43 protein-coding genes, 1 CRISPR repeat array and 1 riboswitch (1 of these 45 running past the window's edge) are annotated in these 57,671 nt (G+C 40.5%); of the genes, 35 read left to right on the top strand and 8 right to left on the bottom strand.

Annotated features, from left to right (window positions below):
- From tamB to gyrB, 10 genes are all read left to right on the top strand, one after another.
- Nucleotides 1-4,068, top strand: partial view of an autotransporter assembly complex protein TamB gene (gene tamB, locus EDC41_RS03105; RefSeq protein WP_006250657.1) — the 3' portion only. 33 nt of this gene lie to the left of the window's left edge; 4,068 of the gene's 4,101 nt are visible here — the last part of the coding sequence; the start codon falls outside the window, past its left edge; the stop codon is at nucleotides 4,066-4,068.
- Between the two features lie 114 nt (nucleotides 4,069-4,182).
- Entirely contained in the window at nucleotides 4,183-5,949 is a 1,767-nt protein-coding gene (cydD, locus tag EDC41_RS03100) for a heme ABC transporter permease/ATP-binding protein CydD (protein ID WP_006250658.1), read from the top strand.
- Nucleotides 5,949-7,637, top strand: a complete 1,689-nt coding sequence (gene cydC / locus EDC41_RS03095; protein WP_006250659.1) for a heme ABC transporter ATP-binding protein/permease CydC — start codon at nucleotides 5,949-5,951, stop codon at nucleotides 7,635-7,637. The genes cydD and cydC overlap by 1 nt, the downstream gene beginning before the upstream one ends.
- 107 nt (nucleotides 7,638-7,744) lie before the next feature.
- Nucleotides 7,745-8,374, top strand: coding sequence for a high frequency lysogenization protein HflD (gene hflD, locus EDC41_RS03090; protein WP_006250660.1), 630 nt, complete (start codon nucleotides 7,745-7,747; stop codon nucleotides 8,372-8,374).
- A gap of 33 nt (nucleotides 8,375-8,407) precedes the next feature.
- Entirely contained in the window at nucleotides 8,408-9,775 is a 1,368-nt protein-coding gene (gene purB / locus EDC41_RS03085; protein WP_006250661.1) for an adenylosuccinate lyase, read from the top strand.
- 66 nt (nucleotides 9,776-9,841) lie between these two features.
- Nucleotides 9,842-10,603 carry a DeoR/GlpR family transcriptional regulator gene (locus tag EDC41_RS03080; protein ID WP_006248096.1) on the top strand — a complete coding sequence of 254 codons (762 nt, stop codon included), beginning with the start codon at nucleotides 9,842-9,844 and terminating at the stop codon, nucleotides 10,601-10,603.
- A complete protein-coding gene (gene ubiA / locus EDC41_RS03075; RefSeq protein WP_006248097.1) occupies nucleotides 10,596-11,471 on the top strand; it encodes a 4-hydroxybenzoate octaprenyltransferase in 876 nt (291 codons plus the stop codon). Before EDC41_RS03080 ends, ubiA begins: the two co-directional genes overlap by 8 nt.
- A 429-nt stretch (nucleotides 11,472-11,900) precedes the next feature.
- Nucleotides 11,901-13,733 carry a site-specific DNA-methyltransferase gene (locus tag EDC41_RS03065; protein ID WP_006250663.1) on the top strand — a complete coding sequence of 611 codons (1,833 nt, stop codon included), beginning with the start codon at nucleotides 11,901-11,903 and terminating at the stop codon, nucleotides 13,731-13,733.
- Nucleotides 13,734-13,742: 9 nt separating this feature from the next.
- Nucleotides 13,743-16,379 (top strand): restriction endonuclease, encoded by a 2,637-nt coding sequence (locus tag EDC41_RS03060; RefSeq protein ID WP_006250664.1) that lies wholly within the window; start codon nucleotides 13,743-13,745, stop codon nucleotides 16,377-16,379.
- A gap of 131 nt (nucleotides 16,380-16,510) precedes the next feature.
- A complete protein-coding gene (gene gyrB, locus EDC41_RS03055) occupies nucleotides 16,511-18,943 on the top strand; it encodes a DNA topoisomerase (ATP-hydrolyzing) subunit B (RefSeq protein WP_006250665.1) in 2,433 nt (810 codons plus the stop codon).
- Between the two features lie 52 nt (nucleotides 18,944-18,995).
- Here gyrB and cmoB read toward each other — a convergent pair whose 3' ends face one another.
- Together cmoB and ycaO are read right to left on the bottom strand one after the other, a co-directional pair.
- Entirely contained in the window at nucleotides 18,996-19,958 is a 963-nt protein-coding gene (cmoB, locus tag EDC41_RS03050; RefSeq protein ID WP_006248100.1) for a tRNA 5-methoxyuridine(34)/uridine 5-oxyacetic acid(34) synthase CmoB, read from the bottom strand.
- Between the two features lie 96 nt (nucleotides 19,959-20,054).
- Entirely contained in the window at nucleotides 20,055-21,818 is a 1,764-nt protein-coding gene (ycaO, locus tag EDC41_RS03045; RefSeq protein ID WP_020824141.1) for a 30S ribosomal protein S12 methylthiotransferase accessory factor YcaO, read from the bottom strand.
- A gap of 262 nt (nucleotides 21,819-22,080) precedes the next feature.
- On the opposite strand from ycaO, the gene EDC41_RS03040 reads away from it, so the two are divergent.
- From EDC41_RS03040 to cas4, 7 genes are all read left to right on the top strand, one after another.
- Nucleotides 22,081-24,369, top strand: coding sequence for a CRISPR-associated helicase/endonuclease Cas3 (locus EDC41_RS03040; RefSeq protein WP_006250667.1), 2,289 nt, complete (start codon nucleotides 22,081-22,083; stop codon nucleotides 24,367-24,369).
- Between the two features lie 130 nt (nucleotides 24,370-24,499).
- Nucleotides 24,500-25,555, top strand: a complete 1,056-nt coding sequence (locus EDC41_RS03035; protein ID WP_020824140.1) for an SIR2 family protein — start codon at nucleotides 24,500-24,502, stop codon at nucleotides 25,553-25,555.
- Nucleotides 25,545-27,296: an ATP-binding protein gene (locus tag EDC41_RS03030; RefSeq protein ID WP_006250669.1), complete on the top strand. Its 1,752-nt coding sequence runs from the start codon at nucleotides 25,545-25,547 to the stop codon at nucleotides 27,294-27,296. The genes EDC41_RS03035 and EDC41_RS03030 overlap by 11 nt, the downstream gene beginning before the upstream one ends.
- A 237-nt stretch (nucleotides 27,297-27,533) precedes the next feature.
- A complete protein-coding gene (cas5c, locus tag EDC41_RS03025) occupies nucleotides 27,534-28,211 on the top strand; it encodes a type I-C CRISPR-associated protein Cas5c (protein ID WP_006248107.1) in 678 nt (225 codons plus the stop codon).
- On the top strand, nucleotides 28,208-29,992 hold the full coding sequence (cas8c, locus tag EDC41_RS03020) for a type I-C CRISPR-associated protein Cas8c/Csd1 (protein WP_006250670.1): 1,785 nt from the start codon (nucleotides 28,208-28,210) through the stop codon (nucleotides 29,990-29,992). The genes cas5c and cas8c overlap by 4 nt, the downstream gene beginning before the upstream one ends.
- A gap of 9 nt (nucleotides 29,993-30,001) precedes the next feature.
- On the top strand, nucleotides 30,002-30,865 hold the full coding sequence (gene cas7c, locus EDC41_RS03015) for a type I-C CRISPR-associated protein Cas7/Csd2 (protein WP_006250671.1): 864 nt from the start codon (nucleotides 30,002-30,004) through the stop codon (nucleotides 30,863-30,865).
- Nucleotides 30,865-31,530 carry a CRISPR-associated protein Cas4 gene (gene cas4 / locus EDC41_RS03010; protein WP_006250672.1) on the top strand — a complete coding sequence of 222 codons (666 nt, stop codon included), beginning with the start codon at nucleotides 30,865-30,867 and terminating at the stop codon, nucleotides 31,528-31,530. The genes cas7c and cas4 overlap by 1 nt, the downstream gene beginning before the upstream one ends.
- A gap of 101 nt (nucleotides 31,531-31,631) precedes the next feature.
- On the opposite strand, the gene EDC41_RS03005 is transcribed toward cas4, so the two are convergent.
- Nucleotides 31,632-32,312, bottom strand: coding sequence for a hypothetical protein (locus EDC41_RS03005; protein ID WP_006250673.1), 681 nt, complete (start codon nucleotides 32,310-32,312; stop codon nucleotides 31,632-31,634).
- A gap of 117 nt (nucleotides 32,313-32,429) precedes the next feature.
- On the opposite strand from EDC41_RS03005, the gene cas1c reads away from it, so the two are divergent.
- The 4 genes from cas1c to lysS all read left to right on the top strand — a co-directional run bounded on the left by cas1c (nucleotide 32,430) and on the right by lysS (nucleotide 37,870).
- Nucleotides 32,430-33,443 (top strand): type I-C CRISPR-associated endonuclease Cas1c, encoded by a 1,014-nt coding sequence (cas1c, locus tag EDC41_RS03000; RefSeq protein WP_006250674.1) that lies wholly within the window; start codon nucleotides 32,430-32,432, stop codon nucleotides 33,441-33,443.
- A 66-nt stretch (nucleotides 33,444-33,509) separates the two neighbouring features.
- On the top strand, nucleotides 33,510-33,803 hold the full coding sequence (cas2, locus tag EDC41_RS02995) for a CRISPR-associated endonuclease Cas2 (RefSeq protein ID WP_006248114.1): 294 nt from the start codon (nucleotides 33,510-33,512) through the stop codon (nucleotides 33,801-33,803).
- Nucleotides 33,804-33,992: 189 nt separating this feature from the next.
- Nucleotides 33,993-34,489: direct repeats of the CRISPR family, unit length 32 nt; unit sequence GCAGCCACCTACGCGTGGCTGTGAATTGAAAC.
- Between the two features lie 249 nt (nucleotides 34,490-34,738).
- On the top strand, nucleotides 34,739-36,214 hold the full coding sequence (gene rng / locus EDC41_RS02990) for a ribonuclease G (RefSeq protein ID WP_006248118.1): 1,476 nt from the start codon (nucleotides 34,739-34,741) through the stop codon (nucleotides 36,212-36,214).
- Nucleotides 36,215-36,367: 153 nt separating this feature from the next.
- Nucleotides 36,368-37,870 (top strand): lysine--tRNA ligase, encoded by a 1,503-nt coding sequence (lysS, locus tag EDC41_RS02985; protein WP_006250676.1) that lies wholly within the window; start codon nucleotides 36,368-36,370, stop codon nucleotides 37,868-37,870.
- Nucleotides 37,871-37,947: 77 nt separating this feature from the next.
- On the opposite strand, the gene metX is transcribed toward lysS, so the two are convergent.
- On the bottom strand, nucleotides 37,948-39,021 hold the full coding sequence (gene metX / locus EDC41_RS02980) for a homoserine O-acetyltransferase MetX (protein ID WP_006248812.1): 1,074 nt from the start codon (nucleotides 39,019-39,021) through the stop codon (nucleotides 37,948-37,950).
- Between the two features lie 267 nt (nucleotides 39,022-39,288).
- Here metX and EDC41_RS02975 point away from each other — a divergent pair, with 267 nt between their 5' ends.
- The gene (locus tag EDC41_RS02975; RefSeq protein WP_006250677.1) at nucleotides 39,289-39,972 is read left to right on the top strand and encodes a SanA/YdcF family protein; all 684 of its coding nucleotides are present in this window, start codon (nucleotides 39,289-39,291) and stop codon (nucleotides 39,970-39,972) included.
- Nucleotides 39,973-40,008: 36 nt separating this feature from the next.
- Here EDC41_RS02975 and purU read toward each other — a convergent pair whose 3' ends face one another.
- Both purU and EDC41_RS02965 read right to left on the bottom strand, forming a co-directional pair.
- On the bottom strand, nucleotides 40,009-40,848 hold the full coding sequence (gene purU / locus EDC41_RS02970) for a formyltetrahydrofolate deformylase (protein WP_006248815.1): 840 nt from the start codon (nucleotides 40,846-40,848) through the stop codon (nucleotides 40,009-40,011).
- A gap of 69 nt (nucleotides 40,849-40,917) precedes the next feature.
- Nucleotides 40,918-41,328, bottom strand: coding sequence for an H-NS family histone-like protein (locus EDC41_RS02965; protein ID WP_006250678.1), 411 nt, complete (start codon nucleotides 41,326-41,328; stop codon nucleotides 40,918-40,920).
- Nucleotides 41,329-41,473: 145 nt separating this feature from the next.
- Nucleotides 41,474-41,643, top strand: a riboswitch (Lysine riboswitch).
- A 121-nt stretch (nucleotides 41,644-41,764) separates the two neighbouring features.
- Between EDC41_RS02965 and EDC41_RS02960 the strand changes: the two genes are divergently transcribed.
- The 13 genes from EDC41_RS02960 to rplY all read left to right on the top strand — a co-directional run bounded on the left by EDC41_RS02960 (nucleotide 41,765) and on the right by rplY (nucleotide 56,137).
- Nucleotides 41,765-43,297 carry a Na+/H+ antiporter NhaC family protein gene (locus EDC41_RS02960; RefSeq protein ID WP_006250679.1) on the top strand — a complete coding sequence of 511 codons (1,533 nt, stop codon included), beginning with the start codon at nucleotides 41,765-41,767 and terminating at the stop codon, nucleotides 43,295-43,297.
- 225 nt (nucleotides 43,298-43,522) lie between these two features.
- Nucleotides 43,523-44,275: an SDR family oxidoreductase gene (locus tag EDC41_RS02955; protein WP_006250680.1), complete on the top strand. Its 753-nt coding sequence runs from the start codon at nucleotides 43,523-43,525 to the stop codon at nucleotides 44,273-44,275.
- A gap of 11 nt (nucleotides 44,276-44,286) precedes the next feature.
- Nucleotides 44,287-45,477 (top strand): tryptophan synthase subunit beta, encoded by a 1,191-nt coding sequence (trpB, locus tag EDC41_RS02950; RefSeq protein ID WP_006250681.1) that lies wholly within the window; start codon nucleotides 44,287-44,289, stop codon nucleotides 45,475-45,477.
- A gap of 1 nt (nucleotide 45,478) precedes the next feature.
- Nucleotides 45,479-46,285, top strand: a complete 807-nt coding sequence (trpA, locus tag EDC41_RS02945) for a tryptophan synthase subunit alpha (RefSeq protein WP_020824138.1) — start codon at nucleotides 45,479-45,481, stop codon at nucleotides 46,283-46,285.
- Nucleotides 46,286-46,334: 49 nt separating this feature from the next.
- Nucleotides 46,335-47,741 carry a YdgA family protein gene (locus EDC41_RS02940; protein ID WP_006250683.1) on the top strand — a complete coding sequence of 469 codons (1,407 nt, stop codon included), beginning with the start codon at nucleotides 46,335-46,337 and terminating at the stop codon, nucleotides 47,739-47,741.
- 122 nt (nucleotides 47,742-47,863) lie between these two features.
- On the top strand, nucleotides 47,864-50,722 hold the full coding sequence (gene polA, locus EDC41_RS02935; protein WP_020824137.1) for a DNA polymerase I: 2,859 nt from the start codon (nucleotides 47,864-47,866) through the stop codon (nucleotides 50,720-50,722).
- A gap of 110 nt (nucleotides 50,723-50,832) precedes the next feature.
- On the top strand, nucleotides 50,833-51,474 hold the full coding sequence (gene lolA / locus EDC41_RS02930) for an outer membrane lipoprotein periplasmic chaperone LolA (protein WP_006250685.1): 642 nt from the start codon (nucleotides 50,833-50,835) through the stop codon (nucleotides 51,472-51,474).
- A 79-nt stretch (nucleotides 51,475-51,553) separates the two neighbouring features.
- Nucleotides 51,554-51,874: a trp operon repressor gene (gene trpR, locus EDC41_RS02925; protein WP_006250686.1), complete on the top strand. Its 321-nt coding sequence runs from the start codon at nucleotides 51,554-51,556 to the stop codon at nucleotides 51,872-51,874.
- Entirely contained in the window at nucleotides 51,861-52,634 is a 774-nt protein-coding gene (gene mtgA, locus EDC41_RS02920; protein WP_006247816.1) for a monofunctional biosynthetic peptidoglycan transglycosylase, read from the top strand. The genes trpR and mtgA overlap by 14 nt, the downstream gene beginning before the upstream one ends.
- 11 nt (nucleotides 52,635-52,645) lie before the next feature.
- The gene (gene nfsA / locus EDC41_RS02915; protein ID WP_006250688.1) at nucleotides 52,646-53,365 is read left to right on the top strand and encodes an oxygen-insensitive NADPH nitroreductase; all 720 of its coding nucleotides are present in this window, start codon (nucleotides 52,646-52,648) and stop codon (nucleotides 53,363-53,365) included.
- Nucleotides 53,362-54,273 carry an ATP-grasp domain-containing protein gene (locus EDC41_RS02910; protein WP_006250689.1) on the top strand — a complete coding sequence of 304 codons (912 nt, stop codon included), beginning with the start codon at nucleotides 53,362-53,364 and terminating at the stop codon, nucleotides 54,271-54,273. The genes nfsA and EDC41_RS02910 overlap by 4 nt, the downstream gene beginning before the upstream one ends.
- 156 nt (nucleotides 54,274-54,429) lie before the next feature.
- Nucleotides 54,430-55,698, top strand: coding sequence for a malic enzyme-like NAD(P)-binding protein (locus tag EDC41_RS02905; RefSeq protein WP_020824136.1), 1,269 nt, complete (start codon nucleotides 54,430-54,432; stop codon nucleotides 55,696-55,698).
- A gap of 151 nt (nucleotides 55,699-55,849) precedes the next feature.
- Nucleotides 55,850-56,137, top strand: coding sequence for a 50S ribosomal protein L25 (gene rplY, locus EDC41_RS02900; protein WP_006247821.1), 288 nt, complete (start codon nucleotides 55,850-55,852; stop codon nucleotides 56,135-56,137).
- A gap of 158 nt (nucleotides 56,138-56,295) precedes the next feature.
- Here rplY and EDC41_RS02895 read toward each other — a convergent pair whose 3' ends face one another.
- Together EDC41_RS02895 and EDC41_RS02890 are read right to left on the bottom strand one after the other, a co-directional pair.
- Nucleotides 56,296-57,336, bottom strand: coding sequence for a tyrosine-type recombinase/integrase (locus EDC41_RS02895; RefSeq protein WP_006247822.1), 1,041 nt, complete (start codon nucleotides 57,334-57,336; stop codon nucleotides 56,296-56,298).
- 21 nt (nucleotides 57,337-57,357) lie between these two features.
- Nucleotides 57,358-57,579: a DUF4224 domain-containing protein gene (locus tag EDC41_RS02890; RefSeq protein ID WP_006247823.1), complete on the bottom strand. Its 222-nt coding sequence runs from the start codon at nucleotides 57,577-57,579 to the stop codon at nucleotides 57,358-57,360.
- Between the last annotated feature and the right edge of the window lie 92 nt (nucleotides 57,580-57,671).

The following is a 57,671-nucleotide window of genomic DNA, read 5'->3' as shown; positions in this document are numbered from 1 at the left end:
CAAACGGACTCAGCACAAGAGCCACAAGCAACACAGCCTAAAAAATCAAAGTGGCGGTTTTTGAAGCACGGCTTTTGTCTGACGTTTATTCTACTTTTACTCGCCATTCTCTTTCTATGCACAGGTTACGGGCAACGTAAAGTGTTAAGCTGGGTAGATAAATTCGTAGAGCCATTACAACTTGGGCAAGTGCAAGGTAGCCTGCAAGATGGGTTACAGCTTTCTGATGCCCGATTTGTGATGGACGGTGTGAATGTAACGGTTGGGCAAGCAGATCTGCATATTGGTTTTAGCTGCTTGCTCCACTATGAAATGTGTTTGAATAATCTCAGCCTTAAAGATACAGAGGTGTTGATTGATACGACTAAATTACCCCCTTCTCAGCCAAAAGAAGAGACCGAACCTTTCACCGAATTAAATTTGCCATTGGGGATTTCAGCTCAAAATATCAATTTAGAGAATATCAAGGTCAAAGTTGATGATATGGATATTCATCTTAATCATTTCCACACTGCACTTTCTGGTAAAGGGCGGGCTATTACCGTTCACCCGACACAGTTAGAGGGGCTAAATCTGCTTTTAGCCTTAAAGTTAGACGAAACTGATACTGAACAAGCGGTCGATTTTGCACAAAAAAATGCAAAAACAGAGGCGTTATCAGCGACAAATCCACAAGAGATTGCTGATAAAGTGATTCAAGAGGCGGTGGTGGAAAAAACCAGTGAAAAAGTCGTAGAGGGCTTTCACCAATTACAGAGAAAAACTGTTGCACAGGCCGAACAGGTGGATAATAAAGTGGATTGGGCAGCGATTAAAGCACAATTAGCACAGCCGTTATTGGATAAAAATATTCGCTTTAGTTTGCCTCTTGATCTCAATATTGAACAGATTGATATTGCGAATGTAGCGATTGCTCAAAAAGCTAAAGATGAAAAAGGGAATTTGATTGAGCCGATCTCATTGTTAAATGTTGCCTCTTTACAGCTTCAGGCTCAAGCAAAAGATCAGCATATCAACCTAAAAAGTTTAGATTTCAAAAGCGACCAAGGGGATCTAACCGCAAGCGGTTCTTTATCGTTACAAGATAATTATCCGCTAAGTTGGACGCTAAGTGGTCACGAGGCAAAAACGGCGAAAGTAAAATTGCCGTTCAATCAAATTGAAGCCTCTCTTTCCGGTGAGCTATATGACAAAACCAGCCTAAAAGTGAAGACGGCTGGTGCAATTAGCGCCTCGTTGGAGGGCAATGTTGCACTGGCTCAGGCGAAAACTCCCTTTGATTTATCGCTGAAGAGTGAGTCAATGCGTTATCCGTTTGCTCCTCAGCAAAATGGTGATGTGCTGAGTTTAGAGAATATCGCCATGAGGCTTAATGGCAATCTCCTGGATTACGCTTTGGAGGCTAAAGTCAGTGCCAAAGGAATGGGCGTGCCTGCAAGCTCGGCTAGTTTAACTGGCAAAGGGGAATTAACCCATTTTAATATACAAGATTTAAGTCTCAATACGCTGGAAGGTACGGCGAAGATCGACGGTTTAGTGGATTGGAGCGAGGGCGTTGCGTGGCGTTCAAATTTGAAACTTCAGCATATTAACACTAAATCCCTACTGGCAGACTGGCCGGCGGTATTGTCCGGTTCTTTATCTTCCGAAGGTTATGCAGGACGGGGCAATTCAGCTAGCGGATGGAAAGCGGACGTCTCGAATATTGATATTAAAGGTTCGTTATTACAGAAAAATCTACACTTAAGCGGTAATTTAAAAGCCGATCATCAACAACTTTTAGATGTTCCGGGCTTATCGCTGGTGTATGGTGAAAATAAGATCGATTTAAAAGGCGTGTTAGGCGAAAAATCTGATTTCTATGCGGATATTAAAGCCCCTAATTTGCAAGGGTTAGTGCCGAATTTAAAAGCCAGCGTGAATGGTAATGCCAAATTATCGGGTAAGGTTTCAGAACCTAACATTGATTTAGATTTAGTGGCCTCAAATGTAGGCTATGAGCAATTTAAACTGCAAAATTTAACCGCAAAAGGCAAAATTACCACTGAGAAAACCATTCAAGGGGATTTAACCTTGGGGTTACGTCAATTTGCCTATAATGAAATCAAAGTGGAAAATGCCACTTTATTGCTAAAAGGAAATGAAGAAAATCATAGCTTGAAATTAAGTGCAAAAGGCAATCCGGTTGGTGCTGATTTGCAAATTTCTGGAAAATTTGACCGTTTGAAAGAAATTTGGGAAGGGCAATTAAGCCAAGTTTCGATTCAATCCACCGAGTTTGGTCAATTCCAAGCAGATAAAGCAGTGAATGTGAAATATGACAATAAAGCCATTAACGCCAATATTTCCGCACATTGTTGGCATAACCGGAAAATTAATCTTTGTTTCCCGACTGCATTTAATGCCGGTGTTGAGGGTAAAGTGCCTTTTGAAATCCGTAACTTTGATTTAGCGGTATTGCAACAATTTTTGGAGAAAAACAGCCAGCTTTCAGGGATTGTGAATGCCAAAGGCGATGCAGCTTGGTTTAAAAACAAACAGCCTCAAGTGAATCTGGATTTAACCTCTAATGCGATTAAATTTATTCAAAAAATGGAGGGGGGAAAAAGTTTCCCACTCACCGTTTCACCGCTTAAAATTGATCTGAAAATGTCTGACAATAATTTAACCCTTAAATCTGATTTAAGGGTCGAAAATAACGGCAGACTTTCGACTGATTTAGTGATGAAAGATTTAAGTAAGGCTCGTGCGTTATCCGGCAATATTCATCTTGACCAATTAAGCTTAAAGCTGATTCGACCGCTACTTGAACGGGGCGATTCGGTTGATGGCAATGTGAATGCTCGTCTTACCGTGAGCGGCACCGCAACCTCTCCGTTATTGCACGGAAATCTAAACGTTACAGAGTTAAAAGCTCGCTCTGTTACAATGCCGTTTGATATTACAGGTGGGAATTTAGCAATGAATTTCCACGGGGCAACATCGACTTTAAGCGGTAAATTACAAACCAAACAAAGCGAACTGCGTTTGGAGGGTGATGCAGACTGGCGAGATCTAAATGCGTGGAAAACACGGGTTCACGCTCAAGCTAACCGTTTCCAAGTGGATATTCCTAATATCGCAAAAGTGGCAGTTAGCCCGGATATTCAAGTGACGGCAACGCCAACTCTTTTAACCTTAAGTGGAAATGTAGATATCCCTTGGGCAAGAATTGAAGTCGAGCAGTTACCTGAAAGTGCGGTCAGTGTAAGTGGAGATGAGGTGATTATGGACGGCTCTGTGAAAAATAAAGTGCCGTTTAGCCAACGTAATATTCCGGCTCAAACCTCAGGTGGAATGGCAATTAATGCAGATATTAAGATTAACATCGGTAATGATGTCAAACTCAAAGCCTATGGTTTAAACAGTAACGTGAATGGCTTATTGTCTGTCAGACAAGGCAAACAAGGTTTAGGGCTTTACGGGCAAGTTCATTTGCGTGAAGGACGATTTGCCGCTTATGGTCAAGACTTGCTGATTCGTAAAGGTGATATTAGTTTTGCCGGCTCACCGTCTCAGCCAACCTTAGATATTGAAGCTATACGCAATCCGGAGGCAATGGAAGATCCGACCATTACAGCTGGGGTAAGAGTGACCGGTTTGGCAGACAATCCAACGGTAAAAGTATTCTCTGATCCGGCAATGTCGCAAAATGAAGCACTTTCCTATATTTTAACTGGTCGTTCATTGGAAAGCAGTGGCGATACCAGCTCCAGTAATGCAGTCGCAGCGGCATTACTCAGTATGAGCTTATCAAAAAGCAGTAAATTGGTGGGTGATGTTGGTAGCACTTTCGGACTCAAAGATTTAAGCGTGACCACCGCAGGTATTGGCGATAACACCAAAGTAGAAGTAAGTGCCAGCCTTGCCCCTAAATTCAGAGTGAAGTATGGCGTGGGCATTTTTGCACCGCTTACCGAATTAACCTTACGCTATAATTTAACGCCAAGATTGTACTTACAATGGGTCTCAAGTATTAACCAAGCGGTAGATTTAATGTATCGCTTTGAATTTGACGAGCTATTCTAGTTAAGGCTGAATGAAAGGTTGTTAATGTTTCGCCATTAACAACCTTTTTGCTTTATAGTAGAATGGCAAACCCGATTTACAAGCGGTTGAAAAAACAAAAAAATTGACAAAATTATGGAAAAACAACGCCAACGCGAATTACAAAAATGGCTTAAAAGTCAGCAAAAAGTCATCAAAAAATATATGCACTTAAACATACTGTTAGGGAGTTTCAGTAGTTTATGTATGATTGGACAGATGTGGCTGATTGCCACAATGTTAGACAAAATGCTTATCGGAAAGCAGTCACCGAATAGCTTTCTGGTTGAAATTATGCTCTTATTCTGTTGTTTTGCTGCCAGAGCATTCTTCATTTTTCTGCGTGAGCGTGTCGGTTTCAAAGCAGGGCAAACCTTGCGTTTACATCTTCGCCGCCAAATTCTAGCCAAAATGGAAGCAGTCGGGCCGATGAGCATTCAACAAAAACCGGCGGGCAGCTGGGCAACCTTAATGCTCGAGCAGGTGGAAAATCTACATAATTTCTACGCACGCTATTTGCCACAGCAATTTTTATCGCTGATAGTGCCATTACTGATCCTCTGTTTTGTATTCCCGATTAACTGGGCAGCAGGGGCTATTTTATTTGCAACAATGCCATTATTACCTTTATTTATGATTTTAGCCGGAATGAAAGCAGTGGAGGCAAATCAGCGTAATATCGGCATTCTTTCCCGTATTAGCGGACAGTTCTTAGATAAATTAAAAGGTTTAGAAACCATTCGCTTATTTGGGCAAGCGGAAAAGCAGACTGAACAAATCTACCAAAGCACCGAAGATTTCCGAATCAGTACGATGGACGTACTAAAAATGGCGTTTTTATCCTCTGCGGTATTGGAGTTTTTCACGGCGGTATCGATTGCGGTGACGGCGGTCTATTTTGGCTTTATTTTTTTAGGTGAGCTGGATTTTGGCTATTATGGTACGGGCGTGACCTTATTTATCGGCTTCTTTTGTCTAATGATGGCACCTGAGTTTTACCAACCGATGCGTGAACTTGGCGTGTTTTATCACGACAAGGCAGCAGCGATTAGTGCCGCAGATAATATCGAAACTTTCTTAAAAGAAAAGGTGAAAACGCAAGGTGGCAATTTACAAAAAAATGTTGAAAATCAACCGCTTGTGATTCAAGCCAAAGATTGCGTGATCTTCTCACCACAAGGCAAAGCCTTAACCCAAGCGTTAAATTTCGAGTTGAATGCACACCAACATATCGCTTTGGTTGGGCAAAGTGGTGCAGGAAAAAGTTCATTAATGAATATGTTACTTGGTTTCTTGCCTTATGAAGGGTCGGTTACGATTAACGGCACCGAACTGCGAGATTTAAATTTAAGCCAATGGCGAGCGAAATTAGCGTGGGTGGGGCAAAATCCGCAATTAATGCATGGCAGTTTGAAAGAGAATATTTTAATAGGCAACCCTAATGCGACAGATTCTGAATTAGCCAAGGCATTACAGCTTTCAAAAGCCGATGAATTTGTGGCACGTTTAGGGTTGGAGCATCAAGTGCAAGACAGTAATATCGGTATCTCTGGCGGGCAAGCACAGCGGATTGCGATTGCACGAGCGTTGCTTCGCCCGTACGAATTATTACTGTTAGACGAGCCGACTGCAAGCCTTGATATGGATTCGGAACAGCAAGTGTTAGCCGCTCTGCATAATCTCAGCCGAGAGCAAACAACGCTAATGATTACTCATCGAGTGGAAGATTTAACCCAATGCGATGAAATTTGGGTGATGAAACAAGGGCAAATCATTCAGAAAGGTCGTTTCACTGAATTAGAACACACCGGCTTTTTTGCGGAATTATTACATAATGAATTAGTGCATCAGGGAGAAATCTAATGAAATCGTTGTTCCCGTTTTTTGCTCTCTACCAAACCCATTTTGGGCGACTATTATTAGGTGTTGTGCTGGCAATTTTAGGATTAGCGGCAAGTATCGGTTTGCTCAGCCTTTCCGGTTGGTTTTTAGCTGCCTCATTTCTAGCCGGCAATGCGCTTATTTTTAACTTTTTCTACCCTTCATCGGGGGTGAGAGGGTTGGCAGTAGGGCGGACAATTTCACGTTACTTTGAACGTTTAGTCACCCACGATGCGACTTTTCGGGTATTGGCGAATTTGCGTGCTAGCGTCTTTAAAAAATTGATTCCACTGAGTCCAAGCGGGCTAAATCGCTTTAGAAACAGCGAATTGTTAAACCGCTTGGTGGCAGATGTGGATACGTTAGACACCCTATATCTGAATTTAGTCTCGCCTTTTGTCAGTGCAGTGATGATTATTGCATTTATGGCAATCGGGCTTTCTTTTGTTTCCGTGCCATTAATGCTGATCATTTGCGGCACACTATTGGTATTGCTTGCCGTTATTCCTACCGTATTTTATCGATTGGGTTTGAAATTAGGGCGTAATGCAATACAAAGCCGAGCAAATTACCGCAGCCAATTTATTGAGTGGGTACAGTTAAATGCAGAATTTTTACTCTTTGGCAACTTGAACCAAATGAGCGAAAAACTACAGCAAACTGAACACCAATGGCTGAACGCTCAAAGCAAAGAAAGCCGACTGTCCGGCTTATCAAATAGCTTGATAATGTTATCCAACGGCATTTTGACTTGTGTGGTGATCTATTTGGTTTCAACTTCGATTAATGTGCCCACTGCAAAATACCCTGAAGCCTTAATTGCGTTAGTGATTTTCTGTGTAATGGCATCGGCGGAGATTCTTTCCCCGATTGGTATCGCCTTTTTGCATTTAGGGCAAGTGATTACCGCCGCCGAGCGGATTAGTGAAATTACCGAACAACAGCCTAATGTAACATTTGGTAGCAAGGCAGAATGGCAAAATTTGAGCCAAAATCAACCGCTTGTACGCTTTGAAAACGTGAGCTTTGCTTATTACGGCGAGCAAAACGTACTAAATAATCTTTCCTTTGAGGTATTAAAAGGGCAGAAAGTGGCAATCTTAGGTAAAACAGGGAGCGGAAAATCGACCATATTCCAACTGTTAAACCGAAACTACGACCCTACAAGCGGTCAAATTTGGCTGAATAATTGTAAAATTGACGAATATTCAGAGCCGATGTTACGCTCAAAATTAGTTACCTTAAGCCAACGAGTGCATATTTTTAGCCAAACCCTAAAAGATAATTTATTAATGGGGAATGCTCAAGCTACAGATGAGCAAATGCAAGAAGTAGTAAGAAAAGTAGGCTTAGGGCATTTGCTTGAAATAGACGGCTTGAATTTATGGTTAGGCGAGGGCGGCAGACCGCTTTCCGGTGGCGAACAACGCCGTTTAGGGCTTGCCCGTTTGCTCCTGAGTTCTGCTGAATTAGTCTTACTTGATGAGCCAACAGAAGGACTGGACAGAGAAACCGAACAGCAGATTATAAACCTAATTTTGACTCACTGCTGTGATCGCACCTTAATTATGATCACTCACCGCCAAAGCGGACTGGATAAATTTGATGTGGTTTATCGAATAGATAATGGGCGATTGGTAGGATGGTTTTTGCAGCAAATTGCGTATTAATGAAAAGGCATTTATTTTTCAATAGAATAAATGCCTTTTGCCATTCAAAAGAAGCTGAAAAAATGCTATATTCCCACTAATGTTTTATCATATTGAATTTTACAGAGATGGCGGATTACCACGATATTACCCTTGCTTATGCCGGCGTTTGCCAAGCGGCGACGTTAGTGCAACAATTTGCACATAAAGGCATGGCAGACAGAGAGGCTTTTAAGTGTGCTTTAGAAAGCCTGTTAATCACTCAGCCGGAATCAACGTTAAGTGTATTTGGCGATGATCTTTCCCATTTAAAAATGGGCTTAGAAACCGCATTAGCTCAAACTGGCGGCGGTAACGGCAAATTAGATACCGAAGTCGGACGTTATTGGATAAGCCTGCTCGCCCTTAGCCAAAAACTCAATAAAAACCCTGAAGCAAAACAACAGTTAGCCCAGCGTTTACAGCAAGTGGAACGCCAGTTAGCCCTGTATGAAGATAATATGATGGCAGATCAAATGATTGCCAATTTAGCCGCTATTTATAGCGATATTATCAGCCCGTTAGGTACGAAAATTCACGTGATGGGAATGCAAGATTACTTGGTTCGCCCGGATATACAGAATAAAATTCGAGCCTCGCTACTAGCCGGTATTCGAGCCGGTATTTTGTGGCAGCAAGTCGGCGGAAGCCGTTGGCAATTTTTATTTTCACGCAAGAAAATTTTTAACCAAGCACAGAAATTTTATCGTCAAATCTAACCGAACATTTACCTATTTGGAGAATATAAAACAATGGAACTTACCGCTTTAACTGCGTTATCCCCGATTGATGGACGTTATCAAGACAAAGTTGCGAGCCTTCGTCCGATTTTTAGTGAATTTGGCTTATTAAAATTCCGTGTGATGGTGGAAGTTCGCTGGTTACAAAAATTGGCATCGCATACACAAATTAATGAAGTTCCAGTGTTTTCTGAAAAAGCAAACGATTACCTAAACCAAATTGTGGCTGATTTTTCGTTAGAAGATGCCAATCGGATTAAAACGATTGAACGTACCACCAACCACGATGTAAAAGCGGTGGAGTATTTCCTAAAAGAGAAATGTGAAGCGTTGCCTGAATTACAAGCGGTGAATGAATTTATTCATTTTGCTTGTACTTCTGAAGATATCAATAATACTTCGCACGCTTTAATGCTTAAAACCGCTCGTGAAGAAGTATTATTACCTGAATGGAAAAAAGTGATTGATGCTGTAGCAGAGCTGGCGAAATGTTACCAACATATTCCGTTGCTTTCTCGCACACACGGTCAGCCGGCAAGCCCGACCACAATGGGTAAAGAGATGGCAAATGTGGCATATCGTTTACAACGCCAATATAAACAGTTAGAAAATTTAGAAATTCTCGCTAAAATCAATGGAGCAGTGGGCAACTATAACGCACATTTATCGGCATATCCGGAGATTGATTGGCACACTTTCAGCCAAGAATTTGTGGAATCGTTAGGTGTGACGTGGAACCCATACACCACCCAAATTGAACCGCACGATTATATTGCGGAGTTCTTTGATTGCGTGGCTCGTTTTAATACGATTTTAATTGATTTTGATCGTGATATGTGGGGCTACATTGCCTTAAATCACTTCAAACAACGCACTATTGCCGGTGAAATCGGCTCTAGCACAATGCCACATAAAGTGAACCCGATTGATTTTGAAAACTCCGAAGGCAATCTTGGCTTGGCAAATGCGGTAATGGCTCATTTGGGGCAAAAATTGCCGATTTCTCGCTGGCAGCGTGACTTAACTGACTCCACCGTGTTGCGTAATTTAGGTGTAGGTTTAGGTTATGCGTTAATTGCTTATGCGTCCACCTTAAAAGGTATTAGCAAATTAGAAGTGAATGAACAACACTTGCGTGATGAACTCAACCAAAACTGGGAAGTATTGGCAGAGCCAATTCAAACTGTTATGCGTCGTTATGGCATTGAAAAACCGTATGAAAAACTTAAAGAGCTGACTCGAGGCAAACGGGTTGATGAAACCGCAATGCGTGAGTTTATCGATAAGTTGGAAATTCCGGAAAATGAAAAAAATCGTTTGAAAGAGATGACACCGGCAAGCTATATCGGCTATGCGGTTGAACTTGTTGATAAATTGTAAAATTTAACTGAAAAAAGACCGCTTGCAAGCGGTCTTTTTCTGCAAATTATTTGCAAAAGAGGAAATATGAAACAGGCAAACAGACACAAAAAGATCATCGAGCTGGTTAATCAGCTTGGCTATGTGAGTACCGAGCAATTAGTGGCTGAATTGAATGTGAGTCCGCAAACCATTCGCCGTGATCTGAATGAAATGGCAGAAAATAATCTGATTCGCCGTCATCACGGTGGGGCAGCCGCTCCTTCCAATACGGAGAATAGTGATTACACCCACCGCAAGCAATTTTTCTCACACGAGAAAAATGCGATTGCCCAACAGGTGGCAAAACTGATTCCAAATGGAGCATCATTATTTTTAGATATTGGCACGACTTCAGAAGCAGTGGCATTAGCCTTACTTTCGCATAAAAATTTAAAAGTAGTTACCAATAATTTAAATGCGGCTCATATTCTGATGCAAAATGAAGATTGCCAAATTACGGTAGCAGGCGGAGGGCTAAGAAGTGATGGCGGGCTAATCGGAGAAGAAACGGTTCGCTTTATTAACCAATTCCGTTTGGACTTTGGGATTTTAGGCATTAGTGCGGTGGATATGGACGGCTCTATGCTCGATTACGATTACCACGAAGTGCAGGTAAAGCGTGCATTAATGGAATGTTCCCGACAAGTGGTTTTAGTGACCGATCATTCAAAGTTTACCCGTACAGCTATTGCACGTTTAGGAAATGTTAAAGAAGTAAATTATTTGTTTACAGATCAAGATTTACCGTTAGAATTACAAACTCATTTAAGCCAATCGGACGTTATCGTCAAAATTTGTAATGAATAACGAAACTCTTTTTTCTAAACAAAAATGGATTGCCTACGCCCAGTTAATGCGTTTCGATAAACCCATCGGCACGTTATTATTATTACACCCCACACTATGGGCGTTATTTATTGCCGCAGAGGGAATGCCGCCTGTTGCGATTTTAGCCATTTTTACCCTTGGGGTAATCGTTATGCGTGCGGCAGGTTGTGTGATTAATGATTATGCCGATAGAGAAATTGACGGACACGTTAAACGCACCTCTCAACGCCCATTAGCTACCGGCAGAGTGACCACCACTGAGGCAAAAGTCATTTTTGCCATCTTGCTGTTGTTCGCTTTTCTGCTCGATTTAATGCTAAACCGCTATGCGTTTCTGCTTTCCTTTGTGGCAGTTTTTCTGGCGGTGATTTATCCCTTTATGAAGCGTTTTACCCACTTGCCACAAGTAGTGCTTGGAATGGCATTCGGTTGGTCGATTCCGATGGCATTTGGTGCGGTAACGGAAACTCTTCCACTTGAATGCTGGCTGCTGTTTTTTGCCAATCTAGCGTGGACAGTCGCCTACGACACCCAATATGCAATGGTTGATCGTGACGATGATTTACGAATTGGAGTTAAATCCACTGCAATTTTATTCGCTCAATACGATAATAAAATTATTGCGTTATTACAGTTTATCACCTTGATTTTATTGGGATTATTGGGCGTGGTAAAAGATTATCACATCGGCTATTTTGTCGTATTAGCCTTAAGTGCCACGCTGTTTATCTACCAATGTTGGCTGACCAAAAAAAGAGAACGTAGCGAATGCTTTAAAGCGTTTCTAAATAACCACTATTTCGGCTTAGGTGTGTTCGTGGCGATTTTAGTCGGGATTTATTTCTGATGACGGTAGGGGCTAAAAATGTTTAGCTCCTATTTTTTATCTATGGTTTTTATCTACAAGCGGTGAAATTTATCGGGAAATTTGTAAAATATATCCAGTTGTAGTTAATTATATTCTTGCTTCATTAGTCAATCGGTTTGTAAAATATCCCATTTTGTAGTAGACATTCAAAAAAGGGACATTACAATGCCAAACAGCACAGCACAGCACAGCACAGCACAGCACAGCACAGCACAGCACAGCACAGCACAGCACAGCACAGCACAGCACAGCACAGCACAGCACAGCCTTGCCAACTTTTCGCTTAAAGATCAACAACTTTCTCAATTAAAATCCCTTTTACCTGAAATTTTCAGCGAAGGTAAAATCGACTTCGACAAATTCCAACAACTTTTTTCGGATAATTTTTCCACCGAACCTGACCGCTATATGCTCAACTGGGCAGGAAAATCAACAGCCTATCAAACCTTACAAACCCCAACCAGCAAAACGCTCACTCCTTGCGAGGAAGAGAGTGTGGATTTTGAAAATACGCAGAATATCTTTATTGAGGGTGAAAATTTAGATGTATTAAAAGCCCTGCAAAAATCCTACTTCAATTCGGTCAAAATGATTTATATCGACCCGCCATACAATACAGGCAACGATTTTATTTATAACGACAGTTTTGCCGATACCAAAGCAGATTATGCGGAGAAAGTGGGCGACGTTGATGAACACGGCAAATTGAAACGAGCCTTTGTTCGTAACAGCAAAGAAAATGGGCATTATCACAGTAACTGGCTGAATATGATGTTGCCTCGTTTGCATCTCGCAAAAAATTTACTGCGTGATGACGGGGTGATTTTTATTTCAATTGATGATAACGAACAGGCACAGCTGAAATTGCTTTGTGATGAAGTGTTTGGGGAGGAGAATTTTGTTGCCATATTATCAGTTGAAAATAATCCGAAAGGTAGAAAGAATTCTAAATTTATTTCTGTAAGTAATGATTTTTGTATTATTTATGCTAAAAATAAAGAAATGGGGAAATTTGTTGAAAATATTCCTAAAAATGCTAAGGATATGTGTCAAGATGAAAATGGACATTATGTTCACGCAAGTGGAAAACGAGTATTAGTTGGGGAAAACAAATTTAATCAGCCTGTAACAGATTTTACCTCAGATAAACACTATTCAGTTTATTTTAATAAATTAGATGATGATATTATTTTAAAGTTCGAAGATTCTCTTGATGATAAGGATTTAAATTTAATTAATCAAGGGTATGTAAGATATATTTCGTTTTTTGATGATGAATTTGTAGAAAACACATACACAAGATTTAAATTCCTTGAGTTATTTGAAGACGAATCTTTAGAATTCACAGAAGATAAAATTTATGAAAAAAACTTTAGTGATACTATAAGAATGAAAAGTATACTGAATAATAAAAACTATAAAGCAGTTTCGGCTGGTAATTTAACCAATTACACCCTAGATGTTAAGACAACTTCGGCAGGAACACTGCTAAAAGAATTATTCGAAACAAAACTCCCTGTTTTCTCTGCACCTAAAAATCCTAATTTTTTAAGACATTTAATAACTCTATTTGAAGATAAAAATTTTATTTCTTTAGATTTCTTTGCTGGCAGTTCATCATTTCCACACGCAATATTGGAAAGTAATAGAATTGATAAGGGTAATAGAAAATTTATTGCGGTTCAATATCCTGAAGAAATTGATATCAAGAGTAAGAATGGAAAAGTAGCAAAGCAATTTTGCCAAAGAAAAAATTTACCACTATATATAACTGAAATTTCAAAAGAACGTATTCGCCGTGCCGGAAAGCAGATTTTGCAAAATAACCCCGAAAACCGACCGCTTGATGTAGGTTTTAAAGTCTTCAAACTGACAGAAAGCCATTTTAAACAATGGCAATCGCCCACATCTGAAAATTTAGCCGATCAACTTGAAATGTTTATTGATCCTGTTAGTGAAAAAGCGGATACGCAAGCCGTTTTATATGAGCTTTTATTGCGTTTAGGGTTAAAACTCACGGCAAAAGTGCGGTTGGAAAATAAGGTGTTTTGGGTGGAAGAAAACGGGCTGATTTTCGCCTTGCTGTTAAATGCAGCCGACGAAGAAATTATTCAAACTGTTATCGCTCAACAACCGAAAAAAGTCATCGCTTTAGACCGTTTATTCAACGGCAATGATGCCCGGAAGAAAAACACCGAATTGCAAATGCAAGATGCCGGCATTACGTTTTTTGTGATTTAAGGAGAAAAAATGGAACTCCAATTTGAAACCTTAGAGTATCAATTACAAGCCGTTAATGCCACAGTAAATTTGTTTGTCGGACAGCCGAATGCCGCAACTGAATTTTCACTCAAAGCCCAAAATGATATGCGGTTTGTGCCGAATTTAGGCTTGCAGATTAGTGATGAGCAGTTACAACAGAATTTGGCTAATCTGCAAAACAGGCAAAAAATCGACCGCACTTTGCTTGTCGAACAGGGAAAAAATTTTACCGTGGAAATGGAAACCGGTACAGGGAAAACCTATGTCTATTTACGCACGATTTTTGAATTAAACCGTCAATACGGCTGGCAAAAATTTGTGATTGTCGTGCCGAGTGTGGCAATTCGTGAGGGAGTGTTGCATACGTTGGAAACTACAAAAAGCCATTTTAATACGGTATTTGATAACCCGAGCGTCAATCAAAAATTTGAATATAAAAGCAACCAAATTTCACGCTTAAAATCCTTTGCTAGTGCTAATCATATTGAAATTTTAGTGATGAATATTGATTCTTTCACCAAAGAAAGTAACGTGATTAATACCGTGAATGAAAGCGGTGATGCTCCGATTTTCTATATTCAACAGGCGAATCCGATTGTGATTATTGATGAACCGCAAAATATGGAAACGGAGATTCGCCGTAATGCGATTGAGAGTTTAAGTCCGCTTTTCACTTTGCGTTATTCTGCCACCCATAAAAATGCGTATAACCCGATTTTTAGCCTCAATCCGGTGCAAGCCTATGAAATGGGATTAGTTAAACAAATTGAGGTAGATAGCGTATTGGCGGAAAATGAGGTAAATGGAGCTTATCTTTCCCTCAAAGAGATTAAAACAGGGGCAAAAAGCTGGTCGGCAAAAATCGAAATTTCATTTAACGATAAAAAAGCGATGAAAAAGAAAGTGATTAGCGTGAAACCGAATCAGGATTTGTATGAGCTTTCCAACCAAAATGAAATGTATCGTTCAGGGTTTATATTAAGCGGAATGGATACCGATAGCCAAATGGTTAGCTTCTCCAACGGCACACAAATTTTTCAAGGGGCGGAACATTCCCAACTTAAAGAAGATGTGCAAAAAATGCAGATTCGCCGCACTATTGGCGAGCATTTGCAAAAAGAAAAGAAATTACGACCGCTTGGGATCAAGGTGTTGTCTTTGTTCTTTATCGATAAAGTGGATAATTATCGCCCTTCTGCACAAAGCCCTACGGGGGGAAAATTTGCAAAATGGTTTGAGGAAATTTATTTGGAGCTAGCCAAAGAAGAGCCTCAAGGCGTGCATAACGGTTATTTCTCACAGGATAAAAAAGGCGTAGCAAAAGATACTAATGGCACAACGCAAGCGGATAACGAGACTTATCAACTGATTATGCGGGATAAAGAAAAATTGCTTTCGCTGGAGAATCCGTTACGGTTTATTTTCTCGCATTCTGCCTTAAAAGAAGGATGGGATAATCCGAATGTGTTTCAAATTTGTACTTTAAACGATACTGCAAGCGAAATGAAAAAACGCCAAGAGATTGGGCGGGGCTTGCGTTTGCCTGTGAATCAACAAGGATTGCGGATTTATGATCGTCATCTAAATACGCTGACAATTATCGCAAATGAAAGTTACGAACAATTTGCCGCCACATTACAGCGTGAAATTGAGGAAGATTGTGGTGTACAGTTTGCCAAAAGCAATGTTAAAAAACGGGAAGATAAAAAAGCCGTTCGCTACCGTAAAGATTTCAGCTTACATCCGGAATTTGCGGCAATTTGGGAACGGATTAAACACCAAACCACTTATCGGGTAGATTTCAGTAATGCGGAATTGATTGAAAGTGCGGTGGAAAAAATCCGCAAAATGCCCGATATCGACGCGACAAAAATTAAGCATTCCAAAGTGAAATTGGAAATGAATGAAACAGGGATTTCAACTAATTATCGCTCATCTAATGAAACAGCGGTAAATAAACAATGGGCGATACCTGATTTATTGAGTGAGATTCAAAAGAAAACCGGGCTGACGCGTGCGACCCTTTGCAAAATTTTACAAAAATCCGACCGCTTGCAAGAAGTCTTCCGCAATCCGCAACGCTTTATTGATTTAATTGCAGAGCAAATCAACCTTGCTTTACAACAAATTATGACAGACGGGGTGGAATATCACAAAATTGCCGGAAAAACCTATGAAATGACGTTATTCGGCGATTTTGATTTTTACCTCAATCAATATACTTTTGAAGTTCAAGATAAAACAAAAACGATTTATGAAGACTATATTGCACTGGATTCCCAAACAGAAAATATCTTCGCCCGACATTGTGAATCTAGTGAGCAAGTGGAGTTTTATTTTAAATTACCCAAACGTTTTAAAATTCCAACGCCATTAGGCAGCTATAATCCCGATTGGGCAGTTGTGTTTAAGGGAGAAAATAAAATTTACTTGGTTGCCGAAACGAAAAATACAGGCAAAGGTATTCAAGCAGGAGTAGATGAAGAAAAATTAGATGAAAGTGAACGAATGAAAATCGACTATGCCCGTAAGCATTTCAAAGGCTTACAGAGAGATTATAAGGATTTGGATTATAGGGTTGTACAGAAAGTGGAGGAGCTGTCTGTGGAGTATTGTAAAATTTAATCTGTGGTCTTGTAGAATTGAGATAGACTGCAATTTCAACTAAAATTTAACCGCTTGTTTTGCGATACTTTTACGCATTTTTCTGCTATAATCGGCACAATTTTTTCGATTTCAAATTAGTAGGAATAAGAATGTCTGAACAAACTCAAGCAACAAGTTATGATTCTTCCAGTATTAAGGTGTTACGCGGCTTAGATGCGGTGCGTAAACGCCCGGGAATGTATATCGGCGATACCGATGACGGTACGGGCTTACACCATATGGTGTTTGAGGTGGTTGATAATGCGATTGACGAAGCATTAGCCGGGCATTGTAAAGACATTATTGTCACAATTCATTCCGATAATTCGGTTTCTGTGCAAGATGACGGTCGTGGAATTCCGGTGGGGATTCACCCGGAAGAAGGCGTTTCGGCAGCAGAAGTCATTATGACTGTTCTTCACGCAGGCGGTAAATTTGACGATAACTCCTATAAGGTTTCCGGCGGTTTGCACGGTGTGGGCGTATCGGTGGTGAATGCACTTTCCTCTAAATTACAACTCACTATTCGCCGTGAAGGACACGTTCACGAGCAATTCTATAGCTTAGGTGAGCCTGATGCACCTTTAGCGATTATCGGCAATACCGAAAAAACGGGGACGTCGGTTCGTTTCTGGCCAAGTTTGGATATTTTCAAAAATAAAACCGAATTTGAATATAAAATTCTGTCTAAACGCTTGCGTGAACTATCATTTTTGAATTCAGGCGTTTCGATTAAATTAATTGATGAACGAGACGGCAAAGAAGAGCATTTTAAATATGAGGGCGGTATTAAAGCCTATGTTGAGTATTTAAACGAAGGCAAAACTCATATTCACAATACGCCATTCTATTTGACCACTGAGAAAGACGGCATTGGCGTGGAAATTTCCCTACTGTGGAATGACAGTTACAACGAAAATGTGTACTGCTTTACCAATAATATTCCACAGCGTGATGGCGGTACGCACTTAGCCGGTTTCCGTGGGGCATTAACTCGTGCGTTGAAAAACTATATGGATAACAGCGGGGTATTGAAAAAAGCCGATGCGAACATTGATGCCTCAGGTGATGATGCCCGTGAAGGTTTAGTAGCGGTGATTTCGGTGAAAGTGCCGGATCCGAAATTCTCCTCACAAACCAAAGATAAATTGGTGTCGTCAGAAGTGCGTGGAGCAGTGGAAAGCTCAATGAATGAGGCTTTATCCGACTATTTAGCCGAAAATCCGGACGATGCAAAAAATATCGTTACCAAAATTATTGATGCAGCCCGTGCAAGAGAAGCAGCTCGTAAAGCCCGTGAAATGACCCGCCGTAAAGGGGCGTTAGATTTAGGCGGCTTACCGGGTAAATTAGCTGATTGTCAGGAAAAAGATCCGGCGTTATCGGAGCTTTACTTGGTGGAGGGTGACTCTGCCGGTGGCTCGGCAAAACAAGGGCGTGACCGTAAAAACCAAGCGATTTTGCCGTTAAAAGGGAAAATTCTGAACGTGGAAAAAGCCCGCTTTGATAAAATGCTTTCTTCACAAGAAGTAGCAACCTTGATTACCGCTTTAGGCACAGGCATCGGGCGTGATGATTATAATTTGGAAAAATTACGTTACCACAAAATCATTATTATGACCGATGCGGACGTGGATGGTGCACATATTCGTACGCTTTTATTAACTTTCTTCTACCGTCAAATGCCGGAGCTGATTGAAAACGGCTATATTTATATTGCACAGCCACCGCTTTATAAAGTGAAAAAAGGTAAGCAAGAGCGTTATATTCAAGATAACGATGAAATGTCGCAATATGAAATTGATATTGCATTAGAAGGTGCAGGCTTATATGTGAGTGAAGATGCTCCAGCGTTAAGTGGCGTAGCGTTAGAGAACTTAATTGCCCAATATAACGGCGTACAAAAATTAATTGAACGTTTAAGCCGTCGTTACCCAACATTATTACTTAACGAATTAATTTATTCAAAACCGCTTTCGGTGGAATTTGCAAAAAATCAAGCAAATATGACCGCTTGGAGCGAGCAATTTGTCGCTACATTGATGGCAAAAGAGGTGGGCGGCAGTTTCTACCGTATTAATACCTTGTTCAATGAAGAACGCCAAATTTATGAGCCGGAAATTATTGTGACTACACACGGTATGGACAGTACCTATCGTTTAGATTACAACTTTATCAACGGTAATGAATACGCTCGCATTGTGGCATTAGGCAACGAGCTGAACGATTTACTATCTGATTCAGCCTATGTGGTGCGTGGTGAACGTCGCCAAGAAATCAGCAGTTTTGCTGAAGCCTTAGATTGGTTGGTGAAAGAATCTCGTAAAGGCTTAACTATTCAACGTTATAAAGGGTTAGGTGAGATGAATCCGGAACAATTATGGGAAACCACGATGGATCCGGTGGCTCGTAAAATGCTACAGGTCAATATTACCGATGCGATTGCGGCAGATAAACTCTTCAGTACGCTGATGGGCGATGAAGTTGAACCACGCCGAGATTTCATTGAAACTAACGCTTTGTATGCTCAGTTAGATATTTAGTTAAAAAATCCGCATTTGACATGCGGATTTTTTATTCTCTTAAACTAGCATTTTAAGCATTCGCTAAAATCACCGCCCGCTTCGGAGCAGGGTAGCCTTCAATGGTTTTGCTATGATCGTTTGGATCTAAAAAATCCACTAAACTTTCATTTTCCAACCAATCGGTTTTTCGCTGCTCTTCTAGTGTAGTGATTGCCTCATCAACACAACGCACATTTTTAAAGCCGACTTTTTCCAGCCAATTAATGAGTGCAGCAACAGAAGGAATAAAATAGATATTTTTCATTTTCGCATAGCGATCAGCCGGCACTAAAACATCATTAATATCGCCATCAATCACCAGCGTTTCTAACACCAATTCACCGCCTCTGACTAATTGGGCTTTGAGTTGAGAAAGATGATCAAGCGGTGATTTGCGATGATAAAGCACCCCCATTGAAAACACGGTATCAAAAGCAGCAAGCGGTTGCATTTGCTCAATACCAAGTGGAATCAGATTAGCCCGTCTATCATTCCCTAAGAGTTTCCGCACTGCCTCAAATTGGCACAGGAACAGCTCGGTCGGGTCAATACCAACTACCATTTTTGCCCCTTCGCCTACCATTCGCCACATATGATAACCGCTACCGCAGCCGACATCTAAAATGGTGCGGTCTTTTAACGGTGCAAGATGCGGAAGCACACGATCCCATTTAAAATCGGAACGCCATTCGGTATCAATATGAATCCCGTGTAGATGATAAGGGCCTTTACGCCACGGCATTAGTTGCTTTAAATGGTGGGTAATTTGCTTGACTTCCCCCTCAGATAAAGGCTTGCTTGAAATAGACTCAACCTTGTCTTTTAGATTGATACAAGCGGTCGAATTTGGTAAAAAATCTGCAACTTTTGCCCACTTGGCATAGTCAGCGTGGGTGGTCTTTTCCCATTGTTTGAGTTGTAAGGGTAAGGTTTCTAACCAAGCAGAAAGGTCGGTTGTGGCAATTTGTTGATAAAAAGGACGAAAGTCAATCATTTTGAAATTTATGTCTAGGGGAGAGACCTATGCCCTCCCGAAAGGTAGTAAATAGAAAGGACAGGCACAGAACCTACCCCTACGAAAAATATAAAATTATCTCGCAATCGGATTTACTTTCGCTTTTTGCACTTTGCGATAAGCGTTCAGTAATTTCTGATGTGCAGTCATATTTTCAAGCGATTCGTCCGATGCAGTTAAACCGTGGAACGGGTTACCGCCTTGGATTGCACCCCAAGCAGCTTCAACCGCTTGTTTACCGTACATTTTCTCAAACACCATACGATATTGTTCCGAATCACGCTCTTCATCTAAGAACAACTCAATCGATTGGATTAAGCAGCGGTAATAATTGTTACGTTCTGCTGAGAATACGCTTGCATTCATATTCGCTGTCCAGTTTGCCCAGTCTGAGGCTTGCTCTAAGTTACCTAAAGCTAAATGCAGCATCGATTTAAGCTCACCGATACGCAATGTTTGCATTGCAGAGCCTTTCTCTGCCACCACGCCAATAAATTCACGCACACGGGTTAAATCATCAATGCTTTGCTCATCTAATTCATCAAGCAGTTCTTGGTAAGTTTCAGCATCGTGATGGAAATGTGGCAAATCTAACAAGATTTCACGCCAATCCATACCCATATTGTTATTGGCATAGACCAAATCATCGCTTGGATAGATATTCGACATACCCGGTGCAAGAATACGGCAAGCGTACACACCTAAATGCTCATAATCCATAATATACACAGGCTGATTATGCTTGTTGAAAATCGCCATCATATTATTAAATTCTTGCTCCGTTGTGCCGGAGAAGTCCCAATGCACGAACGGATAATCCGCATCACGTTTGAAAAGATCCCACGAAATTAGACCGCTTGAATCAATAAAGTGTGTCTCAAGGTTCGCATGATCTGCTACATCTTCATTATTAAATGAAGGTGGGGCAAACACATCTAAATCCTTTAAGCTACGGCCTTGTAATAACTCGGTTACGGTACGTTCAAACGCCACTTGGAAATTCGGGTGTGCACCAAAAGAGGCAAAACAAGTACCGTTATTTTGGTTTAACAAGATCACACAAATAACTGGAAATTCTCCGCCTAATGAAGCGTCATAGCATAAAATCGGGAAGTCTTCTTGCTCTAGTTTCTCGATAGAGGCTTTGATTGTCGGATAACCGTCAATCACACTTTGCGGAATTTCCGGCAAGCTGATTGCCTCAGTAATAATACGGTTTTTGACAAAACGCTCGAACACTTCGGATAAGCCCTGCACTCGAGCTTCATTTTTTGTGTTGCCTGCCGACATACCGTTTGAAACAAACAGGTTGCCGATAATGCTTTGCGGAATGTAAACCGTTTCATTGTCAGATTGGCGAACGTAAGGTAGGGTAACAATTCCACGATCATAATTTCCTGATTGTAAATCAACCAATAATTCCGGCGTGATTTCACCATTCGGATCAAAATATTCCCATAAAAACTCGTCCATCATCTCCATTGGTGGAATGGCTTCATCATCAATCGGAAACCATTTTTCGGTTGGATAATGCACAAATTCACTATTAGCAATCTCTTGACCTAAATAAAAATCCGCCCAGAAATAGTTGGTAGATAAACGCTCAAAATACTCACCTAATGCAGAGGCAAGAGCGGCTTTTTTGCTTGCTCCCTTACCGTTAGAAAAACATTGCGGGCAGTCTGCATCACGAATATGCACCGACCACACATTCGGAACAGGATTTAACCAAGAGGCTTCTTCAATATTAAAACCTAAGGTTTTTAATTTATGCTGAAAGGTCGCAATGCTGTCTTCAAGTGCAGCATCTTTACCGGTAATAAAAGTTTGTTCTGACATGATAATACCTTTAACTTGTCGTAAAAATGGCAACATTCTAGCAAAAATCCCCATAGATAAGTAAATTTTTTGTGAAATTTCTGCTGAAAGAACAGGGTTCACAACTTAGAAAAAATGGTTACAGGCGGTCAAATTTTACTTGAATTTTGCAAGTGAAATTTGTGTTTGATTTAGATTAAGAAAATATTATCTAGGATATATACAGAGTAAAAGGTTAGAGGTAGTATTGCTTGTGTTAGGAAGGAAATATTGAAGGTATAAAATGGAAGAACATACTATTCAGTCTTTGTATGCCCATTCGGGGAAGCTTTCAGATCATTCAGATTGGCAAACCTTACTCAGCCACGCCAATAATGTTGGCTTGCTTGCCGCCGAATTTGCTGCGCCGTTTGCTTCACAAGAAATTGCTCGCTGCACGGGGCTATTGCACGATTTGGGCAAATATAGTGAACGTTACCAAAAGCGTTTACATGGCGGAGAACGGGTAAATCACTCTACTGCCGGTGCAAAAATTGCAGTGGAACGTTGGGGGCCTCTGGGCAAAATGATGGCGTTTTGCATTGCAGGACACCACGCTGGGTTAGCAAATGGTTCTGGAGAAGGGAAAAATCGTTCTACACTCACACAACGTTTGCAAGAGCAATTTGGCTATGGTCATAAAGATCTACCGGTACTTGACGCTATTTGGCAGCAAGAACTTAATTTGCCTGAAAAATTGCCCTTACCGCCGTTAAAGCCTTCTAAAAACGAACCTTTCTTTTCTTATGCCTTTTTTATTCGAATGCTCTATTCTTGCCTTGTCGATGCCGACTTTCTTGATACAGAAGCTTTTTATGCCAATCTCGAAAAAAGACCGCTTGAACGAGGAAATTCCCCCAATTTAACCGCACTCCATCAGCAATTTAATCAATTTATTGCACAATTTAGGGAGCGAATTACCATTCAAACGCCTAATACGCAGGAAGCACAACGTAAAGCGGAAGTAAACCGCTTGCGGAGTGAGATTTTGGATTATGCCGTATCTCAAGTGAAACAGGAAACAGGCTTGTTTTCTCTGACTGTGCCAACGGGCGGTGGTAAAACCTTTACTTCAATGGCGTTTGCCCTTGAGCATGCTAAACAGTATGGTTTATGCCGCATTATTTATGTTATTCCGTTTACCAGCATTATTGAACAAAATGCTGCGGAATTTCGTAAAGCTTTTGGCGAGCTGGGAGAAGAGGCTGTATTGGAGCATCACAGCACTTTTGATCACGATAGCCTACCTGATAAATCAAGCCGAGATAAGCTGAAATTGGCATCGGAAAATTGGGATGCTCCTGTTGTGGTTACAACTGCAGTGCAATTCTTTGAAAGTTTGTTTGCCGACCGTTCTTCACGTTGCCGCAAATTGCACAACATCGCCGGCAGCGTGATTATTTTGGACGAAGCCCAAATGCTACCGTTGAATTTATTACGCCCAATTATGGCTGCGATTGATGAATTAGCTCGCAATTATCAATGTTCGGTAGTGCTTTGCACAGCGACACAACCCGCTATTCATCAAGCGAACGGTTTTTATAAAGGATTTGAAAATGTGCGAGAAATTGCCCCTAATCCAACCGCACTTTTTGAAAAATTGAAACGTACTACGGTAAAGCATATCGGTATTCAAACAGATGTGGAGTTGCAAAGCAAACTTGCAGATAACCCACAAATGCTGATAATCGTGAATAACCGCCGTCACGCCCGAGCGTTATATGATTCAGCGAAACAGTTAGAGGGAGCTTATCACCTCACCACGCTAATGTGTGCTAAACACCGCTCACAAACGCTGACTGAAATTCGTCTTCGCCTAAAACAAAACCTACCTTGCCGAGTGATTGCCACTTCTTTAATTGAAGCCGGTGTTGATGTCGATTTCCCACTGGTTATGCGAGCTGAAGCAGGACTAGATTCAGTGGCTCAAGCAGCAGGGCGTTGCAACCGAGAGGGGAAACGTTTATCTGTAGAAAGCAATGTTTGGGTTTTCCAACCTGAAGAACAGTGGAAAGCACCACCAGAGCTAGGCTTACTTTCTGGCTGTATGCGTTCAACGGTTCAGGTTCACGCAGATGATCTACTTAATCCGAAAGCAATCAATCATTATTTCCAAGCGGTTTATGAGGCTAAAGGAAAAGAGCTGGATAAGCCAAATATTTTAAAGGCGTGTCACGACGCTGGGCAAAGCCTTAATTTCCCATTCCAAAAAATAGCTGAAGATTTCCGAATGATCACAAGCCATTTAATTCCGGTGATTATCCCTTTCGACCAAGAAGCCGAAAACCTTATTGACCGTTTACGCTATGCGGATCAAGTAGGCGGTATTTTAAGAAAACTCCAGCCTTACACTGTGCAAGTACCGGAAAAAGCATTAGCCGAACTCTATAACGCTGGCAGAGTTGAAACCATTAATGAAACCAACTTCGGCAAACAGTTTTACTGCTTAATTGGAATGGATTTGTATGATGAAGTGGCGGGGTTGAGTTGGGAGAATGTGGATTTTCTTGAGTCGGAGAAATTGGTTTTATAGATGAATGTTTATTTTAACTTCTTTATAAGTTTAATTTTGCATAGATATACTTTAATATACCAAATAGCCTATGACGTCTCGTAGTAAACAGCTAGTTTGTAAGAATAGATATTTGGAAGGGAAACGTAAAATGAGAGAACCATTATTAGATGAAGATGAATTAAAAAAATGGTTGCAAACTATTTTTACTGACAATTTGGTCATTATTGTCGGTTCGGGTTTGTCCTGTGCCGAAGGTTTGCCGGGAATGGGAGCATTAGCTGATAGATTAAAAGAACGAATGCCTGAATGTCTTGATGATATAGATAAGGTAACATGGAATACCATTTCTGATTGTCTGGATTCTGAAGGCTTGGAAGGTGCATTGTTGAAGCATCAAGCAAATGAGACGATAGAAGCCGCTATTATTAAAATAACAGCCGAGTATGTACTCTCCGAAGAGCAAAAAGCGATAAACAAATGTATTGCTGAGAATCAGAAGCTCAAATTTTCTTATTTGCTTCCCCATATTTCAGCTTCAAATCCTAAAATTGCCCGTGTAATTACTACTAATTATGATAGATTGATTGAGTTTGCGGCAGAGTATGAAAATTGGGGAATAGATTCAATGATGGTCGGTCGTTATTGGGGAAAACATAATCCTGATTTGAGTAGGAAATTGCAGATAAGAGACATTAGAGTAAAAGGTAAATGTCCAAAATTGGTTTATCGAGATCATATCAAAATCTTTAAACCGCATGGTAGTTTAGATTGGTTTATGGCTGGAGACGTTCCAATGACAAGTTGTATAGGTAAAGTGGAAGAGCCTTTAATTATTACGCCTGGTGTTGGGAAGTATAAAAAAGGCTATGGACAACCATTTGATGCTCATCGAGAAAAAGCAAATGAAGCTATTGATTCTGCTTCTTCAATTTTATGTATCGGCTATGGTTTTAATGATGACCACCTTCAAACACATTTGACAGGCAAAATTAAAAGTGGTGTGAAAACACTACTTCTGACAAGAGGACTTTCAGAAAATGCCAGAAACGTGGTGAAGGAAGCTCCGAATTGTAAGGCTCTGATTTTTGATGGAGATAAGGCTGGAACAAGGGTGGTTAGCAAGCAAGAAGAAACTTTTATTCCTAATGTTCATTGGTGGGACGTTGAGTTTTTTGTAAAAGAGATTTTAGAGAATGGCAAATGAAACATTGAATTTTAAAGACAATGCCCGTTTGGGCAGGGTTGTAACAGTAGATACCAGCCGTGTATTGATTTCTGTTGAAGAGCATCAACAAATGACTAGTATTGCTGTGGGTAATCTGATTGCGATTCAAGGCAGAACGGCTAGTGAGTACCTTATCGGCATTATCGAACGGGTAACGCGTTCTATCAGTGAAAAATTGCTGCTAGAAGAAATATCTAATGAGGGTGAAATTCCTCTGGGTGAAAGTCAGGATGACTTTATCAAGGCAGTATTAATCGGTACTTATAAAGCTGTTGATGGTAGTTTGAGCAACACTTTTAAGCGGGGAGCGGATTGTTTTCCGCAAATTGATAGAGATTGCTTTCATATTAGTGGCAGCAATCTGCAATTATTTATGAATCTTTTGTCCGCTAACGTAAAAGAAAATGAACGGCTGACTTTAGGTCATTTTATGGCTGATGAAACGGCTGTAGCTATAGCAAACGGAGATAAATTCTTTCAACGGCACGCTGCTATTTTGGGTAGTACTGGTTCCGGTAAAAGCTGGTCAGTTGCATTAATATTGGAACGTGCAGCAGCTTTAAAAGCTGCTAATCTTATTGTATTCGATATGCACGGTGAATATAGCACTCTATGCGAAGGTAAAAACGCTATCGCTCAGCAATACCGTATTGCTGGACCGGGAGATTTGGATGGTTCAGATGAACGCAGTTTATTTATTCCCTATTGGCTGCTCAATCGGGAAGAAATGCTGGCTTTAATTTTAGATCGCAGTGATGATAATGCTCCGAATCAGGCGGCGCGTTTTACTGAGCATGTTCGCGCATTAAAAGAGCAAACATTGAATAAGGAAGAAAGAAATGATGTTTTGGAAACGTTTACTGTTGATTCGCCAATTCCGTATTCTATTGAATTATTGTTAGCTCGTTTAGATAAAGATAATTCTGAGATGGTACCTAAAGAGGGAGGTTCAGGAACAAAGCAAGGTCCTTGGTATAGTAAGTTGTCTAGGTTTATGGGAAGGATGAAAGCCAAAATAGATGACAGACGTTGCGGTTTTATGTTCCAACCGCCAGTAGAGTGCAACAGCTATGGGTGGCTGGAAAATATGTTGTCAAAACTGTTTTCTGCTTCTGAGAGCGAAAAAGGGATAAAAATTATTGATTTTTCGGAAGTCCCGTCGGATGTTTTACCGATTGTTACGGGAGTTCTTGCCCGCCTTTTATACAACATTCAATTTTGGATGGATAAAGATTCCCGCCATCCACTAACGATTATTTGCGATGAAGCACATTTATATCTCCCTGTTCGAGATTCAGCGGAAGCAGCGGAAAAACGCGCATTGGAAGCCTTTGAGCGGATTGCGAAAGAAGGTAGAAAATATGGCGTGTCTTTGTTGGTCGTTAGCCAACGTCCTTCAGATGTAAGCCGAACAATTTTGAGTCAATGTAATAATTTCTTGGTTTTACGATTAACAAATGATCAAGATCAAAGTGTTGTAAAGCGTTTATTGCCGGAATCTATGGTTGGAATTACTGATATATTGCCGTTACTTGATTTAGGCGAAGCGTTATTGCTAGGCGATTCGATTCTATTACCTACACGAATCAAACTTGCTAAACCGCATATAGCCCCAGAAAGTGCTACACGCCAATTCTGGTCTGATTGGGCAAACCAGGAGCCCAAACCAAATGCTGTGTCAAACGCAGTAGAGGCATTGCGGAGACAAGTTCGTTCTTAGAAAAATATTGTACCTAGAAAGTGCTGTTATTTTTCTGACTATTTTGAAATACAAGCGGTTAAATACTCAAATAACTTTGCAACTTTCTAAGTAAATCCGACCGCTTAATATAATAAGCCATAAAATTTTTCGCATTTTACCGAGTGCGTGGGTTGAAACCAAAGCAGTTATAAGCTAAAGAAATTTCACCTCCCTTCGGGGAGGTGTGTGTTACATAATTAAAAGGAGCATTCTATTATGCCAAACAAAATCAGGCTCCATATTTGGGGTGATTATGCTTGTTTTACCCGTCCTGAAATGAAGGTAGAACGGGTGTCTTATGATGTGATTACGCCGTCTGCGGCACGGGGGATTTTGGCTGCGGTGCATTGGAAGCCGGCAATTCGCTGGGTGATTGATAAAATTTATGTATTACAACCGATTCAATTTGAGTCTGTTCGCCGTAATGAGTTAGGCAGTAAAATTTCTGCCAGTAAAATCAGTGGTGCAATGAAGCGTAAAACAGTGGCGGATTTATATACTGTGATTGAAGACGACCGCCAACAACGTGCTGCTACTGTGCTGAAAAATGTCGGTTATGTGATCGAAGCTCACGCAGTGCTGACCAAAATGGCAGGCGAGGCGGAAACTGTCACCAAGCATATTGAAATGTTTAAACGCCGTGCGAAAAAGGGGCAATGTTTCCAGCAGCCTTGTATGGGCGTGCGTGAATTTGCCGCAAATTTTGCCTTGATTGATGACGATGAACCGTTACCTGAGTGTTTTTTGGCAGAAAATGAGCGAGATCGGGATTTAGGCTGGATGTTGCACGACATTGATTTTGAGCACGGTAATCAACCTCGTTTCTTCCGTGCGGAAATGAAAAATGGCGTGATTGATGTGCCACCATTTTATGCAGAGGAGGTCAAATCATGATTCTCTCCGCCTTAACTCGCTATTATTACCGCCTTGCAGCACAAGAAGATCGCTTAACAGGCGAAGCTAAAGTGCCTTCTTATGGTTTCAGTGAAGAAAAAATCGGTTGGGTACTAGAATTAGATTCAAAGGGAAATTTGGTCAATGTGATCTCAAATTTAACAGAAGATAAGAAACCAAAACCGAAATTGATGAGCGTACCTCGCCCTGAAAAACGCACGTCTGGCATTAAGCCCAATTTTCTGTGGGATAAAACCGCTTATGTGCTAGGCATTGAAAGTAATCCTGATAAAGCCACCGCCAAAGATCAACCCATCAATTTCGCCGAGAAAACCTTTGAGGCATTTAAACAGTACCATTTGGATTTGCTTGCAGATTCCAATGATGAAGGTTTAATGGCGATAAGAAATTTCCTGCAACAATGGCAACCCACACATTTTGCCGAATCAATCTGCCCAAGAGAAATTCTTGATGCGAATGTCGTGTTTAAATTAGTCGGCACAAGCGGTTATATTCATCAGCGAGAAGCTGCACAAACCCTTTGGACAAGTTTGTTGATAAATCAAAGTGATAATGCTGAAAAAGGTTTATGCTTAATTTCAGGCAAATTATCGCCAATTCAACGAACTCATCCTCCTATTAAAGGGGTATTTGGTGGGCAAAGTTCCGGTGGTTCAATCATCTCTTTTAATAAAGAATCCTTCACTTCATTTGGCAAGGAACAAGGTAGTAATGCCCCTGTTTCTGAACAAGCCGCCTTTGCCTACACTACTGCTTTAAATTATTTGTTACGCACCGAGAAACATCGTTTAACCATTGGTGATGCCAGCACTGTCTTTTGGGCAGAAGCAGACAATACCACCCAAGCTGAAGCTGCTGAAGGCTTTTTTGCTGCTTTAATGACGCCTCCAGATGATGAGCAAGAAAACCAAAAAATCTTTGAAGAATTGCAAAAAATCAGCAAAGGACGACCGCTTGCAGAAATTTCCCCAGAATTATCTGAAAACACCCGTTTTTATGTGTTGGGGCTTGCTCCGAATGCAGCTCGCATTTCGGTGCGTTTTTGGCTGGATACCACCTTTGGGCAACTGGCAAAAAATCTTAGCGAGCATTGGCAAGATCTTGCCCTTGAGCCTTGTGCATGGAAAACGCCTCCCTCCATTTGGCGACTTTTATTACAAACTGCTTCATTAGGTAAAAGTGAGAATATTTCTCCTGTCTTGGCGGGCGAAATGGCTCGGGCGGTTATTAGCGGTCATTTATACCCGATGAGCTTGCTTTCTCAGCTGGTGACTCGAATCCGAGCAGACGGAGATATTAACGGCTTGCGAGTAGCATTGATGAAAGCGGTCTTACAACGAAAATTTAGAAAAGGTTTTATTAAAGAAGGAGTTCCTATGAGCTTAAATAAAGAAAGCGATAACCAAGCTTACTTGCTCGGCAGGTTATTTGCGGTATTAGAAAGAATCCAAACCCAAGCGTTAGGTGAATTAAATGCCGGCATTGCCGACCGTTATTATGGTTCAGCCTCTGCCGTGCCATTTTCGGTATTCCCTCGCTTATTAAGCGGAGCAAAACATCATTTATCTCGCTTGAGAAAAGATAAGGGCGGAATGGCAGTTAATCTGGATAAGGATTTAGGTGAGATTATTGCCAGCTTGCCGGAAAATTTCCCTCGCCATTTAAGTATCGATGAGCAAGGCCGCTTTGCGATTGGCTATTACCACCAAAAACAAAGCTATTTCGCTAAAAAAGAAACCACTGAGTCTATTGAAAACTAAGGAAACACTATGTCTATTCAAAACCGCTATGAATTTGTTTTTTTCTTTGATGTAACCAACGGTAACCCAAATGGTGATCCAGATGCAGGAAATATGCCACGCCTTGATCCTGAAACCAGTAAAGGTTTAGTCACCGATGTTTGCCTAAAACGCAAAATCCGCAATTTTATTGAAATGAGCTATGAAAACGAGGCGGGTTACGAAATCTATGTTAAAGAAAAAAGCGTTCTGAATTTACAAAACAAACGTGCTTATGAAGCATTAGGGATTGAATCGGAAGCGAAAAAACTACCAAAAGAGGAAGCTAAAGCCCGAGAAATTACCGCTTGGATGTGCAAAAACTTTTTCGATATTCGCACCTTTGGGGCGGTAATGACTACCGAAGTAAACAGCGGACAGGTGCGAGGCCCAGTGCAATTGGCGTTCGCTCAATCTATCGATCCGATTATTCCGCTAGAAGTATCGATCACACGAATGGCAGTGACCAACGAAAAAGATCTTGAAAAAGAACGGACTATGGGGCGTAAATATATCGTGCCTTACGCACTTTATCGTGTTCACGGCTTTATTTCAGCTAAACTCGCTGAAAAAACGGGCTTTTCTGATGAAGATGTACAAAAACTTTGGCAAGCCTTGCAACTTATGTTTGAACACGACCGTTCTGCCGCACGAGGCGAAATGGCAGCTCGTAAACTGATCGTATTTAAACACGACAGCGAATTAGGCAACCAACCTGCACACAAACTGTTTGACTCGGTAAAAGTTGAGCGAATCAACGGTGAAAAAGACACGCCAGCGAAAGACTATGACGACTACCGCATCAGCGTACAAGCTGAAGGCTTAACGGGTGTAACCGTTGAAGAATTGCTGTAATGGACGATTTGCAAAATTCTACGGAAATTTTACCGCTTGTTCAGCCAAAATTTGGCTATGACAAGCGGTCGATTTCGCTTTCCGCTTTGCAACACTACGCCTTCTGCCCACGTCAATGTGCGTTAATTCATAACGAACAGGTGTGGGCAGAAAACTATCTCACCGCACAAGGTCAAGTGTTGCACGAGCGGGTAGATAGTGGTGAGCCAGAAACCCGAAAGGGCATTCGCTTTGAGCGAACGGTTCACGTTGCAGCGGAAAAATTAGGCATCAGTGGTATTTTGGATTTGGTCGAGCGAGATCTGAAAACAGGCGAACTAAAACCGGTGGAATATAAACGTGGCAAGCCAAAACCTGAACCGATGGACGAAATCCAACTTTGCGCCCAAGCGTTATGTTTGGAAGAAATGACGGGGCAAACTATTAACGAGGGAGCATTGTGGTATATGCAAACCCGCCACCGCTTGCCGATCACTTTCTCCACCGAACTACGCACCAAAACCCTCGCCACCATTTCCGAAGTGCGGTCACTTTTAAACAGCGGAACAACACCACTCCCCAAATATAGCAAACGCTGCAAAGCCTGCTCACTCATTGACCTCTGCCAACCGCAGTTGTTGGATAGGGATAGGTCGGAAAGGTATGTGGAAGAAATCTTTAAATAATTTATAAACATAGGAAATAGATGGCTTTTAAATACTAAAAGCCATCTAAAATTGAAGTGTTAAAGTATAGAAATAGTAGAAAAATGTAGTTGTTATGGGAATTAAGAAAGGTATCTACGAACTAGTTTCTTAAGATCGCTTAAATGGCTAGCATTCCATCCATGAGCTATTGCCCAGCTAGCTATTTGTTCTTCATCCGCTTTATATCCCTTTTGAGATAGCTCTTTGAAGATTTGTTCAGCATGCTTTTTATCTGATGGGTGCGATAGCCCAGTAGATAGATTGATAATAGCAGTTAAATTAGTCAATGACTGTACAATTTCTTCCGGTATTTGTGGAATATTAAGAGAAGTTTCCCCTTTCATGATAATAAGTCCATGATTATGCCAAGTATTCTCCCAATGATTAGCTTCATCTGGCAACCAGGATACGAATATAATGTCATCAGCAGAAGAGTTTGAGTCGATCAAATGCATATCATGAGATGTACAGTAAACAGCCAAGATTGTACCAGATGAGTTTGAAGAATTAATTCTTGATGGAAGTAGCAAATCTAAGGAACCTATAGATTCACCTTTAGTTAATTTTTTAGCTGATCCTGCTCCTAATATTTGATCAATTATTTTCCCAAGATTAGTACTTTCAAAGTCAGACTTTCTGGGAAAAACAATATGAATGTTAGAATTGTTATTTTTCCGAGATATTTCAACAGAATGTTGAATTGCTTGAATTATAGTTTGATCATCTGGACCATAATTTTTAAATAAAAATCTACGTTTCATATAAGCTCCTTTTTATTACAATGCATTAGATTTAGTATATTGAATATCCATATATAAGCATAGAATAATTTATAAAACCTATCTAGGTTTATTGTCAAAATTAAGGAAATTCCAACCATGCGCAAACTCCAAAACACCCTCTATATCACCAGCCAAGGTAGTTACTTGCACAAGGAACGTGAAACACTAGTTGTGGAGCAAGATCGAAAAAAAGTGGCACAATTACCGATACATTCCATCGGGCATATTTTCTGTTTTGGGAATGTATTGGTATCGCCATTTTTAATGGGATTTTGTGGCGAAAATAACGTAAATTTGGCGTTTTTTACCGAAAATGGGCGTTATCTTGGGCGGTTGCAGGGGCGGCAAAGTGGTAATGTATTGTTACGCCGAGCCCAGTATAAAAAGTCGGAGACCAACCCTGTTCCTGTGGCTCGCAACATCATTGCAGCCAAAATCCAAGCATCTAAGCGAGTGTTACAACGGCAAATTCGTAATCACGGCGAAAATGCGGATATTCAATTAGCAATTACCGCATTAAATTACAGCTTGCAACAGTTGAAAATAGCGGACAATTTGAATTTGATTCGTGGTATTGAAGGCGATGCTGCGGCTCGTTATTTTGGGATGTTTTCTCATCTTATCAAAGAAAATAGCGGTTTCCACTTTGACGGACGTAATCGCCGCCCACCTCGTGACGGTGTGAATGCTTTGCTCTCATTTCTTTATAGTATTTTAGGGAAAGATATTAGCGGGGCATTGCAAGGCGTGGGGCTTGACCCGCAAATTGGCTTTTTGCATGCAGATCGTCCGGGGCGAGATAGCTTAGCTCAAGATATTTTGGAGGAATTTCGAGCGTGGTGGGTGGACAGAATGGTGCTGTCGCTGATCAATCGAGGGCAGGTTAAGCCTGATGATTTTGTGACGGAAGCCAGTGGTGCGGTAACGCTCAAGCCTGAAGCAAGAAAATTACTATTTCAAACCTTGCAAGCGAAAAAACAAGAAAAAATCATTCACCCATTTTTAGAGGAAGAAGTGGAAATCGGCTTGTTACCTTATATCCAAGCGATGTTATTGGCTCGTCATTTGCGTGGCGATTTGGCAGAATATCCGCCGTTTTTAATGCGTTAAAATCTGCAAAATTTTGTTGAAATTTGACCGCTTGTTTATGTTTTATTCATTGAGGAATTAGCAACTATGCTGATGTTGATTACCTACGACATTTCATTTGATGACCCCGAAGGGCAGGCTCGCCTACGCCGTATTGCTAAGCATTGTTTGGATTATGGTGTGCGGGCGCAATATTCTGTGTTTGAGTGTGATGTTACTCCTGCTCAGTGGGTAACATTGAAAAATAAATTATTGGCAACTTACAACCCAGACTGTGATAGTTTGCGCTTTTACCATTTAGGCAGTAAATGGAGGAATAAAGTTGAGCACCATGGCGCAAAACCTTCAGTGGATATTTTTAAAGATACGCTGATTTTATAAATCGCTAGCCTGTAGTTCTCATAAAAATGTAGCAAGGTTAGCGAATCTATATTGTTCTTTAATAATCAAGGAATTAGAAAAAATAAGGCACAGTATATTGGCGATATGCTATACTTTATCCACTCTCTACAAAACGTTAGCGAATAAAGGGCTAAAAAGCCTGATATTTCAATACGTTATCTTGTAAGGGCAGCCACCTACGCGTGGCTGTGAGTTGAAACACCCGCTTGCGGTAAAGCTCTAGGCTCTCACCCTGCAGCCACCTACGCGTGGCTGTGAATTGAAACTCTTAAATCGCTATCGCTCTCTTCATCTGCGCCAAGCAGCCACCTACGCGTGGCTGTGAATTGAAACCAATCAAGGCGGCCATTTCGGGGGTAAATTCGTGCAGCCACCTACGCGTGGCTGTGAATTGAAACAGGGATAAGCTCTTCGCCCTCGCTGCATTGCATTAGCAGCCACCTACGCGTGGCTGTGAATTGAAACGCTTACATCTAGACAGACGAGCAAGTGCTGAAACGCAGCCACCTACGCGTGGCTGTGAATTGAAACACTGACATCGGCGTAAATGCGTGGAAGATTTTCGAGCAGCCACCTACGCGTGGCTGTGAATTGAAACTCCGTGTTTGTGGTTATGTTGATGTACAGGCAATTGCAGCCACCTACGCGTGGCTGTGTATTGAAACGGTGTACCCACAAATCCTATGTTTTCGCCATTGGCTGCTACCTTCGCATCAATATATATTGAAATATCAATGGCAAATTTGTATGTTGTTAATTAGACTGATTGCATCTGCTATGTATCATAGTAATGACGAAAATATTCTATTTTGCAAAAAATAATCAGAAATTACCCGCTTGTTCGAACTGAGTTTTTGTTTTCTAAGATGTGAAATGATACACTTTAGATAGTTTTAAAATATAGAGACAGTAAGATGAGTAGTACGGAATTATTAGTGAATGTTACCCCAAGCGAAACAAGGGTAGCGTTGGTAGAAAACGGAATATTGAAAGAATTACATATTGAGCGGGAAGCTAAACGCGGGATTGTTGGTAATATTTATAAGGGAAGGGTGACAAGGGTATTACCAGGTATGCAATCTGCTTTTGTGGATATCGGCTTGGAGAAGGCTGCTTTTTTGCACGCTTCTGACATCGTTTCGCATACGGAATGTGTTGATGAAAATGAAAAGAAGCAATTTCTGGTTAAAGATATTTCTGAATTGGTGCGTGAAGGGCAAGATATAGTTGTACAAGTAGTGAAAGATCCAATTGGTACTAAAGGAGCTAGGCTCACTACTGATATTACGTTACCATCTCGTTATTTAGTGTTTATGCCAGAAAATAGCCATGTGGGAGTATCTCAGCGGATTGAAAGTGAAGAAGAGCGTGCTCGTTTAAAAAGCTTGGTTGAGCCTTATTGTGATGAACTTGGGGGCTTTATTGTACGTACCGCTGCAGAAGAGGCAACTGAAGAAAGTTTAAAGCAAGATGTTGAATTTTTAAAACGGTTGTGGCGTAAAGTATTAGAACGAAAAGGGAAATATTCCGCAAAATCAATGCTTTATGGAGAGCTTGCGCTTGCTCAAAGGGTACTGCGTGATTTTATTGGTACACATATCAATTCGGTTAGAATCGATTCAAAGCTAACTTATGAGCAAGTGCGAGAATTTTTAGCTGAGTTTATGCCAGAATTAACGGATTGTGTCACCCTCTATACCGGTCAGCAAACTTTATTTGATGCCTATGGTGTAGAAAAGGCAATCCAAAAGGCATTGGATAAACGGGTTGATTTAAAATCGGGGGGCTATTTAATTATTGAGCAAACTGAGGCGATGACGACTATTGATATTAATACTGGTGCTTTTGTCGGACATCGTAACCTTGCACATACGATTTTCAACACAAATATTGAAGCAATACAGGCAATTGCACACCAGCTACAGTTGCGTAATTTAGGTGGTATTATCATTATTGATTTTATTGATATGCAAGAGGAAGAACATCGTGAGCGCGTTTTACAATCGTTACAAGAGGCATTAAAAGGCGATCGTGTTAAAACCAATGTGAATGGCTTTACTCAGCTTGGCTTGGTGGAGATGACCAGAAAACGTACAAGGGAGAGTCTAGAGCGAATTCTTTGTTGCGATTGCCAAGCTTGCCAAGGGCGTGGCACAGTGAAAACTGTAGAGACGGTTTGCTATGAAATTATGCGTGAAATTGTGCGTGTACATCATTTGTTTAAGACAGAAAATATTCACGTTTATGCAGCTAAAGATGTTGCTGAATATTTAATTAACGAGGAAAGCCACGCATTATTGGCTGAGCTTCAGGCGTTTATCGGTAAAAAAATTGAGATTAAACTTGAGCCATATTATCATCAAGAGCAGTTTGATGTGGTCGTGATGTAATCTATTACTTGGTTGAGGCTAAATAGTTAGCCTCAATATCGTTAGTTACAAAAAATTTAGAAAATCTGACCGCTTGTTTCCTATCCAAATTCCTCAAAATAACGTATAATCGTCCAGTTTTATTTATCCTTTTTTGAAATCTAAGGTAATTCAATGTCTGAAGTAGAAAATCAAGAATTAGATCTAAACGGTGAAATGTTAGCCCGCCGTGAAAAATTAAACAAAATCCGTGAGCAGGGTAACGCATTTCCAAATACATTCCGTCGTGATGCGTTAGCCAAAGATCTGCACGCTCAATATGATGCAGTGGAAGGTGAAACCTTAAAAGAACAGAATATTCAAGTGAAAGTTGCCGGTCGTATTATGTTAAAACGAGTAATGGGTAAGGCATCTTTCTTTACCATTCAAGATGTGAGCGGTGCGATTCAGCTTTATGTAGCTCGTGATAACTTAAGTGACAGCGTTTACGAAGAAAAAGTCAGCCTTTGGGATTTAGGCGACATTGTGGGCGTCGAAGGTGCGTTATTTAAAACCAAAACCGGTGAATTAACGGTTCGTTGCTCTGAAGTTCAACTTTTAACCAAGTCTTTACGCCCGTTGCCGGATAAACATCACGGTTTAACGGATTTAGAAACTCGTTATCGTCAGCGTTATTTAGACTTGATTTCTAATGAAGAATCTCGCCGTACTTTTATGATCCGCTCGCAAGTAGTTTCAGGCATTCGCAAATTCTTCTTAGAAAGAGACTTTATTGAAGTTGAAACGCCAATGTTGCAAGTGATCCCGGGCGGTGCGGCAGCGAAACCGTTTATCACTCATCATAATGCGTTAGATGTGGATATGTATCTGCGTATTGCTCCAGAGCTTTACTTAAAACGTTTAGTTGTGGGTGGTTTTGAGCGAGTATTTGAGCTTAACCGTAACTTCCGTAACGAAGGGGTTTCAGTACGCCACAATCCTGAATTTACAATGATTGAGTACTACCAAGCCTATGCGGATTATCACGATTTAATGGATAATACCGAAGAACTGTTACGCCAATTAGCCTTAGATATTCTTGGCACAACTGACGTACCTTATGGTGATTATGTATTCGATTTCGGTAAACCGTTTGAGCGTATTACGATGCACGATGCGATTGTGAAATATGGTAACGGCATTCAACGTGAAGATTTAGACAGCTTCGAGAAAAGTGTGGAAATTGCGAAAGGCTTAGGCATTGAAATTCAAAAATCTTGGGGTTTAGGCTCGGTAGTCAATGCGATTTTTGAAGAAGTGGCAGAACATCAATTAATTCAGCCAACTTTCTTGATGGCTCACCCGGCAGAAATTTCACCATTAGCTCGTCGTAATGATGAAAACCCAGAGGTAACTGATCGTTTTGAGTTATTTATCGGTGGTCGTGAAATTGGTAATGGTTTCTCAGAATTAAACGATGCAGAAGACCAAGCAGAGCGTTTTGATGCTCAAGTTGCGGCGAAAGATGCCGGTGATGATGAAGCAATGTTTAAAGATGAAGACTTTATCGTGGCATTGGAACACGGTCTGCCGCCAACAGCGGGTGAAGGTTTAGGAATTGACCGCTTAGCAATGATTTTCGCTAACGCCCCATCAATCCGTGATGTAATTTTATTCCCAGCGATGCGTCAGAAGTAATCAGAAATAGAACAAAAGCACACTTCGGTGTGCTTTTTTGTATTACAAGCGGTCAAATTTATAATAAAAAATGCAATTTATTTTGCTAATCCGGCTTTAATCATCGGTTCAAAAAAGTCATAATCAACCAAAAAGGCATCGTGTCCGAAATCGGAGTGAAACTCGTGGAACTCCAAATTTACGCCTGCCTGTTCTAATTTTTGTTTGCTCTTATACACGTCAACTTGCTTGAATAGTTGGTCGCTTGTTACCGCTACAAAAGTGTAGTTGGCTTTAATACGTTTTAGGGCGGTTTCTTCATTTTCATAGCCAAGAGCCGGGTCGTATAAATCTAATGCTCGGAGTAAACGGAGGTAAGTGTTGGCATCGAAACGACCTAAAAATTTCGTGCCTTGATAGCTTAAATAGGATTCCACTTGGAAATGATCGCCCCAAATTTGTCCTTGCTGTTTGGTTTCTCGTCCAAAGGCTTTAGCAAGTTGAATATCAGTACGGTAAGTCAGCATACCGAGCATACGGGCGATTTTTAAGCCGTTATCAGGTGCAATGCCATCATAATAGTTCCCACCGTTAAAGTGTGGATCGTTAATAATAGCTTGGCGCATAACGTGGTTAAAACCGATAGCCTCGGCACTTAGGGTAAGTGACGAACAAAGGTTTATAATGTTGCGAACTTTATCAGGGTAACTAATACCCCACTGTGTTGCTTGCATTCCGCCGAAAGATCCCCCTACCACTGCGTGAAGTTGAGGGATTTCTAAATAGTCCAATAATGCTTTTTGTACATTAACAATATCTTGCACTGTAATAATTGGAAACAAACTACCGTAAGGTTTATTGGTTTTAGGGTTAATCGAAGCTGGGCCGGTTGTGCCTTTACAACCGCCTAATACATTACTGCAAATAAAGAAATATTTATCGGTATCAAACGCAAGCCCTTTGCCGATGAAATCTTGCCACCAGCCTTTCTCGGTTGGTGAGTCATAGTAAGGCTTAGCATCACCGGTAAGGGCGTGGCAAAGCAAGACCGCATTGCTTTTCTCTGCATTTAATCTGCCGTAAGTCTGGTAAGCCACTGTGATAGGGGACAGTTCGCCTCCTAATGTGAGTGGTAAAGGTACGTCCTCAAAAAGGGTAATCTGCTGAGCCATAAAAATCCTGTTTGCAAAAAATTCTGCTTTTTTGACCGCTTGTTGTAATGACCGTTAAATTAGCGGTGTTCATTTCAATTGTCAAGAATTTTTAGACGTCTAAACGTCTAGATTTTTAAACGGCTAAAATCAAAATTTTATTGCTGAGAAGATATTTATTACTTAACAAATAACATGAAATAGAATAAATTTATTGAACGATTAGACTATTTTGTTTGTCTCTAATTTACCCATCTTAAATAGGGTAGCAAAAGTAAAGGATCTCATTTGAACCAAACGCGTGATAGGTTAGAAAAATTGCCACTTTTCCATAAAATGCAGCAGTTTATTATTAAGGCATTGAAAATAATTGCAATTTTCCCCTTATTGGGAATAGCTATATTATTATTGGTTGATTCACTTACAAGTTATATTGTGAGGGATAAAATTTATACAGATAGTAAACAGATTCCTTACCGGGAGTATGCAGTTGTACTCGGTACGGCAAAATTTTACTCTAAAGATGTGATTAACCAATATTATAAATATCGTTTGGAAGCCGCTAAGCAATTAGTCCAAGAAGGAAAGGTCAATCAGCTTTTGTTAAGTGGAGATAATAAAACGCCGTACTATAATGAGCCAAAAACAATGACAAGTGATCTACTTAAAATGGGGATTGCGACTTCAAAAATTAAGCAGGATTATGCGGGGTATACCACTTTTGATTCAATAATTAGGGCTAAAAAAGTATATAAATTACCGCCATTTACGATTATCTCCCAAAAATTCCACTGTGAAAGGGCATTGTTTATTGCAAAATTTAGGGATATTGATGCAATTTGTTATGCCGCTACATATCCAGAGGGGGCTTATCAGGTACGAATGCGGGAAATTTTAGCCAGATCGGCAATGGTTTTTAGTTTGTTGATAGGTAAAGAGCCTGAATCATTGGAAGATATCCGTTCTAAATGAGATAGCCGGTCAGATAATGTTGACCGGCTATTTTGCTTATAAAATAATGGTTTTGTTTTTATATACAAATACTTTGTCAGCAAGCACTAATTCTAAGGCTTGGCTAAGTACGGTTTTCTCGACATCACGTCCGGCACGCATCATAGCCTCTGCGGTGTAGGTGTGATCAACATTAATCACATTTTGCATAATAATCGGGCCTTCATCTAATTCATCATTCACAAAATGGGCGGTTGCACCGATAATTTTCACACCACGTTCGTATGCACGATGATAAGGTTTTGCACCAATGAAAGCGGGTAAGAACGAGTGGTGAATATTGACAACTCGGTTTGGATAACGAGCGACAAATTCCGGATTCAGCACCCGCATATATTTAGCCAACACAATATAATCAGGTGAATATTCATCAATTTTTTCCGCTAATAATTTATCGTGTTCCACTCGGGTTAAATTTTCGTGGCTGACTAAATGGAATGGAATATCGAAACGTTCAACTAAACTTTTTAATGTTTCGTGGTTTCCAATCACGGCAGCAATTTCTACATCTAATCCACCATAGTAATTTTTCATCAGTAAGTCACCTAAACAATGTGCTTCTTTGGTAACTAAAATAACGATACGTTTTCTTTGTTTAGGGAGTAATTTATAGCTTGAGCCTTCAGGTAAGGTAAATTTTAAATCAGTGAGTAAGGTTTCATCATTAAAAATTCCGTTTAATTCGGTACGCATAAAAAAACGTTTAGTTTCATTCTCAACAAATTCAGAATTTTTAATAATATTTAATTGGTGCTTATAGCAAATATTGGTAATTTTAGCGACAAGTCCTGTATCATCAGGACATTCGGTTAATAATATTTTGTGTTGTTGTAGCATTTCATTTCCTATTATAAAAATAAGAGAACTCAATTGAGTTCTCTTTAAACTAAAAATAGTTATAGCCAATTAAATAGCAAAATCTTCTAATTTTTTACCACTATCTAAAGCATCTTGTAATGCCTTTGGTGTTCTGCCTTGACCTGTCCAAGTTTTCTCATTGCCGTTAGCATCAACAAATTTATATTTAGCCGGGCGAGGTGATAGTGCTTTACGTGCTTTGCGGGTTTTGATTACTTTATCTGCTAATAATTCAGCTAATTCATCAATAGATAACCCATCTTGTTTTAGCATTTCTCTATATTTATTTAAGCTTTCTAATTGTTTTAGTTTTTCTAATTCTTCCTGTTTCATTTCTTCTTCTTTTTCAGCAATAATTATATCTAATTTCTCAGAAATTGATTTTAATTGCTCTAATGCTAAATCTTTAGCCAAAGCCCTTAAGCTGCGGATATTCAAAAGACTTTTTAAAGCTGACATTTTACTCTCCTAAATTAATGTTTTATATAAGTAGCTTTTATGCTCCTTTTATCATATCTCAAAAGGCATTTTAGGTAAATAAGCATAAATAAAAAAATAGATACTTTATATCTAAAGATATTCGTGCTATCTTAAACACTGTCCTACAAATTGTAGAGGTGCGAATTCAATAAGTATTTCTTCTGAGTGGAAAACGATGAAGGGGAAGGAAAGGTGAATTTGCCGAAATCAATTAAGCGTCATCTTAATTGGTTGGGGTCGTTGTCGAAAGAAACGACACTGTCGTAGTAAATGCTACGGAGTGCTACTGTTAGGGTGGGTTTCAGATATTTCACATTTGCCTTCCTTTCATATTTATTTTTATAAATATCCCAGTAGATCTCTTGTTTGGCTATTCTTATTTATACAAATTATACACAGTCATTTTAGAGGTTTTATGAATCTAGTTGATTATTCTACGTCACTTTGGTCGGTATTGCCGGCACTGATTGCGCTAATATTGGCAATTGTGACACGCAAGGTGATTATTTCACTTAGCATCGGTATTCTCTTTGGTGCATTTATGCTTACTAATAGCAATTTTCTTGATGCACTTACTTATATTAAAAATAGCGTTGTTTCTTTAGTTTATAAAGGGGCTGAAGAAGGATTAAATTCAAATAATGTTAACATTATTTTATTTTTGCTTTTATTAGGGGTATTAACGTCATTATTAAGTATTTCAGGTAGTAATCAGGCGTTTGCGAATTGGGCGCAGAAAAAGGTAAAAGGCAAACGAGGCGCAAAATTAATGGCGGCAGGTTTGGTTTTCTTTACCTTTATTGATGACTATTTCCACAGTTTAGCAGTAGGTGCGATTGCCCGCCCTGTTACGGATAAATTCCGTGTTTCTCGTGCTAAATTAGCTTATATTTTAGATTCTACCGCCGCTCCAATGTGCGTGTTAATGCCAATTTCAAGCTGGGGGGCTTATATTATTACCTTAATAGCTGGCTTATTGGCTACGCATTCCATCACAGGCTATTCGCCACTAGGCGCATTTATGACAATGAGCGCAATGAACTTTTACGCCATTTTTGCGATGATTATGGTGTTCTTTGTGGCATATTTCTCATTTGATATTGGTTCGATGGCGCGTTTTGAACGTCAAGCAGCGCATTTAGCAGAATTAGATGATGAGCAAATTGAAACGAAAGGACACGTGCGCGATTTGATTTTGCCAATTATTGCACTTATTGTTGCTACAGTCTCAATGATGATGAAAACAGGTGCAGATGCACTGGCCGAATCAGGTGCTTCATTTTCTATACTAGGTGCTTTTGAAAATACTACGGTAGGCATTTCATTAGTTGTTGGTGGTGTGGCAGGGCTTATAGTTGCAACTATTTGTATCATTACAAGCGGTAATATTTCTTTTAAAAATTACGTCCGTGCTTATGGCTTAGGTGTGAAGATGATGTCTGGTGCAATCACTATTCTCTTCTTTGCGTGGACAATAAACGGCGTAGTAAGTGATATGCAAACAGGGAAATATCTATCAGGATTGGTTGCAGAAAGCATTGGAGCAGAGTTTTTACCTGCAATTCTATTTGTGTTAGCCGCAGCAATGGCGTTTTCAACAGGAACTAGCTGGGGAACATTTGGTATTATGTTGCCAATTGGAGCCTCAATGGCAGTGCATTCAGATCCAGCATTAATTATTCCTTGTTTATCTGCAGTAATGGCTGGTGCGGTTTGTGGTGATCACTGTTCTCCAGTATCTGATACCACTATTCTTTCTTCAACAGGCGCACAATGTAATCATATGGATCATGTCATTTCTCAATTACCTTATGCTTTATTAGTTGCAACAGCTTCTATTGTTGGTTACTTAGTGGTTGGCTTTACCCAATCAGCGGTATTGGGATTTATTGCTACAGCTATTGTTATGGCAATACTCATTTTGCTTTTTAAAGAAAAAAAGCATTAATTTCCGAAAATGTGAAGGGAATCACAGAATGAGATTTATTGATGAGATAAAATAGCACTCAAGATATGGATATCGAATGTTGTGTTATATAAATCTTAAAATAAGATCCTCCTAGCATTAGCGTACCTTTTGGTACGCTTTTTTCTTTTATGGCAATATTATTTCTTGCAATTTTAATTTTTTTGTACTACTTTAATAGTACATTTTAAATTTGAGGGTGAAAAGATGAAAATAGCATTAGTCACAGGAGTAACTGCTGGATTTGGGTTGGCAATTTGTAAATTATTGCTTCAATCGGGTTATAAAGTAATTGGCACGGGCAGACGGGCAGAGCGTTTAGAAGAACTGCATTTACAATTTGGCGATAAATTTCTACCGCTTGCATTTGATATTCAACAGCCCGATGAGGTGGAAAAAGCACTGAATAGCCGCCCTAAAGCGTGGCAACAAATTGATTTATTAGTAAACAATGCAGGCCTTGCACTCGGCTTAGAACCGGCACAGAAAGCAGATTTGAACGATTGGTATCAAATGATCGATACCAATATTAAAGGATTGGTAACGATGACACGCTTAGTTTTGCCTGAAATGGTGGAGCGGAACAGTGGGCATATTATTAATATCGGCTCGATTGCCGGCACTTACCCTTACCCGGGTGGTAATGTATATGGTGGTACTAAAGCCTTCGTGAAACAGTTTAGCCTAAATTTGCGGGCAGATTTAGCCGGCACTAAAGTGCGTGTTTCCAATGTTGAGCCGGGGCTATGTGGCGGTACGGAATTTTCAAATGTACGCTTTAAAGGCGATGATGAAAAAGCGGCTAAAGTTTATGAAAACGTGCAGTTTGTGCGCCCGGAAGATGTGGCAAATATTGTGCTTTGGCTGAATCAGCAACCTGAACACGTTAATATTAATCGGGTTGAAGTGATGCCGGTGGCTCAAACTTCTTCTGCCTTAAATGTAGCGAGAAATATTTAAAAGGAAATATTATGTCAGACACACTTCTTAATCCTTATTTTGGTGAATTTGGTGGTATGTATGTGCCGGAAATTTTAGTGCCGGTGCTAAAAGAATTAGAACAAGCCTTTGTAGATGCTCAGCAAGACCCAACATTCCAAGCTGAATTTGCCGATTTACTCAAAAACTATGCCGGTCGCCCGACTGCTTTAACCCTTTGTCGTAATTTAACCAAAGGCAGTAAAACCAAACTCTATTTAAAACGTGAAGATCTTTTACACGGTGGGGCACATAAAACCAACCAAGTGCTAGGGCAAATCTTACTCGCTAAACGAATGGGTAAAACCCGCATTATTGCCGAAACAGGAGCAGGACAGCACGGTGTGGCAACCGCATTAGCGTGTGCGATGTTAGGAATGCCTTGCGTGGTGTATATGGGCGCAAAAGATGTAGAACGCCAATCGCCAAATGTATTCCGTATGCGTTTAATGGGAGCGGAGGTGATTCCGGTACAAAAAGGCTCTTGCTCGCTCAAAGATGCCTGTTGCGAGGCAATGCGGGATTGGGCGGCAAATTATGATACTACCCATTACCTAATCGGCACTGCAGCCGGCCCGCACCCGTTCCCGACAATGGTGCGTGAATTTCAGAAAATGATTGGCGAAGAGACCAAACGTCAAATTTTAGCAAAAGAAGACCGCTTGCCTGATGCGGTGATTGCTGCCGTAGGCGGTGGATCAAATGCTATCGGTATGTTTGCAGATTTTATCGAAGAGCAATCCGTCAAATTGATCGGTGTTGAGCCGGCAGGAAAAGGAATTGAAACCGGTGAACACGGTGCACCGCTCAAACACGGCACAACGGGGATCTATTTCGGTATGAAATCGCCGATTATGCAGGATAAAGACGGGCAAATTGAAGAGTCTTACTCCATTTCAGCCGGCTTAGATTTCCCTTCTGTCGGGCCGCAACACGCTTATTTAAATGCGACAGGGCGAGCTGAATATGTATCGATTACCGATGCAGAGGCTTTAGAGGCATTCCAAGCATTAGCCAAAAATGAGGGGATTATTCCGGCGTTAGAATCTTCCCACGCCTTAGCCTATGCGTTAAAAATGATTAAGCAGAACCCTGAAAAAGAGCAGTTATTAGTGGTGAATTTATCGGGTCGAGGCGATAAAGACATTTTCACCGTGGATAAAATTTTAAATGGAGGAGAGTAAAATGAGCCGCTTTGATACGCTATTTACTGCATTAAAAGCAAAAAACGAAGGGGCTTTTGTGCCGTTTGTGACATTATGCGATCCTGGTTTTGAACGCAGTTTTGAGATTATCGACACGATGATTAAAAACGGGGCTGATGCTTTAGAGCTAGGCTTTCCGTTTTCTGACCCCCTCTTAGACGGGCCGGTGATTCAAGCAGCGAATAAACGAGCTTTAGATGGTGGCTATAGCACTGATAGCTGTTTTGAGCTGATTGCCAAAATTCGAGCTAAATATCCAGACATTCCTATCGGTTTACTACTGTGCGCCAATTTAATTTTTGTGCCAATCGCAGAAGTATTTTTCCAACGTTGCCAACAAAGTGGAGTTGATGCGGTGTTGATTGCTGATTTGCCTGTTTTCGCTGCCCAAGAGTTTGTGCCAACCGCTGAAAAATATGGAATTCAGCCGGTGTTTATTTGCCCGCCGAATGCTGATCAAAACACCATTGAACGGATTGCTCAATTAACCCAAGGCTACACTTATTTAGTTTCCCGTGCCGGTGTAACTAGTGCTGAAAACCAAGCTCACGCAAGTAATTTAGATAATTTAGTGGAAAGTTTGAAACAAACCGGAGCTGCACCTATTTTACAAGGTTTTGGCATAGCCAAACCTGAACAGGTGAAAGAGGCGTTAAGGCTCGGAGCAGACGGGGCGATTTCAGGCTCAGCGATTGTGAAAATTATTGAACGTAATTTATCTAACCAAGCTAATTTGCTCAAAGAACTTGCCGAATTTGTACAAGTGATGAAAGCGGCTACTAAGTAAACTACAAGCGGTCATTTTTTAAATTTTTTTGAAAATAAAAGGAAACAGAATGAAATTAACAAAAATTGCTCTTTCAGTTGTAGCGGTAATTAGTGCTGTTGCAGTTGGCGGAAGTTGGTACACAGGTAAGCAGGTTGAAGAAAAATATCAAGAATTGGTTGTTCAAGCTAATAACCAACTTAAACAACTGAGTGGCGAATTTGGTGCGAATATTGAGCTTAAAGATGTGCAGATCGATCGCCATTTCTTTAGCTCTAATGCGAAATATCGTTTAGAAGTGGATTTGGGTAATGGTAAGAAATTGGACTTTGTTGGTAATGATAAACTTCATCACGGTCCGCTACCGCTTAATCGTTTAGCGAAACTTAATTTAGCTCCTGTAATGATGAGTGCGGAAAGCAAATTACAAGCTCCTGAAGCCCTTAAAAAATTGATGGATGAACATATTGGCACCGGTTTTTCTAATATCAGCTATTCGGGCGATGTGGAAGGGCATTTTGATATTTCCCCGATTAAACATAGTGATGAAACAGGTCATATTGAAACCACGCCAATCAAAGTGCAATATAGCTACGACCAAAAATTAAAAGGGGTTGATAGCACTGTTGAGCTAGAAAGTCTTAAGATAAAAGCAGAAGAATTTGATTTTCAAATTCAAGGTATAGTTTATGATGTTCAAACAGAAAATAATGAAAGTTATCCTAATTTAACTTTAGGCAAAGGTAGTGGAAAAATTAACGCTATTGAGTTTAAGTCTAAAGATGGCAAATTATCTCAAATTAAAGATGTTGTGGTGAAGGGCGATAATCTATTAAAAGGCGATCGTTTAATTTCTACCGGAGATTTAGAGGCAGCCACTTTCAACATTGAGGGTGTTGAAATGGGTAAATTAAAAATGGATATGGCATACGATTTAGATGCTAAATTAACCAATGATATTACGCCTTTATTATCTAATCCTCAAACATTAGAAAATGAAAAAACAGGCGAGTTATTATTACAACTATTAGCAAAATCATTTAAATTCCATATTAATAATTTCTCACTTGAAAACAGCAAAGGCAAAGTTGATTTGGCTTTATTACTGAATATGGCTCAATTTGACCCACAAAATCTTGGTAATATGCAAGCGGTATTGCAAGCCCTTTCAACAAGTAAATTCACTTCAAATATCAACCGTCAATATGCGGAAGATATTATTCGCCAAGTCTCAATAGTTACAGAAAAATTAGGCGAAGAAGAAGCGAAAGCATTTGCCAAGCAACAAGTTGATGCTGTTTTTCTCAATGCGGGAGTTGAACAGTACGGATTAAGAAAAGTAGATGACAACAATGTGAAGATTGAATTAACTATAGATAACGGAAAAGTGAATTTAAACGGACGTGAACTGCCCGAAGATGAACTTCAAATGGCTCTGTTTATGATTGTGATGGGAGCAGGCTCACTCGGGCAATAATCATAATTTCCCAGTAAAATGAAGCGTATTTTTGCAATAGCAGAAATACGCTTTTTTTATCCTATTTTTCGCCTATTCTTGTATAATAACGCCAATATTTATTTGATTATAAAGAGATTTTTATGGCAACTATCGCAAAAAATCCACTGGTATTGGTGGATGGTTCTTCCTATTTATATCGAGCATTTCACGCTTTCCCTCCGCTCACTAATCGCTTAGGCGAACCGACAGGGGCAATGTATGGCGTGCTGAATATGTTAAAAAGCCTGATTTCACAAGTGAATCCAAGCCATATTGCTGTGGTGTTTGATACCAAAGGGAAAACCTTCCGTTATGAGTTGTTTAAGCAATATAAATCGCACCGCCCACCAATGCCCGATGATTTACGCCCTCAAATTGAGCCTTTGCATCGCATTATCAAAGCCTTAGGCATTCCACTGATTTCGATTGAAGGTGTGGAAGCTGATGATGTGATCGGCACGCTTGCTGTGCAAGCCGCTAAAGACGGCAAAGATGTGTTGATCAGCACCGGCGATAAAGATATGGCACAATTGGTGAACGATCACATTATGTTGATTAACACGATGAACAATACTTTGTTAGATCGTGAAGGCGTGATTGAAAAATATGGCATTCCGCCTGAGTTGATTATCGACTTTCTGGCATTAATGGGCGATTCCGCCGATAACATTCCGGGCGTAAAAGGTGTGGGGGAAAAGACCGCATTAGCTTTATTGCAAGGCATTGGTTCACTTGAACAGATTTATGCTAATTTGGATCAAATTGCCACCCTTTCTTTCCGTGGGGCAAAAAATTTCGCCCCAAAATTGGAAGCGGAAAAAGCGAATGCCGATTTATCCTATTTGCTTGCTACCATCAAAACCGATGTGGAACTTGATGTTACTCACGATCAACTTTTAACACAGCCGCAAGACCGTGCTGAGCTTGCTCAATTATTTGAGCATTATGAATTTAAACGCTGGCTGAACGAAGTGAATCAAAATGCCAATCCGGTCACTCAAACTTCGGCTGAAAAAGTACCGAATAATTACCAAGTAACACAAGCGGTCAGAAATGAGGAAAATGTTGCAAATGTGGTCGAGATCGATCGTAGCAAATATGAGACCGTTGATACTGAACAGAAATTATCAGCCTGGATCGAAAAACTCACCGCAGCTCGTTTGATTGCGGTGGATACCGAAACCGACAGCCTTGACGCAATGTCGGCTAATTTGGTCGGTATTTCCTTTGCACTGGAAAATGGCGAGGCGTGCTATATTCCGCTTGGGCATAAGCAAAAAGCCCAACCGCAACAAGCCGATATGTTCGGTGATGAGGAGCGTTCAGAAAGCCCGTCTTCCGATGAATTGGTAAAAAATCAGCTAAATTTGACCGCTTGTTTAAGTAAACTCAAGCCGATTTTGCTTAACCCGGAGATTAAAAAGATCGGGCAGAATATTAAATATGATTTAACCATTTTTGCGAACTACGGCATTGGGCTACAAGGTGTTGCTTTTGATACGATGATTGAATCTTACACCCAAAACAGCACCGGTCGTCATAATATGGACGATTTAGCCGCCCGTTATTTGGGGCATAAAACGATTCCGTTTGAAGAGCTTGCTGGTAAGGGGAAAAATCAACTGACCTTCGATAAAATCGAGATAGCAAAAGCGGCTGAATATGCGGCAGAAGATGCCGATGTGACGATGAAACTCCACCAAGTATTGTGGGAAAAACTACAGCAAGAGCCTGAATTGGTGAAGTTATTCGATGAAATTGAAATGCCACTTGTGGGCGTACTTTCTCGAATTGAACGCAATGGCGTGTTGATTGACCCGAAAAAATTATTGACCCAATCGGCTGAAATTGAAAAACGTTTGGAGGAAGTTGAAACATTAGTACACGCAGAAGCAGGGCAAACCTTCAATCTTGCCTCAACTAAACAATTACAAGAGATTTTGTTTGAAAAATTAGGCTTGCCGGTGTTGAAGAAAACCCCAAAAGGTGCACCCTCAACCAACGAAGAAGTGTTAGACGAGTTGGCTCAACAAGGGCATTTAGTGCCGAAGTTATTAATGGAGCATCGTGGGTTAAGTAAGTTGAAATCTACCTACACCGATAAATTACCACAACTGATTAACAAAAAAACAGGGCGGGTGCATACCTCTTACAATCAAGCAGTCACCGCAACCGGACGCCTTTCTTCCAGCGATCCGAATTTGCAGAACATTCCGATCCGCAATGAAGAGGGCAGACGGATTCGCCAAGCTTTTGTCGCGAGAGAAGGTTATAAAATTGTCGCTGCCGACTATTCACAAATTGAGCTACGGATTATGGCTCATTTATCGAATGATGAGGGAATGATTAACGCCTTTGCGGAGGGCAAAGATATTCACCGTGCTACCGCTGCCGAAATTTTCGGGGTGGAGTTAGGTGAAGTCACCTCCGAACAACGCCGCAGTGCGAAAGCAATTAACTTCGGGCTGATTTACGGAATGTCGTCATTTGGGCTTTCAAACCAATTAGGGATTGGGCGTGCAGAGGCTCAAAAATATATGGATCTCTACTTCCAACGTTACCCGGCGGTTCAACAATTTATGACCGATATTCGTGAAGTTGCAGTTGAAAAAGGCTATGTTGAAACCCTATTTGGTCGCCGTTTGTACTTGCCTGATATTAAATCCGGCAATGCTATTTTGCGTAAAGCAGCAGAACGGGTGGCAATCAACGCCCCAATGCAAGGCACGGCTGCCGATATTATTAAGGTGGCGATGATTGGTATTGATAATGCGATTCGTGATAATGATGAAATCAAAATGATTATGCAGGTTCACGATGAATTGGTGTTTGAAGTCAAAGCCGATAAAATCGACCATTACAGCCAATTAATCAAAACCGAAATGGAAAAAGCGATTAGCCTCAAAGTGCCACTGATTGCCGAAGTTGGCGTAGGCGAAAACTGGGACGAAGCTCATTAAACTATACAATTCACGACTTTTATTGTATTGTTGTAACAGTTCATTAATATGAAACTTTTGATGATTTTATTGTCAAACAAGAAAATTCTTGTTGGTAAAAAGGAAAACAAATGAAAACATTATTTAAAAAATCGGTATTCGGTTTAGCGTTATTTGGCTTGGCAAATGTGGCATTGGCTGATGCTCAATCTGTTGCAGAATTACAACGCCGTTTGGAACAAGTAAGCCAATATAGTGCGGATTTCGACCAAACCGTGCGTTCTAGCAAAGGTAAACAAATTCAGCAAGGCAAAGGCAAATTCCAAGTAAAACGCCCGAACTTATTTAGAATGGATACCAAATCACCACAAGAAAATTTGATTGTATCTGACGGCAAAGATTTATGGTTTTACGATCCTTTCGTTTCACAAGTTACGGTAAATACCGTGCAAGATGCAGTTAATAATACGCCATTCGTCTTATTAACCAGCAGTGATAAAAGCCACTGGGATCAATATGATGTCAGCCAGAGTGCTGATACTTTCGTGCTTAAGCCAAAATCGAAAAAAAGCAATTTAAAACAGTTTGATGTGCGGATTGACCAAAGCGGTTTATTAAAAGGTTTCAGCACCATTGAGCGTGACGGGCAAAGTAACTTATATGTGTTACGCAATATTACTACCGGCGGTGTCTCAAGCGATTTGTTTAAATTCAGCGTACCGAAAGGGGCAGAGTTAGACGACCAACGTGGCGGTAAAAAATCGAAAAAATAATGGAGAGCAAGCGGTCGTTTTTCTGCAAAATTTTGTAAAAATCTGACCGCTTGTCACCGTTTTTACTTCAAGGGACAGTATGAAAACACTCTATAACCAGCGAGATCCAAACGAGTGGACGCAGTTTTTGGCTCTGCTTGAACAAGCGGTTGCGGAAGATAAACTTGAGCCGTTTTTCTCAATGTTTCTCACCGCCGATGAGCGAGGTTCATTAGGCTTGCGTTTACAAATTGTGCAAGCTTTGCTAAAAGGTGAAGATTCGCAACGGGAAATCCAACAAAATTTAAATACCAGTGCGGCAACCATCACTCGTGGTTCAAATATGCTTAAAACACTCGACCAAGATTTTCTGCAATGGGTGAACGGCAAGGTTAATGGAACAGTCAATGGCAAAGCGTAACAAGCGATTTTTAAGCTCTCTTTTGAAGAAAATAGGGCTTTTTTTTATTCCTCGCAAAATAAAAAGTAAACTGGGCTGGCTTTGGTTTGGTTCTAGTCGCTTATTAACCTTTGGTGGCACATTTTTCCTGATTCCGATACTGATTTTTTCGGTGTTACCGGTGCCTTATTCTGCGTATATGGTGCAAAAAAAGGTGGAGAATCTGGTTCAGGGGAAATCTTACCCGATCAAAAAAGAATGGGTGAGCCTGAATGAGATTTCGTGGCAAATGCAAATGGCTGTGATTGCCTCAGAAGATCAAAAGTTTGAAAGCCATTTTGGCATTGACTTACAAGCGATAGAAACTGCCTTGAAACTGAATGCTAAATCCAAAAAAGTGCGTGGAGGTTCAACCATTTCGCAACAAACGGTAAAAAATATGTTTTTGTGGCACGGGCAAAGCTGGTTACGCAAAGGGATTGAAGTGCCTTTAACCCTGTTAGTCGAAAATGTGTGGAGTAAGGATCGGATTTTAGAGGTGTACCTCAATATTGCGGAATTTGGTAACGGCATTTTCGGGGTGGAAGCAGCCGCAAAGCATTTTTTCAAAAAATCAGCCAAACAGCTAACCTTGCAAGAATCCGCACTATTGGCAGCCTCTTTGCCTAACCCGTTGGTGTTTAGGGTAGATAAACCCGGCCCGAGTATGCGAAAACGCCAAGCGTGGATTATGCGACAAGTAAGTTTGCTTGATGGCAAAAATTATTTAGATAAACTTTAGACGAGAAAAATATGCAAAGTAAACCGACTCTTGAGACGATTTTATCTCACCGTTCTATTCGTAAATTTACCGAACAGCCTATTTCTGAAGAGATTTTCCAAACCTTAATTGAGGCAGGTAAAGCGGCTTCAAGTTCAAATCATCTGCAATGTGTGACGGTGATTCGTGTAACCGATCGGCAGATTCGAGAAACATTAAAAGCCGTTTCAGGTATGCAATATGTAGTAGATTGTGCTGAATTTTTGGTGTTCTGCATTGATTTTAATAAACACAAACAACTTGTCCCTGAATCGCAGTTGGAATGGGCGGAGGTGTCGTTGATTGGGGCGGTAGATACCGGTATTTTTGCCCAGAATGTATTTTTAGCCGCCGAATCACTAGGGCTGGGAGCGGTGTATATTGGAGCATTGCGTAATGATATTGAGCGGGTTTCTAAAGCCCTTAACTTGCCGGAATATTGTGTTCCACTGGTGGGTATGTGTTTGGGGTATCCGGCACAAGAGCCGGCAATAAAACCTCGTTTGCCGAATAGTTTGGTTTGTTATAACAATCAATATCAGGATTTTGATTGGACTGAATTTGCAAAATATAATGAAAATTTGACCGCTTACTACCAAGCCAGAATCGGCGAGCCACAACAATGGCAAGCAGCTATTCATAAAACATTGGATAAGCCTGTTCGTCCGCATATTTTGCCGTTTTTCAATCAGAAAGGATTGCTGAAAAAATGAAGTGGCTAATGCTATGTCGAGAGCCTCGTTTATATAGCTGCTGTCGAATAAAAGCCGCTTGTGAGGCAAAGGGGATTGAGCTGGATATTTTAGACCCGAATCGAATGCTACTCGGATTAGAAAATGGCGAATTTAAGATCTACTATCAAGCTGGCGAGAGCTATGATAACAACCGTCCGGAGCCGGTATTGTTGCCGAATTATGACGGCATTTTACCCCGTTTTGGCACAGGCAGTACCGAAATGGGCTGTTCGGTGTTACGCCATTTTGAGGCGAAAGGTATTCCTGTTCTAAATCATTCAGCGGCATTTGCGTTAGCCCGAGACAAATGGCGAACATTACAAAAATTAGCCAAACACAATTTGCCGGTTCCTAATACGAATTTTGCAGGGCATTTGGTTTCTGTGAAATCACAACTCAATCAATTTGCTTTTCCACTTATTTCAAAAGTGCTAAATGGTTCACAGGGGAATGGCGTAATGCTATTTGAAGGCAAAAATAATGCCGAGGCCGTGTTAGCGACCTTTAGGCAAGTAAATGAGCCTTATCTATGCCAACAATTTGTGGGCGAAGCTAAAGGGCAAGATATTCGGGCGTTTGTGATTGGCAATGAAGTGGTTGCTGCCATGAGCCGAACCAGCGTAACAGGTGATTTTAGAGCCAATATTCATCAAGGTGGAACGGCTCAACCGATTGAATTAACTCAGATGGAACGTGCGTTAGCAATTAAAGCAACTAAAACGATAGGGCTTGATATTGCAGGCGTTGATTTTCTGCGGACAGAGAAAGGCGTAGTTATTTTAGAAGTCAATGCCAGCCCAGGATTTGAAGGCATAGAGAGAGTAAATGATGTTGATATAGCTTCTGAAATGGTTTCTTATTTTATCAATAAGATGAAGAATGCTTGATTTGAGTAAAACAAGCGGACGTTTTTGTATTATTTTTTGTAAATATCATAAAAAATGAGAGCAAAGCCATAAAAATGCGAAAAAATTTAGGGTAAAATGGCTACTCTTTGGCTATTATTGATTACTTTTATTTTTATAGATTATAAGGTTTCTAAAATGAGCGATTTAAAACAACAGGCGCTTGATTTTCACGAGTTCCCAATCCCCGGAAAAATTTCCGTTACTCCTACTAAAGCATTAGATACTCAGCACGATTTAGCTTTAGCGTACTCTCCTGGGGTTGCTGAGCCTTGCTTAGCGATTGAAAAAGATCCTTCAGCTTCTTATCGTTATACGGCACGAGGTAACTTAGTTGCAGTAATTTCTAATGGTACAGCAGTGTTAGGCTTAGGCAATATTGGTGCTTTAGCAAGTAAGCCTGTGATGGAAGGCAAAGGTGTTCTATTTAAGAAATTTGCCGGAATTGATGTGTTTGATATTGAAATTAATGAAACTGATCCGGAGAAATTAGTGGAGATTATTGCATCGTTAGAACCGACTTTTGGTGGCATTAATCTGGAAGATATTAAAGCACCTGAATGTTTTTATGTAGAGCAAAAATTACGTGAACGTATGGGAATCCCTGTGTTCCACGATGATCAACACGGTACGGCAATTATTACCGGTGCGGCGGTGATTAACGGATTACAAGTGGTAGGTAAAGCAATTTCAGAAGTACGTTTAGTGGTAAACGGTGCTGGAGCATCAGCGATTGCGTGTACTAACTTACTCCGTTCATTAGGTGTGAAAAAAGAAAATATCACAATGTGCGATTCTAAGGGCGTTATTTTCCAAGGTCGTGGTGATAAGATGGATGAAACCAAACAATTCTATGCAATAGAAGATAATGGTTGGAGAACATTGGCAGATGCCGTTGCGAATGCAGATGTTTTCTTAGGTTGTTCAAAAGGCGGAGCTTTAACGCAAGAAATGGTTAAAACAATGGCAAAAGATCCATTAATTCTTGCTTTAGCGAACCCTGTGCCGGAAATTACACCTGCTGAAGCGAAGGCTGTCCGTCCAGATGCGATTGTATGTACCGGTCGTTCAGACTTTAAAAACCAAGTGAATAATGTGCTTTGTTTCCCGTTCTTATTCCGTGGAGCATTAGATGTTGGGGCAAAAACCATTAATGAAGAAATGAAAATGGCAGCAGCCCATGCGATTGCAGAGTTGGCTAAAGAACCTGTGCCGTTTGAAGTTATTTCAACTTATGGCGAATTATCGTTTGGCCCGGAATATATTATTCCAACGCCATTTGATCCACGTTTGATCGTGAATGTCTCGATTGGTGTAGCAAAAGCAGCAATTCAATCAGGTGTAGCAACTCGACCAATTACAGATTGGGAAGCTTATGCAGAGCAGTTGAAAAAACTGGTTGCTTAATATTTTTACATTGCATTTTTCTGCAACTTCAGTAAAATACGTAGCTGGCATATCGAGACGGATATGCCGATATTTTTTCGGAAACAGCTGGGTCGCCTGCTGTTTTTTCTATTCACGGGGATTTCCCCATTTTATTTAAGAGAATAAAACTATGTCATTCAAATTTGAAGCTGAAGTTCGTTCTGCGCAAGGTAAGGGTGCGAGCCGCCGCCTGCGTCACAATGGTCAAGTTCCTGCAATCATCTACGGTGGTAATGCAGAGCCTGTATCAATCATTTTAGATCACGATAAAGTGAACAACGCACAAGTTCACGATTCATTCTATAACGAAGTATTAACTATCGTTGTTGCAGGTAAAGAAGAGCAAGTAAAAGTACAAGCAATTCAACGCCACCCAACTAAACCAAAATTAGTTCACTTAGACTTCAAACGTGCGTAATCCTTGATTTACAAGGGTTTAACGCTGTTTTCTGTTCCGAAACTTTTTGCGATTTTATAGTTTTTTAGGTCAATAAAATCAATTATTTACAAAATAGTTTCGGAACGGATTTTAGGTGAGTAAATGGCTCTTTTGTATTTGGCAAAAGGGCTTTATTTTTAGGTGATTTCATCGGTAGGTTTGAGGATTTTGTCTTTTCTGATGTAATGATGTGTCATTCTTTTTGATGTATGCCCAAGTTGTTTTTGAGCTTGTTCATCGGTTGTCATTAGGGAAATATCGGTGGCTGCTTTGGCACGCATATCACGCATTTGTACTTTAGCGATTTCATCAGCAAGTTCAGGATATGCTTTCATTGCTCTCTCCCTTATTTCTTTAAAATGATCGCCTAAACTTCGCCGTTTTAATTTTTTCCCCCATTTATTGGTAAAAATCCAGTCTGATTCGTATCCCAACCTTTTATCTAAAATTTCTTTTAGCCGACCACTAATTTCAAATCTCACTTTTTTCCCTGTCTTCTGTTGAGTAATATGCAATATACCGTCATAGATGTGTGAGCGGTGTATATTACAAATATCAATCGGTCTTTGTCCCAGCAAATAGGCTGTTTCGATAATATCCGCCATTCTTTCATCTGCAAATTCATAGATTTTATCAAGGATATAATCCTCTACATAAACTTCACGATATTTGGTCGGGAATTTTTTTACACCTTGTGATGGGCTTGGAAGAGCAGTGTATCCCCATTCTCTTGCCATATTCCAAATTGTGTTAAATAAACCTACCTCAATATTAGCAACAGCCGGCGTGTCTTTTCTCCATTGTAAATATTGACTGATGTGCTTTGGCTCAATTTTTTCGAGCGGTGCAGGTGGGTTACCAAAGAATTTACATAGCCAATGAATAGCCTGTAAATTAGATTGACGAGTGTTTTTGGCTTTTTTGGTTGGAACAACTTCCAATTCATAGCGTTTTGCCACATCAATAAATAAAACAATTGGGGATTTTCTACTATTTTCAAAATTTAGCTTGGCTGCTTCTAAAATTGCTTCGTGTTTGTTTGTACCGAGAGACCTTTCTTTGCCGTCGGCAAGAACGTAAAAGTAGTATTCAACTATACTTCCGTTTGCTCGTTTTCTGCGGCGGCAGAGTAGGTTTTGTGGCAATCCGTTGTTTTCATATTTTCGAGGGCGTGCCATAAGTGCCTCCTTCTTCTCAATTTACGCTTTAAATGCATTTGATACCCAGTCAGAATCATTCGTTGCAATAGGTTTACGCTGTTTAGCCTGAGCATAATCACGGCGGACAACAGGGAATCCATTTGCATTTTCTTTAAATGGAATGCCCATAATGTTGAGTTGTTTTTTGATTAGATTTTTCTGCTTGCATTGAGTAATAAATTCAATCTCTTCACGAGAAAGGAAGTCAGTGTAGATGTTCATATTCTCTCCAAATAAACCCCTCATTTAGAGGGATTTGGTTAAATAATCGTTAAGTCGTTGAACCTATCGAAATGCTCACATTACCGATGCGG

This window comes from Mannheimia haemolytica, assembly GCF_004342115.1.
In the GTDB taxonomy this organism is placed as follows: Bacteria; Pseudomonadota; Gammaproteobacteria; order Enterobacterales; family Pasteurellaceae; genus Mannheimia; species Mannheimia haemolytica.
Note: the sequence above shows the minus strand (reverse complement) of the source record. Positions and strands in the feature narration are given on the sequence as shown.

What these genes read in the sequence shown, in the direction of transcription:
- cydD (WP_006250658.1), top strand. Translation starts at nt 4,183, where the DNA reads ATGGAAAAACAACGCCAACGCGAATTACAAAAATGGCTTAAAAGTCAG.
- cydC (WP_006250659.1), top strand. Translation starts at nt 5,949, where the DNA reads ATGAAATCGTTGTTCCCGTTTTTTGCTCTCTACCAAACCCATTTTGGG.
- hflD (WP_006250660.1), top strand. Translation starts at nt 7,745, where the DNA reads ATGGCGGATTACCACGATATTACCCTTGCTTATGCCGGCGTTTGCCAA.
- purB (WP_006250661.1), top strand. Translation starts at nt 8,408, where the DNA reads ATGGAACTTACCGCTTTAACTGCGTTATCCCCGATTGATGGACGTTAT.
- EDC41_RS03080 (WP_006248096.1), top strand. Translation starts at nt 9,842, where the DNA reads ATGAAACAGGCAAACAGACACAAAAAGATCATCGAGCTGGTTAATCAG.
- ubiA (WP_006248097.1), top strand. Translation starts at nt 10,596, where the DNA reads ATGAATAACGAAACTCTTTTTTCTAAACAAAAATGGATTGCCTACGCC.
- EDC41_RS03065 (WP_006250663.1), top strand. Translation starts at nt 11,901, where the DNA reads ATGCTCAACTGGGCAGGAAAATCAACAGCCTATCAAACCTTACAAACC.
- EDC41_RS03060 (WP_006250664.1), top strand. Translation starts at nt 13,743, where the DNA reads ATGGAACTCCAATTTGAAACCTTAGAGTATCAATTACAAGCCGTTAAT.
- gyrB (WP_006250665.1), top strand. Translation starts at nt 16,511, where the DNA reads ATGTCTGAACAAACTCAAGCAACAAGTTATGATTCTTCCAGTATTAAG.
- cmoB (WP_006248100.1), bottom strand. Translation starts at nt 19,958, where the DNA reads ATGATTGACTTTCGTCCTTTTTATCAACAAATTGCCACAACCGACCTT.
- ycaO (WP_020824141.1), bottom strand. Translation starts at nt 21,818, where the DNA reads ATGTCAGAACAAACTTTTATTACCGGTAAAGATGCTGCACTTGAAGAC.
- EDC41_RS03040 (WP_006250667.1), top strand. Translation starts at nt 22,081, where the DNA reads ATGGAAGAACATACTATTCAGTCTTTGTATGCCCATTCGGGGAAGCTT.
- EDC41_RS03035 (WP_020824140.1), top strand. Translation starts at nt 24,500, where the DNA reads ATGAGAGAACCATTATTAGATGAAGATGAATTAAAAAAATGGTTGCAA.
- EDC41_RS03030 (WP_006250669.1), top strand. Translation starts at nt 25,545, where the DNA reads ATGGCAAATGAAACATTGAATTTTAAAGACAATGCCCGTTTGGGCAGG.
- cas5c (WP_006248107.1), top strand. Translation starts at nt 27,534, where the DNA reads ATGCCAAACAAAATCAGGCTCCATATTTGGGGTGATTATGCTTGTTTT.
- cas8c (WP_006250670.1), top strand. Translation starts at nt 28,208, where the DNA reads ATGATTCTCTCCGCCTTAACTCGCTATTATTACCGCCTTGCAGCACAA.
- cas7c (WP_006250671.1), top strand. Translation starts at nt 30,002, where the DNA reads ATGTCTATTCAAAACCGCTATGAATTTGTTTTTTTCTTTGATGTAACC.
- cas4 (WP_006250672.1), top strand. Translation starts at nt 30,865, where the DNA reads ATGGACGATTTGCAAAATTCTACGGAAATTTTACCGCTTGTTCAGCCA.
- EDC41_RS03005 (WP_006250673.1), bottom strand. Translation starts at nt 32,312, where the DNA reads ATGAAACGTAGATTTTTATTTAAAAATTATGGTCCAGATGATCAAACT.
- cas1c (WP_006250674.1), top strand. Translation starts at nt 32,430, where the DNA reads ATGCGCAAACTCCAAAACACCCTCTATATCACCAGCCAAGGTAGTTAC.
- cas2 (WP_006248114.1), top strand. Translation starts at nt 33,510, where the DNA reads ATGCTGATGTTGATTACCTACGACATTTCATTTGATGACCCCGAAGGG.
- rng (WP_006248118.1), top strand. Translation starts at nt 34,739, where the DNA reads ATGAGTAGTACGGAATTATTAGTGAATGTTACCCCAAGCGAAACAAGG.
- lysS (WP_006250676.1), top strand. Translation starts at nt 36,368, where the DNA reads ATGTCTGAAGTAGAAAATCAAGAATTAGATCTAAACGGTGAAATGTTA.
- metX (WP_006248812.1), bottom strand. Translation starts at nt 39,021, where the DNA reads ATGGCTCAGCAGATTACCCTTTTTGAGGACGTACCTTTACCACTCACA.
- purU (WP_006248815.1), bottom strand. Translation starts at nt 40,848, where the DNA reads ATGCTACAACAACACAAAATATTATTAACCGAATGTCCTGATGATACA.
- EDC41_RS02965 (WP_006250678.1), bottom strand. Translation starts at nt 41,328, where the DNA reads ATGTCAGCTTTAAAAAGTCTTTTGAATATCCGCAGCTTAAGGGCTTTG.
- EDC41_RS02960 (WP_006250679.1), top strand. Translation starts at nt 41,765, where the DNA reads ATGAATCTAGTTGATTATTCTACGTCACTTTGGTCGGTATTGCCGGCA.
- EDC41_RS02955 (WP_006250680.1), top strand. Translation starts at nt 43,523, where the DNA reads ATGAAAATAGCATTAGTCACAGGAGTAACTGCTGGATTTGGGTTGGCA.
- trpB (WP_006250681.1), top strand. Translation starts at nt 44,287, where the DNA reads ATGTCAGACACACTTCTTAATCCTTATTTTGGTGAATTTGGTGGTATG.
- trpA (WP_020824138.1), top strand. Translation starts at nt 45,479, where the DNA reads ATGAGCCGCTTTGATACGCTATTTACTGCATTAAAAGCAAAAAACGAA.
- EDC41_RS02940 (WP_006250683.1), top strand. Translation starts at nt 46,335, where the DNA reads ATGAAATTAACAAAAATTGCTCTTTCAGTTGTAGCGGTAATTAGTGCT.
- polA (WP_020824137.1), top strand. Translation starts at nt 47,864, where the DNA reads ATGGCAACTATCGCAAAAAATCCACTGGTATTGGTGGATGGTTCTTCC.
- lolA (WP_006250685.1), top strand. Translation starts at nt 50,833, where the DNA reads ATGAAAACATTATTTAAAAAATCGGTATTCGGTTTAGCGTTATTTGGC.
- trpR (WP_006250686.1), top strand. Translation starts at nt 51,554, where the DNA reads ATGAAAACACTCTATAACCAGCGAGATCCAAACGAGTGGACGCAGTTT.
- mtgA (WP_006247816.1), top strand. Translation starts at nt 51,861, where the DNA reads ATGGCAAAGCGTAACAAGCGATTTTTAAGCTCTCTTTTGAAGAAAATA.
- nfsA (WP_006250688.1), top strand. Translation starts at nt 52,646, where the DNA reads ATGCAAAGTAAACCGACTCTTGAGACGATTTTATCTCACCGTTCTATT.
- EDC41_RS02910 (WP_006250689.1), top strand. Translation starts at nt 53,362, where the DNA reads ATGAAGTGGCTAATGCTATGTCGAGAGCCTCGTTTATATAGCTGCTGT.
- EDC41_RS02905 (WP_020824136.1), top strand. Translation starts at nt 54,430, where the DNA reads ATGAGCGATTTAAAACAACAGGCGCTTGATTTTCACGAGTTCCCAATC.
- rplY (WP_006247821.1), top strand. Translation starts at nt 55,850, where the DNA reads ATGTCATTCAAATTTGAAGCTGAAGTTCGTTCTGCGCAAGGTAAGGGT.
- EDC41_RS02895 (WP_006247822.1), bottom strand. Translation starts at nt 57,336, where the DNA reads ATGGCACGCCCTCGAAAATATGAAAACAACGGATTGCCACAAAACCTA.
- EDC41_RS02890 (WP_006247823.1), bottom strand. Translation starts at nt 57,579, where the DNA reads ATGAACATCTACACTGACTTCCTTTCTCGTGAAGAGATTGAATTTATT.